Annotated in this window: 51 protein-coding genes (2 of these 51 only partly in view); 39 read left to right on the top strand and 12 right to left on the bottom strand. The window is 63.1% G+C overall.

Annotation, left to right across the window (positions count from 1 at the left end; all coding sequences use genetic code 11):
* From thiH to hgcB, 4 genes are all read left to right on the top strand, one after another.
* A protein-coding gene (thiH, locus tag ACHHRT_RS06425) for a 2-iminoacetate synthase ThiH (protein WP_395498897.1) crosses the window boundary here: on the top strand, positions 1–1,020 show its 3' portion. The gene continues 123 nt to the left of window position 1, outside the view; only the last 1,020 of its 1,143 coding nucleotides appear in the window; its start codon lies beyond the left edge, outside the window; its stop codon occupies positions 1,018–1,020.
* Positions 1,021–1,083: 63 nt separating this feature from the next.
* Positions 1,084–2,373, top strand: a complete 1,290-nt coding sequence (locus ACHHRT_RS06420; RefSeq protein ID WP_395498895.1) for an IMP cyclohydrolase — start codon at positions 1,084–1,086, stop codon at positions 2,371–2,373.
* 25 nt (positions 2,374–2,398) lie between these two features.
* Entirely contained in the window at positions 2,399–3,547 is a 1,149-nt protein-coding gene (gene hgcA, locus ACHHRT_RS06415) for a mercury methylation corrinoid protein HgcA (protein ID WP_395498893.1), read from the top strand.
* Between the two features lie 24 nt (positions 3,548–3,571).
* Complete coding sequence (hgcB, locus tag ACHHRT_RS06410; RefSeq protein ID WP_395498891.1) at positions 3,572–3,853, top strand: mercury methylation ferredoxin HgcB; 282 nt, start codon at positions 3,572–3,574, stop codon at positions 3,851–3,853.
* Here hgcB and ACHHRT_RS06405 read toward each other — a convergent pair.
* Positions 3,850–4,077: an RND transporter gene (locus ACHHRT_RS06405; protein ID WP_395498889.1), complete on the bottom strand. Its 228-nt coding sequence runs from the start codon at positions 4,075–4,077 to the stop codon at positions 3,850–3,852. The two genes, hgcB and ACHHRT_RS06405, sit on opposite strands and share 4 nt — an antisense overlap.
* Positions 4,078–4,413: 336 nt before the next feature.
* On the bottom strand, positions 4,414–7,473 hold the full coding sequence (locus tag ACHHRT_RS06400) for a patatin-like phospholipase family protein (protein ID WP_395498887.1): 3,060 nt from the start codon (positions 7,471–7,473) through the stop codon (positions 4,414–4,416).
* A 287-nt stretch (positions 7,474–7,760) separates the two neighbouring features.
* Here ACHHRT_RS06400 and ACHHRT_RS06395 point away from each other — a divergent pair, with 287 nt between their 5' ends.
* The 9 genes from ACHHRT_RS06395 to ACHHRT_RS06355 all read left to right on the top strand — a co-directional run bounded on the left by ACHHRT_RS06395 (position 7,761) and on the right by ACHHRT_RS06355 (position 18,340).
* Entirely contained in the window at positions 7,761–9,638 is a 1,878-nt protein-coding gene (locus tag ACHHRT_RS06395; RefSeq protein ID WP_395498885.1) for a DUF389 domain-containing protein, read from the top strand.
* 214 nt (positions 9,639–9,852) lie between these two features.
* Positions 9,853–11,199, top strand: coding sequence for a nitrogenase iron-molybdenum cofactor biosynthesis protein NifE (gene nifE, locus ACHHRT_RS06390; RefSeq protein ID WP_395498883.1), 1,347 nt, complete (start codon positions 9,853–9,855; stop codon positions 11,197–11,199).
* 278 nt (positions 11,200–11,477) lie between these two features.
* Positions 11,478–12,191 (top strand): spermine/spermidine synthase domain-containing protein, encoded by a 714-nt coding sequence (locus ACHHRT_RS06385; RefSeq protein ID WP_395498881.1) that lies wholly within the window; start codon positions 11,478–11,480, stop codon positions 12,189–12,191.
* A 288-nt stretch (positions 12,192–12,479) separates the two neighbouring features.
* A complete protein-coding gene (locus tag ACHHRT_RS06380) occupies positions 12,480–13,871 on the top strand; it encodes a nitrogenase component 1 (RefSeq protein ID WP_395498879.1) in 1,392 nt (463 codons plus the stop codon).
* Positions 13,872–13,900: 29 nt separating this feature from the next.
* Positions 13,901–15,175: a nitrogenase cofactor biosynthesis protein NifB gene (nifB, locus tag ACHHRT_RS06375; RefSeq protein WP_395498877.1), complete on the top strand. Its 1,275-nt coding sequence runs from the start codon at positions 13,901–13,903 to the stop codon at positions 15,173–15,175.
* A gap of 22 nt (positions 15,176–15,197) precedes the next feature.
* Complete coding sequence (locus tag ACHHRT_RS06370) at positions 15,198–16,355, top strand: LeuA family protein (protein ID WP_395498875.1); 1,158 nt, start codon at positions 15,198–15,200, stop codon at positions 16,353–16,355.
* Positions 16,356–16,474: 119 nt separating this feature from the next.
* Complete coding sequence (modB, locus tag ACHHRT_RS06365) at positions 16,475–17,143, top strand: molybdate ABC transporter permease subunit (RefSeq protein ID WP_395498873.1); 669 nt, start codon at positions 16,475–16,477, stop codon at positions 17,141–17,143.
* A 5-nt stretch (positions 17,144–17,148) separates the two neighbouring features.
* A complete protein-coding gene (gene modA / locus ACHHRT_RS06360) occupies positions 17,149–17,943 on the top strand; it encodes a molybdate ABC transporter substrate-binding protein (RefSeq protein ID WP_395498871.1) in 795 nt (264 codons plus the stop codon).
* Positions 17,944–17,962: 19 nt separating this feature from the next.
* Positions 17,963–18,340, top strand: a complete 378-nt coding sequence (locus ACHHRT_RS06355) for a winged helix-turn-helix domain-containing protein (protein WP_395498869.1) — start codon at positions 17,963–17,965, stop codon at positions 18,338–18,340.
* 7 nt (positions 18,341–18,347) lie between these two features.
* On the opposite strand, the gene ACHHRT_RS06350 is transcribed toward ACHHRT_RS06355, so the two are convergent.
* Genes ACHHRT_RS06350 through ACHHRT_RS06340 form a run of 3 tightly spaced genes read right to left on the bottom strand, consistent with a single transcriptional unit; the run spans position 18,348 to position 22,649 of the window.
* Complete coding sequence (locus tag ACHHRT_RS06350) at positions 18,348–19,646, bottom strand: hypothetical protein (RefSeq protein WP_395498867.1); 1,299 nt, start codon at positions 19,644–19,646, stop codon at positions 18,348–18,350.
* Positions 19,647–19,654: 8 nt separating this feature from the next.
* A complete protein-coding gene (locus ACHHRT_RS06345; protein ID WP_395498865.1) occupies positions 19,655–20,473 on the bottom strand; it encodes an SUMF1/EgtB/PvdO family nonheme iron enzyme in 819 nt (272 codons plus the stop codon).
* Position 20,474: 1 nt separating this feature from the next.
* Positions 20,475–22,649 (bottom strand): glutamine synthetase III family protein, encoded by a 2,175-nt coding sequence (locus ACHHRT_RS06340; protein ID WP_395498863.1) that lies wholly within the window; start codon positions 22,647–22,649, stop codon positions 20,475–20,477.
* 363 nt (positions 22,650–23,012) lie between these two features.
* Between ACHHRT_RS06340 and ACHHRT_RS06335 the strand changes: the two genes are divergently transcribed.
* From ACHHRT_RS06335 to ACHHRT_RS06255, 17 genes are all read left to right on the top strand, one after another.
* Positions 23,013–23,423 carry an RrF2 family transcriptional regulator gene (locus ACHHRT_RS06335; protein ID WP_395498861.1) on the top strand — a complete coding sequence of 137 codons (411 nt, stop codon included), beginning with the start codon at positions 23,013–23,015 and terminating at the stop codon, positions 23,421–23,423.
* Between the two features lie 16 nt (positions 23,424–23,439).
* Complete coding sequence (locus tag ACHHRT_RS06330; protein ID WP_395498859.1) at positions 23,440–24,840, top strand: cbb3-type cytochrome c oxidase subunit I; 1,401 nt, start codon at positions 23,440–23,442, stop codon at positions 24,838–24,840.
* A gap of 11 nt (positions 24,841–24,851) precedes the next feature.
* Positions 24,852–25,715 (top strand): cbb3-type cytochrome c oxidase subunit II, encoded by an 864-nt coding sequence (locus tag ACHHRT_RS06325; RefSeq protein ID WP_395498857.1) that lies wholly within the window; start codon positions 24,852–24,854, stop codon positions 25,713–25,715.
* The gene (locus ACHHRT_RS06320) at positions 25,715–25,864 is read left to right on the top strand and encodes a cbb3-type cytochrome c oxidase subunit 3 (protein WP_395498855.1); all 150 of its coding nucleotides are present in this window, start codon (positions 25,715–25,717) and stop codon (positions 25,862–25,864) included. The genes ACHHRT_RS06325 and ACHHRT_RS06320 overlap by 1 nt, the downstream gene beginning before the upstream one ends.
* Complete coding sequence (locus ACHHRT_RS06315) at positions 25,857–26,069, top strand: hypothetical protein (RefSeq protein WP_395498853.1); 213 nt, start codon at positions 25,857–25,859, stop codon at positions 26,067–26,069. Before ACHHRT_RS06320 ends, ACHHRT_RS06315 begins: the two co-directional genes overlap by 8 nt.
* Before the next feature lie 16 nt (positions 26,070–26,085).
* Positions 26,086–27,363 carry a 4Fe-4S dicluster domain-containing protein gene (locus ACHHRT_RS06310; RefSeq protein ID WP_395498851.1) on the top strand — a complete coding sequence of 426 codons (1,278 nt, stop codon included), beginning with the start codon at positions 26,086–26,088 and terminating at the stop codon, positions 27,361–27,363.
* 17 nt (positions 27,364–27,380) lie between these two features.
* Entirely contained in the window at positions 27,381–27,857 is a 477-nt protein-coding gene (locus ACHHRT_RS06305; RefSeq protein ID WP_395498849.1) for a FixH family protein, read from the top strand.
* A gap of 12 nt (positions 27,858–27,869) precedes the next feature.
* Positions 27,870–30,308: a heavy metal translocating P-type ATPase gene (locus ACHHRT_RS06300; RefSeq protein ID WP_395498847.1), complete on the top strand. Its 2,439-nt coding sequence runs from the start codon at positions 27,870–27,872 to the stop codon at positions 30,306–30,308.
* A gap of 5 nt (positions 30,309–30,313) precedes the next feature.
* Entirely contained in the window at positions 30,314–30,460 is a 147-nt protein-coding gene (gene ccoS / locus ACHHRT_RS06295; protein WP_395498845.1) for a cbb3-type cytochrome oxidase assembly protein CcoS, read from the top strand.
* Positions 30,450–31,190 carry a sulfite exporter TauE/SafE family protein gene (locus tag ACHHRT_RS06290; RefSeq protein ID WP_395498843.1) on the top strand — a complete coding sequence of 247 codons (741 nt, stop codon included), beginning with the start codon at positions 30,450–30,452 and terminating at the stop codon, positions 31,188–31,190. Before ccoS ends, ACHHRT_RS06290 begins: the two co-directional genes overlap by 11 nt.
* 137 nt (positions 31,191–31,327) lie before the next feature.
* Positions 31,328–31,846: a type 1 glutamine amidotransferase domain-containing protein gene (locus ACHHRT_RS06285; protein WP_395498841.1), complete on the top strand. Its 519-nt coding sequence runs from the start codon at positions 31,328–31,330 to the stop codon at positions 31,844–31,846.
* Between the two features lie 14 nt (positions 31,847–31,860).
* The gene (msrB, locus tag ACHHRT_RS06280) at positions 31,861–32,895 is read left to right on the top strand and encodes a peptide-methionine (R)-S-oxide reductase MsrB (protein ID WP_395498839.1); all 1,035 of its coding nucleotides are present in this window, start codon (positions 31,861–31,863) and stop codon (positions 32,893–32,895) included.
* Between the two features lie 41 nt (positions 32,896–32,936).
* Positions 32,937–34,253: a ferredoxin reductase family protein gene (locus ACHHRT_RS06275; protein WP_395498837.1), complete on the top strand. Its 1,317-nt coding sequence runs from the start codon at positions 32,937–32,939 to the stop codon at positions 34,251–34,253.
* Positions 34,254–34,295: 42 nt separating this feature from the next.
* Positions 34,296–34,562, top strand: coding sequence for a hypothetical protein (locus tag ACHHRT_RS06270; RefSeq protein WP_395498835.1), 267 nt, complete (start codon positions 34,296–34,298; stop codon positions 34,560–34,562).
* Between the two features lie 15 nt (positions 34,563–34,577).
* Positions 34,578–35,483: a nitroreductase family protein gene (locus ACHHRT_RS06265; RefSeq protein ID WP_395498833.1), complete on the top strand. Its 906-nt coding sequence runs from the start codon at positions 34,578–34,580 to the stop codon at positions 35,481–35,483.
* A gap of 44 nt (positions 35,484–35,527) precedes the next feature.
* Positions 35,528–36,865 carry an HD domain-containing phosphohydrolase gene (locus tag ACHHRT_RS06260; RefSeq protein ID WP_395498831.1) on the top strand — a complete coding sequence of 446 codons (1,338 nt, stop codon included), beginning with the start codon at positions 35,528–35,530 and terminating at the stop codon, positions 36,863–36,865.
* Positions 36,852–38,921 carry an ATP-binding protein gene (locus ACHHRT_RS06255; protein ID WP_395498829.1) on the top strand — a complete coding sequence of 690 codons (2,070 nt, stop codon included), beginning with the start codon at positions 36,852–36,854 and terminating at the stop codon, positions 38,919–38,921. Before ACHHRT_RS06260 ends, ACHHRT_RS06255 begins: the two co-directional genes overlap by 14 nt.
* A 10-nt stretch (positions 38,922–38,931) precedes the next feature.
* Here ACHHRT_RS06255 and ACHHRT_RS06250 read toward each other — a convergent pair whose 3' ends face one another.
* The 3 genes from ACHHRT_RS06250 to ACHHRT_RS06240 form a co-directional block, all read right to left on the bottom strand.
* Positions 38,932–39,987, bottom strand: a complete 1,056-nt coding sequence (locus ACHHRT_RS06250) for an HD-GYP domain-containing protein (RefSeq protein ID WP_395498827.1) — start codon at positions 39,985–39,987, stop codon at positions 38,932–38,934.
* A complete protein-coding gene (locus ACHHRT_RS06245) occupies positions 39,984–42,227 on the bottom strand; it encodes a PAS domain S-box protein (RefSeq protein ID WP_395498825.1) in 2,244 nt (747 codons plus the stop codon). Before ACHHRT_RS06245 ends, ACHHRT_RS06250 begins: the two co-directional genes overlap by 4 nt.
* Before the next feature lie 87 nt (positions 42,228–42,314).
* Positions 42,315–42,725: a hypothetical protein gene (locus ACHHRT_RS06240; protein ID WP_395498823.1), complete on the bottom strand. Its 411-nt coding sequence runs from the start codon at positions 42,723–42,725 to the stop codon at positions 42,315–42,317.
* Positions 42,726–43,208: 483 nt separating this feature from the next.
* On the opposite strand from ACHHRT_RS06240, the gene ACHHRT_RS06235 reads away from it, so the two are divergent.
* The 5 genes from ACHHRT_RS06235 to ACHHRT_RS06215 all read left to right on the top strand — a co-directional run bounded on the left by ACHHRT_RS06235 (position 43,209) and on the right by ACHHRT_RS06215 (position 46,995).
* Positions 43,209–44,168, top strand: a complete 960-nt coding sequence (locus ACHHRT_RS06235; protein WP_395498821.1) for a cytochrome c3 family protein — start codon at positions 43,209–43,211, stop codon at positions 44,166–44,168.
* Between the two features lie 71 nt (positions 44,169–44,239).
* Complete coding sequence (locus tag ACHHRT_RS06230) at positions 44,240–44,740, top strand: HAMP domain-containing protein (protein WP_395498819.1); 501 nt, start codon at positions 44,240–44,242, stop codon at positions 44,738–44,740.
* Between the two features lie 143 nt (positions 44,741–44,883).
* Positions 44,884–45,774 carry a DUF4382 domain-containing protein gene (locus ACHHRT_RS06225; protein ID WP_395498817.1) on the top strand — a complete coding sequence of 297 codons (891 nt, stop codon included), beginning with the start codon at positions 44,884–44,886 and terminating at the stop codon, positions 45,772–45,774.
* A 23-nt stretch (positions 45,775–45,797) separates the two neighbouring features.
* On the top strand, positions 45,798–46,532 hold the full coding sequence (locus ACHHRT_RS06220; RefSeq protein ID WP_395498815.1) for a DUF3047 domain-containing protein: 735 nt from the start codon (positions 45,798–45,800) through the stop codon (positions 46,530–46,532).
* Positions 46,533–46,572: 40 nt separating this feature from the next.
* Positions 46,573–46,995 (top strand): secondary thiamine-phosphate synthase enzyme YjbQ, encoded by a 423-nt coding sequence (locus tag ACHHRT_RS06215; protein ID WP_395498813.1) that lies wholly within the window; start codon positions 46,573–46,575, stop codon positions 46,993–46,995.
* A 12-nt stretch (positions 46,996–47,007) separates the two neighbouring features.
* Here ACHHRT_RS06215 and ACHHRT_RS06210 read toward each other — a convergent pair whose 3' ends face one another.
* The 3 genes from ACHHRT_RS06210 to ACHHRT_RS06200 form a co-directional block, all read right to left on the bottom strand.
* Positions 47,008–47,733, bottom strand: a complete 726-nt coding sequence (locus ACHHRT_RS06210) for a type 1 glutamine amidotransferase (RefSeq protein ID WP_395498811.1) — start codon at positions 47,731–47,733, stop codon at positions 47,008–47,010.
* Between the two features lie 99 nt (positions 47,734–47,832).
* Entirely contained in the window at positions 47,833–49,140 is a 1,308-nt protein-coding gene (locus ACHHRT_RS06205; RefSeq protein ID WP_395498809.1) for an ammonium transporter, read from the bottom strand.
* 48 nt (positions 49,141–49,188) lie between these two features.
* Positions 49,189–49,527, bottom strand: coding sequence for a P-II family nitrogen regulator (locus ACHHRT_RS06200; protein WP_395498807.1), 339 nt, complete (start codon positions 49,525–49,527; stop codon positions 49,189–49,191).
* Positions 49,528–49,779: 252 nt separating this feature from the next.
* Between ACHHRT_RS06200 and aat the strand changes: the two genes are divergently transcribed.
* The 4 genes from aat (at position 49,780) to ACHHRT_RS06180 (ending at position 55,928) form a co-directional block, all read left to right on the top strand.
* Positions 49,780–50,430 carry a leucyl/phenylalanyl-tRNA--protein transferase gene (aat, locus tag ACHHRT_RS06195; RefSeq protein WP_395498805.1) on the top strand — a complete coding sequence of 217 codons (651 nt, stop codon included), beginning with the start codon at positions 49,780–49,782 and terminating at the stop codon, positions 50,428–50,430.
* A gap of 90 nt (positions 50,431–50,520) precedes the next feature.
* The gene (locus ACHHRT_RS06190) at positions 50,521–52,626 is read left to right on the top strand and encodes an FAD-binding protein (RefSeq protein ID WP_395498803.1); all 2,106 of its coding nucleotides are present in this window, start codon (positions 50,521–50,523) and stop codon (positions 52,624–52,626) included.
* On the top strand, positions 52,623–54,296 hold the full coding sequence (locus ACHHRT_RS06185) for an electron transfer flavoprotein-ubiquinone oxidoreductase (protein ID WP_395498801.1): 1,674 nt from the start codon (positions 52,623–52,625) through the stop codon (positions 54,294–54,296). Before ACHHRT_RS06190 ends, ACHHRT_RS06185 begins: the two co-directional genes overlap by 4 nt.
* Before the next feature lie 12 nt (positions 54,297–54,308).
* Positions 54,309–55,928, top strand: a complete 1,620-nt coding sequence (locus ACHHRT_RS06180; RefSeq protein WP_395498799.1) for a Na/Pi cotransporter family protein — start codon at positions 54,309–54,311, stop codon at positions 55,926–55,928.
* Between the two features lie 5 nt (positions 55,929–55,933).
* Here ACHHRT_RS06180 and ACHHRT_RS06175 read toward each other — a convergent pair whose 3' ends face one another.
* Positions 55,934–56,066, bottom strand: partial view of a TolB family protein gene (locus ACHHRT_RS06175; protein ID WP_395498797.1) — the 3' end only. Its footprint extends 866 nt past the window's final position; only the last 133 of its 999 coding nucleotides appear in the window; the start codon falls outside the window, past its right edge; the stop codon is at positions 55,934–55,936.

Here is a 56,066-nt window from a genome sequence, read left to right as displayed (position 1 = left end):
CGAGAACGACGCACCGCCGCCGACCTGGCCGCCTTGCTCTCGCCGGCGGCCGAAGCCATGTTGCCCGACCTGGCCCGGCAGGCGGCGCTGGTTACCCGTCAACGTTTTGGCCGGGTGATCCAGCTCTACGCCCCGCTCTATCTCTCCAGTTACTGTTTCAATCGCTGCCTTTATTGCGGCTTTTCGATGGATAATGCAATTCCTCGCCGGGTTCTCTCCCTGGCAGAGGCTGAACGGGAAGCCAAAATTTTAAGCCGGCGCGGCTTTGAGCATATCCTGCTGGTTTCCGGCGAGGCCCCGGCCAAACTGGGGGTTGATTACCTGGAAGAGCTGGCCCGTCGCCTGCGCGATGATTTTGCCGCCATCTCCATTGAGGTGCAGCCCTTGAAAGAGGCGGAGTACGCCCGCCTTTTCGCCGCCGGGATCACCGCGGTGGCGATCTACCAGGAAACCTATGATCGCCGTACCTACGAGGAGGTGCATCTGGGCGGACCTAAAGCCGATTACCACCGGCGGCTGGAAATCCCCGCCCGGGCGGCCCGAGCCGGAATGCGGGAAGTAGGGCTTGGCGCCCTGCTGGGCCTGGCCGACTGGCGGGCGGAAGGATTGGCCCTGGGGCTGCACCTGGCCTGGTTGCGTAAGCTGGCCTGGCGGACCGGGCTCACCGTCTCCTTTCCCAGGTTGCGTCCGGCCTCGGGCAGCTTCACCCCCCGGGTGGTGGTGGGGGAAAAGAACCTCAGCCAGCTCCTTTTTGCCCTGCGCCTGTTTGACCCCGATGTGGGCCTGATCCTTTCCACCCGCGAGGAGCAGCGCTATCGTGACGGGATGATCGGGCTTGGCCCCACCCGTTACTCCGCCGGTTCCTGCACCGTTCCAGGAGGGTATGGCGACAGTGCCGTCGCCGGTGAGCAGTTTGCCATCGGCGACCATCGAGAGCTGGCGGAGGTGGCGGCGGCGATCAGGGCCAAGGGCCATGACCCGGTGCGCAAGGATTGGGACGCAATATTTCAACAGCACTGAGCGCAGAAATCCATTATGCTGGCCAGCGCTGCATTTTAAAACCAAATCAGGAGGGCAGATAGCATGGCTGACTTGAAGAAAATGTACACCACCATCCTGGGTGACCATTTCCCCATGGAGATGACCATCACCTTCGGCGACCAGACCCTGCGGTTCCGTAAACGCACCTGGAAACTGACCCAGGATGACGGCAGTGTCGAGGAGCGGGGGATCCGCTACGGCGAGAATCCCGACCAGGAGGCCGCTCTTTATGAGTTAGTCAACGGGAATCTCACCTTGGGGGACTGCCGTTTTATTGAACCGGGCCACGGGCTGGTCAGCGGGATCAGGGCCGAGGATATGCTCCAGGTGGGTAAGCATCCCGGCAAGATCAATCTCACCGATCTCGACAACGGTCTCAATATCATCAAATATCTGATGGATCGGCCCGCGGCGGTGATTCTGAAGCACAACAACCCCTGCGGGGCCGCCCATGGGAAGGATCTGGCCGACGCCTTCAACCGGGCCAACCGGGCCGACCGGATCGCCGCTTTCGGCGGGGCCGTGGTCCTGAATCGCCCCTGCGACCTGGCCACCGCCGAACTGCTCAGCGGTAACTACCTGGAGGTGGTTTGCGCCCCCGAGTTTGAAGCCGGGACTCTGGAGATTTTAAGTAAACGTAAAAACCTGCGGGTGGTGCGGATTAATCGGATCGATCGCCTGGCCGAGTTTGAAAAATTCCGCTTTGTCGATTTCAAGAGCCTGATCGATGGCGGCCTGATCGTTCAGCAGTCGGCGGTCAACTCCATTCGCAGCGCCGCCGATCTCAAGCCGGCGGCGGCCACCTACAAGGGCCAGGAGTACAGGGTGGAGCGTGAGCCCACGGCCCAGGAGATCGATGATATGATCTTCGGCTGGGCGGTGGAGCATGGCGTCACCTCCAACTCGGTGATCTACGTCAAGGATGGCTGCACCACCGGGATCGGGACCGGCGAGCAGGATCGGGTGGGGGTGGCCGAGATCGCCGTCCACAAGGCCTACATCAAGTACGCCGATATTCTCTGCTTCGACACCCATGGCATTCCCTACGCCGATCTGGTTCTGGAGATCGAGCAGGGCAAGCGCGAGCGGGCCGACAAGGAGGCGATCGACGCCAAAACCCAGGCCGACAAGGCCGGTTTGCCCGGTTCGGTGATGATCTCCGACGCCTTCTTCCCCTTCCGGGATGGGGCCGATGTCGGAATCCGGCAGGGGGTAACCGCCATCCTCCAGGCCGGTGGTTCGGCCCGGGACTTTGAAACCATTGTTGCCTGCAACGAAGCCAAGCCCCAGGTGGCGATGAAGTTCACCGGTCAGCGTTCGTTCAAGCATTAAACGTTCCTCAGGGGAGGCAGTGCCCATGGTGACGCCCATACCCCCACCGCCCATGGCGGAGTTAAGTCAAAACCCGGGGCAGCAGGCCTGTTGAGGGCCTAAAACCCGGCCCCGGGCGGACCGTTCCCCCTTTGAGCAGCCTTTTGTCACCGGCCGGGTGCAAACCCCGGCCGGTGATCTACCCCAAGTCAGCGCTCGGCTCTCCTGGCGGGACTGGCTGGGTACCCTGCTGGTGCGCTGTGGGGTGCGGCGGATGGCCTATCTGGTGGAACCGGGGTTGTACGCCTTGCATAACCCCGATCCCGCCTCGCCGGTCCTGGTGAGTGCCAACTACAAGCTCAGTTTTGACCATCTGCGGCGGCAACTGGCCGGGCTTAACGCCTGGCTGCTGGTGCTGGATACCGAGGGGATCAATGTCTGGTGCGCCGCAGGCAAGGGCAGCTTCGGCAGCGCCGAACTGGTGCGACGCATTCATGAGAGCGGCCTGGAGCGGTATGTCAGCCGGCGCCGGCTGATCGTGCCGCAACTGGGAGCGCCGGGAATCAACGCCCGGTTGGTGGAGCAAAGCTCCGGCTTTAAAGTCCTTTTTGGGCCGGTGCTGGCCGCCGATCTTCCCGCCTATCTGGCCGCCGGCAACCAGGCCACGGCAGCCATGCGGCGTAAAAGGTTTCCCCTGGCCGAACGGGCGGTGCTGGTGCCGGTGGAACTGGTCTTGAGTCTCAAGTGGTTGCTGCCGCTGGCCGCCTTGTTGCTGCTTTTGACCTTGTACGGCGGGGGCGGGGCGGCGCAACTGGCCCCCTGGTTGCTGGCCGCTTTGGTCGGCGGCACCCTGGCCGGCCAGCTTTTAACCCCACTTTTGCTGCCTTGGCTGCCGGGCCGGGCCTTTGCCCTCAAGGGCTTGAGCGCCGGGGTGGGGGGCGCCGCCATCTTTTTGGTAGGGCGCTATCCCGCCGCTCAGGCCGCCGGCAATGGGCCGCCTTTGGGCCTGGAACTACTGGCCTGGCCTTTGCTGATCGCCAGTCTGGCCTCCTTTCTGGCCCTGCAATTCACCGGGGCTTCCACCTACACCTCGCTCTCCGGGGTGAAAAAAGAGTTGAAGCTGGCCCTGCCCTGGCAGATCGGTTGCGGTCTTTGCGGCCTGCTGCTTTTGCTGGGCGGCTGGTTTATGGCCTGATTCCACCCCCTGGGAGTTATTGGCATGAGCGAATTTAGATACCTGGCCGGCGTCAACACCCTGGAGTTCCTCCCCGAGCGCTGTATCGGTTGCGGCACCTGCCTGGAGGTGTGCCCCCACGCGGTTTTCAGTCCATCGCCGACCCGGGGGGGCAAGGTTACCCTGCGAGATCGCGACGCCTGCATGGAGTGCGGGGCCTGCCGGCATAACTGTCCCACCGGGGCCATTCAGGTGGAGATCGGAGTGGGGTGCGCCCAGGCCATCTTGGGCGCGGCCCAGGGCAAGGGGGCGGAAAGCTGTTGCTAGCTCAATCGTTGCAGGCCCATGCGGGCCAGGCGGATCAAGAGCAGTACCGCCGGGGCGGCGTGCATCAGCAGATCGAAAATATCCAGTGGCCGCTTTAACTCGCCCTGGGCGAGCAGCCGCAGTTTTTCCACCAGATGGGGTTCGGGGTAGAAGGGAGCCAACCCCACCAGCAGGGCGGCGATGACCAGTAAAGCCAGGGGGATGCCATCGAGCCAGGCAAACATTTCTTCTCTCCGCTAACTAAAGTTATAACAGGAAGATAGGGAGTAGGATCTCTACCCCTGACGACTTATCTCCTGAACCAAACTTGCCGCCGCCGCGATCATGGTTTTAACGTCGCCGGTGGTGGCGGCAAGATAGATCGTTCCGCCAAAGGCTTATAGCTGTTGGCCCGCAGGCAGGAGTGGTAGAAATCATCGGCCACCGGTTTGGTACTGGCGAGGGTCGTGCGCGAGTGGGCGGCTTAGTCCTTTACCGCTGCCGTTGAAACACATCCCGAAGGCAGCAGCAGAGCCAGGGCGCCGAAAATTAGCAGAGCATACCTGTTGATGATCATGATCTCACCCTTTGAACTTATACTCCTGTTGCCGAAAACGGAATTTCAACTCCTGCATCGATTTGGGGATGGCTGCCCCCTGCGGCCATGTTTCTCGTGTCCGGCAGTAAGCTTCCTGCAGATCCCGCTCCATTCCATCCAGGTTTGGCTGTTTCTTGTCGCAGAATTTGTTCAACTCCTGGTCGGTTCGCTTTCTGTCCCAGTTGGATTTGTCCTCATTCAGTTCGCTGAGGTTGACCAGGTCATTAAACTGCTCTTTCAGCGTGGCCTGGAAGCTCTTGGGGTCGGCAAAACCGGCCAGCTCGGCGTCCCACATGGCCTGCAGTAAATCGTCCCAGGTTTCGTGGGGGGCGACCATTGCACAACTTTTGGCCAGCTCCGCCCAGGGATCCCTTTTGGCGGACCTTTTATCCGGGGGGCCGAGCCAGGAGAAAAGATCTCCGCAGAAGGAATCCGCCGCATTGCGGCCCAAGGTCCGGTAGGATTCGAACTGCTCCTCGGTGAAAAATTGATCGGCCGTGGTTTCATGGGGAAACTCCGGGTGTTTGTGCTTGTAGTTGAGCAGGGGCGCGATCTCATCCTTGGTCATGGTGTTTTTCAGGATGATCAGCCAGCTTCGCTGCCAGGGGCGATCGGGATAGAGGATCCTGCCCACCACGTAGTGTTTGCGTGAATAGCCGTCCTCCCGCCGGTAGATATCGTTGAGGGCGACGCGAATCTTGATCCCCTCATCGACGTAGGCCTGGCGCAGGGAGCTGTTGAAGGAATCAAAGGAGTGGCTGGGGTCGCATTCGGCGTCCGCGGCGATGATGATTTTGGCCCTTCGTTGCAGCAGGGGCAGAATGCCGAGGTTGTCGCCGCTGTGGCCGCCGTCGCTGAGGTAGATCTCGGGGCCGCGGTCGTCGGTATGGCTGCTCAGTTCCTGGAGCAGGCGGCCGCTGGTGGGCAAGAGTTTATAAAGGCGGCGCCAGAGCGGCCGCCAGTGGCAGGGGCGGATATTTTCCAACCAGTATCCGAGGCGGACCCCGAGGATGGTGCAGAGAAAGGAGAGCAGGGGTGAGGAGATGGCCCCCATCACCGAGCTGGCGGCGGCCCCGCTGATGGTCATCGCCCGGGCTACCTTCAGTTTTCCTTTTTCACTTTGCCCGGGATAGTTGGCGGTCGAGGTATAACCGGTCCGGCGGGAGCCCACGAAAAGACGGGAGAAGGTGAAGACCTCCGCCTTGCGGTTGAACCCCTTCAGGTCTTGGGCGGCGGTGAGATTGAGGGTGGCGTTGATCAGCAGGTAGGGGCCCAGGCCGGCGCAGTTCCCGTCCTTATCGATGCCATGTAGCTCGGTCAGCTTCATCTCGCTGTTGTCCCGCTTGAGTGCGGTCAGTTCGGCGCCGGGATTGTCCCGCTTGAGCACGTGTTCGTCGTCGGGATTGTCGCGCCATCGGCCGAAGGTGCGCAGGAAGGCCTCGGCCAGCCGGTCCCGGTAGAAAAAGTGGGGGGAGACTTTGTTGATATCCACCCCCCAGCTGAAAAGCGCCAGCAGCAGGGCGGGAACGGCAATCAGCAGCAGCCAGGATGTCGGCGAGGTGTCTTCAACAGTTGCCGGCCATTTGGCCAGGAAACCCAAGGCGCCAAGCAGCAGGTTGGCGACCAGGATCACGGTCAGCAGCACCAGCAGCGGGACCAGCAGGCCCAGCAGCCAGTTTTTGAACTTGGCGGCGATTTTAGGAACCTTACCGCTTAAGCCCGCCGGCCGATCGCCGGAGAGCCAGGCCTTGAGGAGCAGCAGCAGGGGGGCTTGCACCATCAGGATATAGACCGCATTCCCGGCCCGGATCAAGCCGGGCAGCAGGGCCAGGGTTAGGGTAAAGATCAGCAGCAGCAGCGTTAAGCCCTGCACCAGGTTGGTGGTGGCCCGGTTCTTCTTGTTCCAGCAGGCCGGATCTTCACTGCCTAAACTGCTGCTGTCGATCACATAGGAGAGGCTGCTGCCGCTAAAGGCGGCGGCCAGCAACAGGCTGGGGAGCAAAAGCAGGGCGCCGCCCCCGGCCGCCGGTTCCAGCCGGACCAGCAGCCAGGCCAAAACCATCACCCCGATAAGAGCCCAAGTGATCGTCCAGCAGATCCGGTTAAATCTTCGGCGATTGTCCTTGGCTTCGCGGCGGCTGGGGCTCACTCCGGCCAGACCTTGCGGGGCGGGGGAGACAAAATGGTACGATGGAAGCAAAAGTCCCAGGGTCAGTCCGCTCAGGATAACGGTGACCACCAGTTGGCTGCCCCGCTCCAATTCCAGCAGGTTGGCGAAATCGACAAATGGCTGGCGGCTGAACTCCTTGATGATTGCCCAAGCCTCCGGGCAGCTTTTCACTTTGGTGGCGGCCTCGGCGGCTGGTGGCATGGCCGGCGCCAGCCCGGAGACAACGGCCATATATAGGGAGGTGGCCACGGTCACCAGCAGCAGAAACCAGAGCAGGGGGATCAGGGTGGTGAAAGTCACCGCCCCCACCGCCCGCATCAGCGAGTCGCTCAGGTAGCGGGGCCGGGGGGTGAGGTAGCTGGCCCGGGTGCGGATATGCTCCATCTGCTCCTGGCTGGTCAACTCTTCCGGTCTGGCCGGCCGGGCCAGGTGATCGTCCCGGAACGGGAAGGATTCCCAGGAGGTGGTGAAGAGGGCCTCTTCCGGCGGCGGGGTGGCGGCACCGGAGCCGCTTGATTCAGAGTCGGAAAATTGATAGGGTTGGTCCTTTTCTCCGGTCGGCTGGCGGCGATTGCTCAGCAGGGAGGCGAAGCAGGCCCCGATGTAGCCGCCGCCGGAAACGGTACTAAGGTAGTCGACAAAGGGGAGCAGACCCCGTTTGGCCAGCCCTTGGAGGACCCCGAGATTGGTGGCGGCCGAGCGAATTCCGCCGCCGGAAAAGGCCAGGCCGATCAAGGTGCGGCCGGCGGGTGCCCCACCTTTTTCCGGGTAGCCCGTCCGTTGACAGATGCGGCGGCGGCGGGCCTCGATTATCTTCAGCTCTTGCTGCCTAACCTGGTGCAGTTCACTAATTTTACGCTCTTCTGTCGCCATGCCGCACTCCTCCCCCCAGGGTGGCAAGGGTCTCGCGTTGGGCACTTACCGGCGGTCCTCTGCTCCTAACCTGCTAAACCGGGGAAGTGTCGGGTGCAAAATATTGTGAGGCCCGGTGCCCGCAGAAGTCAATGGAAAAAAATCGGCTCCGCCATTTTCTGGATTTTATCCGTTTTTATCAGGTGTTACAGTAAGGCGCGCTAATCATTGACAAGTGGCAAGGCCAAGGGTTTATTGGGCTGGCGCTATCATTGACGAAAAGAACCACGGCAGGCGGGGGTGACGGAATGGATCTGGAGGCTAAACTGCTGTTTGATCCCGCGTTTGAGCAGGAAGTAGGCCGGGAAATCCTACCCCTGTTCGGAAAAATGAGGGTCGAGCCGGTGGATTTTCAGCCCGGCGACCTGCCGTATTGGGAGGAGGGCACCACGGTAATCACCTACCTGGATGACGCCGCTCTGGCCACCCTGGTTCCCCAAGCGGCCAGACTGGGCTGGCGGCTGGCCCTGTTGCCCCATCCCAATATGGTTCAAGCCCGCCAGGGATACGGGATCGCCGCCCGCCTCGCTGAGGCGGTGGAGGATATTCTGGCGGCGGGCCGTGATCGCCGGGTGGACCTCTTTTTTTGTAACGGGCAACCGGTTTTCAACACCATCATCGTTGGCGAGGCCCTGCACTTGCGTCCCGCCTACCACCTGGAAGGCTGGCGGATCCGCCTGGCCACCTTCTGGCAGCGGCTTCGAGCCATTGGCAGGGTCAAACCCCAACGCTACACCCTCCGGACCGGGCGGGGCAAAACCGTCAGCACCGTCGCCCTGGGCATGGTGGTGGTGGAGCATACCCGCAACTCCCTGCTGGCCCGGACGGTGCTGCCGGACACCAATATCAATGACGGCATGCTCCAGGCCCTGGTCCTGGCCCCGCGCTGCCTGCTCGAGATGTTGTGGCTGCTGCTGGTCGCCCTGTTCGCGCCCAACCGGGAGGGTGGGAGGCTGCCCGACTTCATCGGCCACATCCGGGCTGAAACCCTGACGGTAACCAGCCCGCAGGCCATCGATTATCTCCAGGACGGGCGCTGGCTCTCCAGCCGGGAGGTCGCCCTGGAGGTGGTGCCCCGGGGCTTGCGGCTGTTGCCTGGTCGCCATCTGAGCATCGACGAGGGAACGGCGGGCCGGGAGAGTTTTCGGGTCCAGGCCCTGCCGGTGGGGGAAGCCTGCCACGCCTTGGCCGCCAAACCTTTGCCCTGGCTGCGCCACGCCGCCACCGAGGATTTTCGGGATCTCTACGTCACCCTGCGGGAGAAAAACGCCCGTCCCACCACCTCCTATCTGGTCTTGATGATCCTGGCGGTTCTGCTGGCGGCCATCGGCCTTTTTGCCAATTCGACCCCGGTGATCATCGGGGCCATGATCCTGGCTCCGATGATGGCCCCCCTGGTCTCCCTGGCCATGGCGGTGGTGCGCCAGGATATGGCCCTGATGGGCGGTAGCCTGAAAACTTTGGGCTTGGGCATATTGCTGGGGCTGGCTTTTTCCGCCGCCATGGGCTGGCTGATGCCGCTGAAGGTGATAACTCCCGAAATCAGCGCCCGGCTCAGCCCCACGTTGCTCGATCTGGGGGTGGCGGTGGTGGCCGGCATTGCCGGGGCTTATGCCCACGCCCGCGAGGAGGTGGCCCGCAGCCTGGCCGGGGTGGCCATTGCCGTGGCCCTGGTGCCGCCGCTGGCGGTGACCGGTATCGGTCTCGGCTGGGGCGACTGGGAAGTGGTCTGGGGGGCGCACCTGCTCTTTTTTACCAACCTGGTGGGGATTGTGCTGGCCGCCAGCCTCACCTTTCTGCTGATGGGTTACGCGCCTTTTCACTTGGCCCGTCGGGGCCTGCTGATCACCATGGTCGTGATGCTGCTGGTGGGCATTCCCTTGGGGATTGGCTTTATGCGGATGACCGAAGAGCATAAGATCCTGCTGGCCGTCGAGGGCCTGGAGGTGGCGGAGGTGGCGGTGCAGGGGGTGAGCGTCGGCAGCCGCGAGCCCCTTAAGCTCTCGGTGCGCCTGGTTTCCGCCGGCCCCATCGACGAACAGGGCCTTGACGCGATTAAGGCCGCCATTGAAGAGCGGCTCGGTCGCCCCGCCCTCCTGGAAGCCACCATGGTGATTAAGCGCTGATCTTCGGCCAGAGCCTACCAAAAGGTTGGTTGGGCTACGATTTGGTCGCCTCTGCCCCCCCCCCGTTCATTTGCCGCTTGGGCGGGTTACGGCCCGCAATCCGCCCAGGAGCCCGCCTTGCCGTCAAAGCCGCCCCCTGGCATAAACCTTGCTCTGTACTTGGAATCAGGCAGAGAAGCGCAACCTTGATGTAGACACGGCAAAGGGGGTAACCATGGAAGCGGCGGTATTGCTGGAGCGGCAGGGCCAGGTGGGGCGCAAGGGCAGCGAACCTTTCGATTTGGAGTGCGACAAGGATAGTTTGGCCGGGGCGGTTAGTCAGCGGGCCTGCGTGTTCTGCGGCTCCCGGGTGGTGCTCTATCCCATTGCCGATGCCCTGCATCTGGTGCATGGCCCCATCGGCTGCGCCGTCTATACCTGGGATATCCGCGGGGCCCTCTCTTCGGGGCCGGAGCTGCACCGGCTCAGTTTTTCCACCGACATGCAGGAGCGGGACGTGATCTTCGGCGGCGAGGAAAAACTGTACCGAGCCCTGGTGGAGTTGATCGACCGCCACGCCCCGGCGGCGGCCTTTGTTTACTCCACCTGCATTGTCGGGATCATCGGCGATGATCTGGAGGCGGTCTGCCGTAAGGTGGCCGCCGAGAAGGGGATTCCGGTGCTGCCGGTGCAGTCGGAGGGGTTCAAGGGCAACAAGCGGGCCGGTTACCAGGCGGCCTGCAACGCCATGCGCCGGCTGGTGGGCACCGGGGACACCAAAGGGATCTCTCCTTATAGCATCAACATCCTCGGCGATTTCAACCTGGCCGGCGAGTTGTGGTTGATCCGCGACTATTTTGCCAAAATGGGGGTGGAGGTGGTGGCCAACATCACCGGCGATGGCCGGATCGCCGACATCCAAAGGGCCCATGGGGCGGCCCTCAACGTGGTCCAGTGTTCCGGGGCCACCATGGAGCTGGCCAAGATGATGGAGGCCGATTACGGCATTCCCGCCATCCGGGTTTCCTACTTCGGGGTCGAGGATATGGCGGCGGCCCTGTACGCGGTGGCCGATTTTTTTAAGCGGGAGCCGGCGATCATGGCCCGGACCCGGGAGTTGGTGCGGGAGGAGCTGTCGGTGCTGTTGCCGGAATTGGAGCAGTACCGTAAGGCCTTGTCCGGCAAAAAGGCGGCCATTTACGTGGGCGGGGCCTTCAAGGCCTTTTCGTTGGTCAAAGCCTTCCGCACCGTCGGCATGGAGGTGGTGATGGTGGGCTCCCAGACCGGCACCGCCGAAGATTACCGGGAGCTGGCCGAAATCACCGATCCCGGCACCATCATCGTCGACGACTCCAACCCCTTGGAGCTGGCCAGCTTCCTCAAGGAGAAGGAGGTGGACATCTTCGTCGGCGGGGTCAAGGAAAGGCCCATTGCCTACAAGCTGGGGGTGGCCTTCTGCGACCACAACCACGAACGCAAGGAGATCCTGGCCGGCTTTACCGGGATGCTCAATTTCGCCCGCGAGGTCCACGCCTCGGTAACCAGCCCAATCTGGCGCCTGCTGCCCCGCCGGGTGGCCTAGGCCTTGCTCCGCCTGTGCCGCCTGGCGCCGGTCTTCTGCATCGTCCTCCTTGACTACCGGTCGTGGATCGGTATTAAATGATTCCAACAGGCATCTCCGGATCAACCAACCACCATCGAGGGACGACGACCATGAGCAAGGAACACAAAAACGTCAAGGCCGAGAAGAAGAAACCGGCCATGAGCCCCAAGGAAAAGAAGGCCGCCAAAAAATCCAAAAAAGACGCCAAAAGCTCGGCCAAAGATCTGTAGGCGCCGTCCGGATTCCGGGGTCTCCCCATGAAACCCAGACTGAAACTGGCTGCCACCCGCACCCCGGACGGCGGCGAACTGGCGCTTTACCAGCACGACCGCGATTTTTTCATCGAGGTCAACGGCCAGGACCTGATGAACAGCCGCCACCATGAGTCGGAACTGGAGCTGGCCCGCCTGGGCTGCGCCCACCTGAGCGGCCGCCCGGCCCCCGCCGTCCTGATCGGCGGCCTGGGCATGGGCTATACCCTGCGCCAGGCCCTCGACCTGCTCCCCTCCCGGGCTGCGGTAGTGGTGGGCGAACTGATGACCACGGTGGTCGAATGGAACCGCCTATTCCTCGGCGTGCTTAACGATCACCCCTTGGCGGATCCGCGGGTGGAGCTGAAAACCGGCGATGTCAGCAAGTTGATCGCCGGCACCAAGGCCAAATTCGACGCCATCCTGCTCGATATCGACAACGGCCCCGACCCCATGACCTGGACCGGCAACAGCCGGCTTTACGGTTATGAGGGGATGCGGGCCTGCCGCCGGGCCTTGCGCCAAGATGGCTGCCTGGCGATCTGGTCAGCCGCTCCGAGCAAGGATTTCGAGCGACTTCTGCTGAGTTGCGGCTTCCAGGTCCGGCGCTACCGGGTGCCGGCCCACAAGGGCGGCAAAGCGCGCTCCCGCTTTGTCTGGGTGGCCTCACAAAACGGTAACCTCTTGCCGCCCGGCGGCAGCGAACCGCGAAAAGCCTGATTCCGGCCCGGATGGGCGGGCCACCTGAATGTCGGTAGTGCTTCCATTTTGTCGTAAGCCAGACCCATGGCGACCCCATCTCCGCTGCCGTTTAGAAGCCGGCTCCGGGCGGATCGTCGGTAGCGGTTCTCTTTTTATTTCTTTTTAACCACCTCTTTTGTCGAGCTTTATTGTTGGCCTTCCTTCGCTGTTACCCGTTGCTTTTTTCGGCTCCGCCCCGCCTTGGCATGCCCATTGCTCTTGTCCCGTTGCAAGTTGATCAATCACGGTCAAGTACGGGAGAATGTCATGGGCAAGAAAACACCGGATTTTGTTTCCACCACCAACGCCTGCAAGTTGTGCCGGCCCCTGGGGGCGGTTTTGGCCTTTCGCGGGGTGGCGGGGGCGGTACCCTACCTGCATGGTTCCCAGGGCTGCGCCACCTACATGCGGCGTTATATCATCAGCCATTTCAATGAACCCATCGATATCGCCTCCTCCTCTCTGGGGGAGAAGAACGCGATTTACGGCGGTGGCGCCAATCTTAAGCAGGGTCTGAAGAACGTCACCGCCAAGTATTGCCCAGCCCTGATCGGGATCGCCACCACTTGTCTGACCGAGACCATCGGCGATGATCTCAACCTGCTGCTGAGCGAATATCGCCGGGAGTTCATGGCCCCAGATGACTCCTCCCCGCTGCTGGTGCGGGTCTCCACCCCCAGTTACGCCGGCAGCCACATGGAGGGTTTCCACGGGGCGGTTTTAGCCCTGGTGGAGCAGCTTGCCGCCCCGGAATCTCCGGGGGGGGGTGATGAAAAAGCTCCGCTGAATCTGCTGCCGGGCCTGGTCTCGCCGGCCGATCTGCGGCTGCTCAAGGAGATCCTGGCCCAATTCAGCCTGCCGGCCACCATCCTGCCCGATTTTTCCGAGACCCTGGACGGGCCGGCCCTGGACGACTACCCCCTGATTCCGGCGGGCGGCACCGCCATCGCCGCCATTGCCCGCATGGGCTCAGCCCCCCTCAGTATCGAATTCGGCCGGACCCTGCCCGATCGGCTCTCCGCCGCCGGTTGGCTGGAGGAGCGGCACGGGGTGCCCCGCCGGCGGCTGGGGCTGCCCGTGGGCTTGCGGGAAACCGACCGATTTCTCAGTCTGCTGGCCGAGCTGGCCGCGAGCGGAGAGATGGCGCCGGAGCAGGCCGCCGCCCGGGGCCGGCTGCTGGACGCCATGGTGGATGGCCACAAGTATCTCTCGGGCCAAAGGGCGGTGGTTTACGGCGAGGAGGATCTGGTGGTGGGCCTTAGCTCGCTGCTGGCCGAGATCGGGGTCCGACCGGTACTTTGCGCCTCGGGCGGTAAAAGCGGCCGGCTGGCGGCAGCCCTTGATGAGGTGCTCTCCGAGCTGCTGCCGGCGGGGAGCGAGCCGCCGGAGGTTTATGAAGATTGCGATTTTTTCGATATCGCCGCCCGGGCCCGGGAGCTCAAGCCCGATCTGCTGATCGGCCACAGCAAGGGTTATCACCTGGCCCGGGAATTGGGGGTTCCCCTGATTCGGGTGGGGTTCCCCATCCACGACCGCCTGGGCGGCCAGCGCCTTCTCCACCTGGGCTACCAGGGGGGCCAGCAGCTTTTCGACCGGTTGGTCAATGCCCTGATCGCCCGCAAGCAGGACGATTCCCCCATCGGCTACAGCTATATGTAAATATTAATGACTATAGAGAGGAGTTAAAGATGAAGATGACGGCGGACCGATCCCAGCATCCCTGTTTCAACCCGGCGGTGAAAGGCCAGTTCGGGCGGGTCCACCTGCCGGTGGCCCCCAACTGCAACATCAAGTGTAACTACTGCAACCGTAAATACGATTGCGTCAATGAGTCCCGCCCCGGGGTGACCTCCACGGTGCTTTCTCCCGAACAGGCCCTGGTCTATCTGGACCGGGTCCTGGAGCAGGAGCCCCGGATAAAAGTGGTGGGGATCGCCGGACCCGGCGATCCCTTTGCCAACGCCGATGAAACCATGGAGACCCTGCGCCTGATCAGCGAAAAATATCCGCAAATGCTGCTCTGTCTGGCCAGCAACGGGATGAATATCGGGCCCCATATCGCCGAACTGGCCGCCCTCAACGTTTCCCACGTGACCATCACCGTCAACGCGGTGGATCCGGAGATCGGGGCCCAAATATACAGCTGGGTGCGGGACGGTAAGGTCCTCTACCGAGGCCGGCAGGCCGCTGAACTGTTGCTGAGCCGGCAACTGGCGGCAATCAGTAAACTGAAGCTGGCCGGAATCACGGTCAAGATCAACTGCATCATGGTTCCCGGGATCAACGACCACCATATTACCACCGTGGCGGAGGCGATGCGGGATCTGGGGGCCGACCTCTTCAACTGCATGGCCCTGTTTCCCAATGCCGGCACCCCCTTTGCCGGGATCAGCGAACCGAGCAAGCAGGAAATTGCCGCCATGCGGAGCAAGGCCGAGGAGTTTCTGCCCCAGATGCGGCACTGCACCCGTTGCCGGGCCGACGCGGTGGGCCTGCTCGATCAGGACCGCACCGAACAGTTTCGCGGCTGTCTGTCGGCCTGCGCCACCCTGCCGCCGCCGGCCCCCGCCGACCGCCCCTATGTGGCGGTGGCCAGCATGGAGGGGATTCTGGTCAATCAGCACCTGGGCGAGGCGGAACATTTTCAGATTTTCGCGCGGCAGGATGGGCAGTACCGCTTGCTGGAGCAACGACCGGCCCCGCCCCGGGGCGGGGGAGTCCGCCGCTGGATCTCGCTGGCTCGGATCTTGAACGATTGCCGGGCGGTGCTGGTCAGCGGGGCGGGGGAGACCCCCCGGGAGATTCTCCGGGAAGCGGGTTTGCGCACCGTGGAGATGAACGGCTTTATCAATGAAGGATTGAAGGCGATCTATGAAGGGGGCAACCCGGCCCTCTATAAAACCCGCAAGGTCAAGTCCTGTTCCGCCGGAGGCTGTCAGGGCTCGGGGGCTGGTTGCGGTTGATCTTGAGTGGAGAGGTGTGAAGATGCAAGGCTTGATTGACAGCACATTGCGGGAAGGGATGCAAGCGGTGGGGGTGGATTTGAGCCTTAAGCGCCGGGTGGAGCTGGCCGCCGCTTTGGTCGCCATGGGGGTCGAGGAGATCGAATTGGGGCCGGTCAGGGCTGGCGATGATGAGTTGGCCCGCCTGGTTGCCGGCTGCCGGCGCCAGGCCGGCGCCAGCCGGTTGGCCATCTGGTGCCGCTGCCGGGCCGAGGATATCGATCAGGCCCTGGCCCTGGCGCCCGAGGTGCTGGCCCTCTCCATGCCGGTTTCGCCGGTGCTGCTGCGAACCAAACTGCAGCGGAACCAGCGGCAGGTCGAGGAGCTGGTGGCCGCCGCCCTGGCCCGGGCTCGGGGCCGGGTGAGCTGCCTGGCCCTGGGGCTGGAGGACGCCACCCGGGCCGAGCCCCGGTTTCTTGCCGAGCTGGTTGAACTGGCTCGGCGGCAGGGGGTAGACCGGATTCGGCTGGCCGATACGGTGGGGGTGGCCACCCCGGCGGAACTGGTTGAACTGGTCGGGCGGGTGCGTCGCCAGGCTGGGAGCCGAATCGCCATCGGGGTCCATACCCACAACGATTTCGGGATGGCCGCCGCCAACGCCATTGCCGCCCTGGAGGCGGGGGCGGATTGGGCCGATGTCTCCCTGCTGGGGCTGGGGGAGCGGGCCGGCCTGGCCCGGCTGGAAGAGGTGGCGGGTTTTCTGGCCCTGCGGCGGCAAAGACCCTATCGCCTGACCGGCCTGCCCCAGCTTTGCGCCGGCCTGGCCCGGGAGATCGGTCGCGGGGTTGCTCCCCACAGCCCGGTGGTGGGAAGTGAGATTTTTGCCTGTGAGACCGGCTTGCACCTGGCGGCCCTGGCCGTGGATCCCGCCAGTTATGAGCCGTTTGCCCCGGAGTTGGTGGGTGGTAAACGGAACTTGTTGTATGGAATTAAAGTGGGGCGGCGGGCCATCGACCGCCAGTGGCGGCGCTGGCGGACCTGCCAGGGTGTCGAGCCGGAGCGGCTTTGCGCCGATCGCTCGCGGTTGCCGGAGGAAGTCGCCCCGGCGGGTCTGGTGGCCAGAGTCCGGCAAGCGGCCCGGGAGCTGCGGCGCCCCCTGACCTGTGAAGAGCTGCAAGGGGTTTTTCTGGGACAGGTCTGAGCTTTGCCGCGGCAGATGGTGATTAAATTATTGCCTTATGCGTTATATTATTTTAAATATAACGGTATCGGTGTTCCTGTCCCGAGATGAATGCCAACCATGCTTTTAGGTGATGGGAGATGCTTGAGGCCTCCTTTCTTTTTCCGTTACAGCTAACCTTGCGGGTGGCCGGCCTGGCCACCCTGCTGGCTTTGGTGTTTGGCGTTACGGCCGCCTGGCTGCTGCACCGTTACCGTTTCCCGGGGCGGGATCTGCTGGATGCCCTTTTTTCCCTGCCCCTGGTCCTGCCCCCCACGGTGCTGGGTTATTATCTGCTGGTGGCCCTGGGCCGCAACAGCTGGCTGGGGCGCTGGCTGGAGGAAAGTTTCGGCATCACTCTGATTTTTACCTGGCAGGGGGCGGTGGTGGCGGCCACGGTGGTGGCTTTCCCCCTGGTTTTCAAGGCGTCCCGCACCGCCTTTGAAAATGTGAGCGGCAATTTTGAAAATGCGGCCCGCTCCCTGGGCTGCAACCCCTGGCAGGTGTTCTGGCGCATATCCTTGCCCCTGGCCGGCCGCGGCATCCTGGCCGGTACCATGCTGGCCTGCGCCCGGGCCATGGGGGAATTCGGCGCCACCCTGATGGTGGCCGGTAATCTGCCCGGCCGGACCCAGACCATGCCCCTGGCCATCTACAGCGCCGTGCAACGGGGTGATGACGCCCTGGCCCACAGCCTGGTGTTGCTGCTGTCGGCAGTCTGCGTGGCGATTCTCTGGACCTCCGGCAAATTATTAAAACCCAGGTGGTGAGCAGCATGAAAAAACTGGTGATGGTTTTGTTTTTGTGGGGAGCTCTGCTGCCGACCCCTTCAGCCCCGGCCGCCGAATTGCTGGTTTCCGCGGCGGCCTCTCTGCACGACGCCTTTGTGGAGTTGGCCTCCCTGTTTGAGCAGGAGAATCCGGGAGTGAGGGTGATCGGCAACTTTGCCGCCTCCGGAGTACTCTATCGCCAGCTTGCGCAAGGGGCGCCGGCGGATGTTTTCGCCTCGGCCAATCCCAGCTGGATGGAAGAGGCCATCGGGCGGGGATTGGTGCAGCGGGAAAAGTCACATCAATTCGTTACCAACGAATTGGTCCTGGCGGTGCCGGTTGCCGGCCGGGTGACCATCTCCGGTTTGGCCGACCTCAAGTCCCCGGCCGTGACCAGGCTGGGGATCGGCACTCCGGAGACGGTTCCGGCTGGGCGTTATGCCAAGGAGGCTCTGGCGGCGGCCGGCCTCTGGCAAGAGTTGAGCGGCAAAATGATTTTCGCGGAAAACGTGCGCCAGGTTCTCGATTATCTCAGGCGGGGGGAGGTGGATGCCGGTTTTGTCTACGCCACCGACGCGGTCAAAGCCGGGGCGGCGGTTCGAGTGGTGGAGGCCTTGCCCCTTGCCGAGGAACCGGTTTACCTCATTGCCCCCCTGGCCAGGAGCCGCCAGCCGGAGTTGGCTTGGCGCTTTGTCGAGCTGACGCGCTCGGAGCGGGGAGGGGCGATTTTGGCCCGGCACGGTTTCAGGCCGGCCGGCGGCCAGTTTGCCGGGATCAACGATGGTGGGGGTAAACAGTGATGCCCGGGGAGGGGGCAGGATGAAGAAAGGTCATGCCGGCGGTCCCCGAAAAGAGGCTCGGCCCGGTTACCACTGCCGGGGCCGGATCTGGATCGAGCACAACGGCGAGACCTTTATCGGTTTCGGCCGGGTGGTGCTGCTGGAAAAGATCCGGGAACTGGGCTCCATCAACCAGGCCGCCGCCGCCATGAAGATGTCCTACAAGCACGCCTGGGACCTGGTCAACGCCATGAACCGCCACGCCGCCGAACCCTTGGTGGTTTCTTGCCGGGGCGGCAAGGGCGGCGGCGGCGCCCGCCTCACCGGGAGCGGGGTGGCGGCCATCAGTGAATTCAAAAAATTCCATGCGGCGTTCACCGCCTTTCTGGCGGCGGAAAGCGAAAAAATATCTTTTTGAGCGGGGGTTAGATCTCCTCGATCCGGCAGCGGAACCAGCGCAGCAGCGCCTCCCGCTTTTCGCTGATGTCGATCTCGTAGATATCGCTGGGGAAGAGCAGCCTGGCGACTCCGGAGTCGAAGATCCGCTTCACCTCGTACTCGTCGTGGGAGACCCCGCGCTGGTAGATGTAGTTGAGGAAGGAGCGGTTGGTGTGGACGATGAACTCCACCCGCATGCCGCCCATCCGGGCAAAAAATTTGCACATCTCGGTTTGGGGCGAGCTGCCGGGGCTGGCGCTCTGGTGGTCGCCGCCCCCCAGGGTATCGCTCAGATCCTCCAGGGTCAGCAGGGAGCCGGCCCGGCCGGCGCTTTCGGTGAGGTGCTGCTGGAAGATCTTGACCTCCAGGGTGGAGTCCACCACCGCCATCAGGCCCAGCTCGTCGTCCACCGCCACCGCCGGGTTCTCTTCCCCCTTGCGCAGCAGTTTCAGCACCTTGGCCTCGGGCGGTTTCTTGCGGATACTGACATAAACCGGAATTTCGCGGCCGCGCCAGGGGAAGAAGCGGCGCTTGATCATGGTGATCTTCTGGTTGGGGCCGGTTGTGGCCGGCAACTGCTCCCGCCCCTTCACCTCCACCTCCAGACAGGCGAAACTCTCCGGGTGGTGGCGGCTGAGCAGATAAACGATCTCCAACTCGCCGATTTTGGCCTTGCGGCTCCAGACCTGGTCGTTGAGGAAGCCCAGGAAGCGGAGAAATTTCTGCTCCACGGCGGTCTCCCGTTCCCGCTGGTCGATGGTTCCGGCCAGGTTCATCAGAATCAGCTTGCGCTTGGCCTCGAAGCGGGCCTTGCGGTGGTAGCGGGGGTCGAAAATGATCAGCAGCAGATCGATGGGACTGCGGGTGGAGTCGATCTCGTTGGTCATCTCAATGTAGGAGGCGTAGTTGGCCAGTACCTTGGCCCGGAGATAGTTGATCACCCCGTCGGCGATCCGGGAATAGGAGTTGATCCGGGCGATGATCTCCCGCTGGTTGCCGGCCAGGCCGAACATGTTGCCCAGCAGGGTGTAGGCCCGCTGTTCCACCACCGCCCGCCGCTCCGGGTCGGCCAGCAGGGCGCTGATTTCATCGAAACCGCGGATTCCCAGCAGTTCGAAAAGCTGGTTGCGGGTCACTCGGTACTTGGCCACCAGGCCGGCGGCCTGCAAATCCCGCAGCCATTGCCGGGAGCGGGGGCTGAAGAGCCGGGGACCGTCGGGTTCGGCCTCCACCCGAAAAGGCCCCTCTTGATCCAGCAAGGCGAAAATGTTTTTGTTCTTGTTCATTGGTCTGTTCAGCGGGCCAGGCGCAGGCCGATGACGAAGAAGCGATAATCGCTGTTGTTCCAGTCGCGATAGGTGGTGCGGGCGTTCCTGATGTTAAAGTTCCAGGAGCCGCCCCGCAGCACCCGCCGCCGGGGGGGGAATTTGCCGCCAGCCTGCTCCAGCCAGGGGCCGGCGTCCCGGGGGGCGTTTTCGTAGTTGGGGTGCCAGATATCCTCGCACCACTCCCAGATATTGCCGCTCATGTCGTGCAGGCCCAGGTCGTTGGGCTTTTTCCTGCCCACCGGTTGCAGGCGGCCTTCACTGTTGCCGCTGTGCCAGACAAAATCGTCCACGATTTTGTCGCTGCTGGTCCCGGCCCACTTCTGTTCCAGACCGCCGGAGCGGGCGGCATACTCCCACTCCGCCTCGGAAGGCAGCCGGTAATGTTCCCGGCTGAGTTCGTTGAGTCGCCGGATAAACTCCCGGCCCTCGTCCCAGCTCACGTTGACCACCGGTTTGGCATCTCCGACAAAGAGTTCGCCGGAGTCGGCCGCGGGGTTGTTCCCCATCACCTGTCGCCACTGGCCCTGGGTAACCGGGGTGCGACCCAGGTGGAAAGGGGCCACCTCCACCAGATGGGTCGGTTTCTCGTCCAGTCCCCCATCCTCCCAGATATTGCCCATCCGGAAGCTGCCGCCGGTTACCGGAAGCAATTCCATTCCGGTAACCGGCTCGGTCAGCAGGCCGCTGGCGGCCAAGGCCTCCGGCGGGGTTGGCTGGGCCTGCCCACAGTGCATGCAGAAGCGGGATTGGGCCGGTATTTCCAGTCCGCACGCCTGGCAGTGCATGTTACAGCCTGAACAGCAGGTCGTTGTAGGTGGGCACCGGCCAGAGATCCGCCGGTACCAGTTCCTCCAACTGGTCCACATCCAGGCGCAGGCTAAGGGCGGCGGCCATCACCTTGTCGCGGAAAGCGGCAGCCTGCTTTTCGGTGGACGCGATGGCACCGGCCTTGTCGGCTTCCTTCTCCAGCTTGTCGGCCTTGGCGTGGATCGAATCAAGCAGAGTGGCTACCTGCTCCTGCAGTTTCTTGGCCACCCCGCTCTTGGCCGCCGCCGAGGAGCCCAGCACCCCGAGATAGCGGATGGCCGCCGGAATATACTGGCGCCGGGTCATCTGCAGGGCGGCCCGGGCCTCGATGTTGATGTGCTTGGCATACTGCTCCACGTAGATCTCGTAGCGGGAGTGGAGCTCATCCTTGCTCAGCACACTGTACTTGCCGAAGAGTTTGATCGCCTTGGGCGAGGCGATGGCCTTGAGGGCGTCGACGGTGTTACCGACGTTGGGCAGGCCGCGTTTTTCCGCCTCCTTGACCCACTGTTCGGAATAGTTGTTGCCGTTGAAGATGATCCGGCTGTGCTGGGCCACGGTCTCCTTGATCAGCAGTTGGATCTCCTTGTTGACATCCTTGGCCTTCTCCAGCCGGGTAGCGATCTCGTCCAGGGCTTCGGCGGCGATGGTGTTCAAGGCCACGTTATGACCGGAGATCGACTGGGAGGAGCCCACCATCCGGAACTCGAACTTGTTGCCGGTGAAGGCAAAGGGCGAGGTCCGGTTGCGGTCGGTGTTGTCCCGGGGCAGGTCGGGCAGGGAGTCCACCCCGATCTTAAGAAACTGACAGCCGCTTGCCGAACAGACTTTTTCGCCCTTGGCCAGCTTCTCCAGGATATCGGTCAACTCCTGGCCCAGGAAGATGGAGATGATGGCCGGCGGCGCCTCATTGGCTCCCAGACGGTGATCGTTGCCCGAGCTGCCGCAGGTGGCCCGCATGATGTCGGCGTGGCGATCCACCGCCGTGACCAGGGCGGCCAGGAAGACCAGGAACTGGGCGTTGTCCTCGGGGGTCTGGCCCGGCTCCAGCAGGTTGATGCCGTCATCGGTGGCCAGTGACCAGTTGTTGTGCTTGCCCGAACCGTTGACCCCGGCGTAGGGCTTCTCGTGGAGCAGGCAGACCATGTTGTGGCGCAGGGCCACCTTCTTCATGGTCTCCATCACCAATTGGTTGTGATCGGCGGCCATGTTGGTGGAGGTGAAAACCGGAGCCATCTCGTACTGGGAGGGCGCCACTTCGTTGTGCTTGGTTTTGGAGGTAACCCCCATCTTCCACAATTCGATGTCCAGGTCGTGCATGTAGGCCGCCACCCGGTCCTTAATTGCTCCGAAGTATTGGTCTTCCAGTTCCTGGCCCTTGGGGGCCGGGGCCCCGAAGAGGGTGCGGCCGCAGCTCATCAGGTCCAGCCGCTTGTTGAAGAACTCCCGGTCCAGCAGGAAGTATTCCTGCTCGGCGCCCACCGTGGGGATCACCTTGGTCGAGGTGGTGTTGCCCAGGGCCTTGAGCACCCGCAGGGCCTGTTTGGAGACCGCGTTCATCGAGCGCAGCAACGGGGTTTTCTTGTCCAGGGCCTCCCCCTTGTAGGAGCAGAAGGCGGTGGGGATACAGAGGGTAACGTTGCCGCCCCCATCCTCCTTCAGAAAGGCCGGCGAGGTGCAGTCCCAGGCGGTGTAGCCCCGGGCCTCGAAGGTGACCCGCAGGCCGCCGCTGGGGAAGGAGGAGGCATCGGGCTCGCCCTGGATCAACTGCTTGCCGGAAAACTCCATGATCACCGAGCCGTCCATGGCCGGGGCGATGAAGGAGTCGTGTTTTTCGGCGGTGGCGCCGGTTAAGGGCTGGAACCAGTGGGTGTAATGGGTGGCTCCCCGCTCGATGGCCCAGTCCTTCATGGCGTTGGCCACCACCGCCGCCACTTCCGGTTGCAGGGAGGCGCCGGTGTGGATCGTGTTCTGCAGGGCCCGGTAGGTTTCCTTGGGCAGCCTTTCCCGCATGACCTGGTCGTTGAAGACGTTGGCGCCAAACAGCTCCGGCACGCTGGCCCCGATGGCTTTCCGGCCATGGTCATGGCGGTGGGGGTGGGCGCAGCAACCGCCGCGGTTTTTACCTTTTGGGCAGCAATGTGATGCGGACATTCCAAATTCCTCCTCGATAGAAAAGTTGTAGTGACCGGGGGGCGGCGGCACCGTTTTTTGTTGCCGCACCGTTACGGCCCAATAGTCTCAGCAAAACCCGTGCCAGGGAAAAGGTCGGGGGCAGGGTCGGTGACATCATCTCGTTTTAGCGTAACAAAAAGCCTGCCATCCTCCCGGCTGCGGCCCCCTGTTTTTTGTTGCAAAATTGTAAGAAACTGGCCGGGGGGGTCACGTTTTTGTTGTTTTTTGTCGGCCTGTTTCCTCCCATTTACTCAATTTTGGAGGTGCCGACAAGCGTGGGGGGCGCGAGGAAAAAAATAATTATGGACAAAGGGGGAATATAGAGGATAGAACAAGTCCACTATGCAGATTACCCGTGAAACCGACTATGCCCTGCGCGCTGTCCAGTATCTGGCCCAACGGCCCGGCGAGGTGTGCATGGTGGACAAAATCGCCGCCGAGAGCGAGGTGCCCAAAAGCTTTCTGGCTAAAATCATCCAGAAGCTGACCCGGGCGGGCCTGGTTGAATCCCATCGGGGGGCGGGGGGTGGTTACACCCTGCGCCGGCCGGCGGCGGAGATCAGCCTTTATGACGTGATCGAGATCATCGAGGGGCCCCCGTTGATGAATACCTGTACCACCGACGCCCGCAAATGCGGGCGCGGCGACCACTGCGCCATCCATCCGGTCTGGATCTCCCTGCGCCGCGAGGTGGAGGCGTTGCTCAAGGCCCGTAAGTTCTCCGAGTTCATTGCTGACAAGCCAGGCCAATAATCTTTAAGGAGGAATTATGGAGAAACCGGCATACAACTACGCGATCGTCAAGCACTTCCTCCACTGGAGCATCCTCTGGGGAGTGGTGGCGGTGCTGGTGGGGGTGGTGATCTCCTTTCAACTGGTGATGCCCCAGTTGAATTTCGGGGAGTACTTAAGTTATGGGCGGTTGCGCCCCCTGCACACCAATGCCGGGATTTACGGTTTCGCGGTGGGCTGCTTCTTCGGGCTTTTCTATTACATGGTCCAGCGCCTTTGCCGGGTGCCGCTCTGGAGTTCCGGCCTGGCCCGCTTCCAGCTCTGGCTCTTCAATATCGTCATTGCCCTGTCGGCGGTGACCCTGCTGCTGGGCTTTTCCCAGAGCAAGGAGTATCACGAGATGGAGTGGCCCATCGACCTGCTGATCGTGGTCCTCTGGGTGGCCTTTTCGATCAACATCGTGATGACCATCTTCAAACGGAAAGAGGAGCAGATGTATATCTCCCTCTGGTTTATGATGGCGGCTTTGATCGGGGTGGCGGTACTTTTTGTGGTCAACGGCATTTCGGTGCCGGTTTCGCTCTTTAAGTCCTACTCCGCCTTCGCCGGCACCAACGACGCCAACGTCCAGTGGTGGTTCGGCCACAATGCGGTGGCCATGGTGCTCACCGTCCCCCCCCTGGCGGTCTTCTACTATTTTCTGCCCAAATCCACCGGCGTGCCGATCTTCAGCCACCGGCTGGGGATCATCTCCTTCTGGTCGCTGATCTTCATGTACCTCTGGACCGGCGCCCACCACCTGCTCTGGACTCCCATCCCCGACTGGGTCCAGACCCTGGCCATGGCCTTTTCCATCATGCTGATCGCCCCCTCCTGGGGCTCGGTGATCAACGGTTATCTCTCGATGAACGGCCAGTGGCACCAGATGCGGGAAAATTACCTGGTCAAGTTTTTCATCCTGGCCATCACCTTTTACGGCCTCCAGACCCTGCAGGGCCCGATGCAGGCGGTGCGGACCTTCTCCGGCTTTATCCACTACACCGAGTGGGTGCCCGGCCATGTCCACATGGGCACCATGGGCTGGATCAGCCTGGTGCTCTTCGGGGCGATCTACTACCTGGCGCCCAGGCTTTACGGCCGGGAGATCTACAGCGTCGGCCTGGCCAACCTCCACTTCTGGCTGGTACTGGTCGGTCAAATGATCTACTCGGTGAGCATGTGGATCGCCGGGGTGGTGCAGGGCTCCATGTGGCACAGTCTCAACCCCGACGGCAGTCTGACTTACACCTTCATGGAGAGCGTGCTGGCCATGTACCCCTACTGGTGGGTGCGGGGTGGGGGCGGGGTGGTTTACCTGCTTGGGGTTCTGGTTTTCATCTATAACATCGTGATGACGGCGCGGGGAAGCAAGGCCCTGCCGGCCGGCGCGCGGGTTTAGGGAGGTCCGCCATGTGGGAAAGAAATCCGCTAATTTTTTTGCTGTTGGCCACCGCCGTGATCATGGTGGGCACCGTTGTCACCATGGTGGTTCCTTTTGCCTATGTCAATACCGAACGGGACGCCATCGATTCGGTGGTTCCCTACACGGCCCTGGAGCTGGCCGGGCGTGACGTTTATGTAAAAGAGGGGTGCAACAACTGTCACACCCAGACGGTGCGCCCCCTGGTGGCCGAGGTGGTGCGCTACGGCGATTACTCCAAGTCCGGTGAGTTCGTCCATGACCGGCCCCACCTCTGGGGTTCCCGGCGGACCGGGCCCGATCTGGCCCGGGTGGGCGGAAAGTACCCGGATCAGTGGCACTATCAGCACATGCGTGACCCGGCCTCCATGGCTGCCGGCAGCAATATGCCCCCTTATGATTTCCTCGACAATCGCCTGGTCGATCCCCAGCTGACCCGCCGCAAGATGGCGGTTCTGGGGTTCCCCTACAGTGAGGAGGAGATCGCGGCCTTGGAGGGTAAAACCGACATGGATGCCATCGTGGCCTATATGCAGAAGCTGGGCAGCGATATCCCCTGGCGGGAGCAGGCCAAAACCACGGTGACCGGGGAGCTGGCCAACCCCTTTGCCGGTCAGGCCGGGGCCATTGCCGAGGGGCGGGAATTTTACAACAGCAGCTGCGCGGCCTGTCACGGGAGGGGCCTGACCGGCGGCTTTGCCCCCGGCCTCGCCGGCCTCAACTATTCCGATCAGAAGCTGTATACCCTGATTCACGACGGGATTCCGGCCGGGGGGATGCCCGGTTTCGCGGCCCTTGGTCAGGAGCGGCTCTGGAAGATCGTGACCTACATCAACAGCGAACAGGTGCCCTGATGAGTGCTTCGGCGATTTTGTATCTGCTGGTCACCTTCGGTCTCTTTGCCATCTTTGCCGCCATCGTGGTCTGGGTTTTGGCCGGTAAGCGCAAGGAGCGGCTGGAGTCGCCCAAACACAGAATGCTGGAGGATGATGGAGATGAGTAAAAGCAAAGAACCCCAGGCCGGCCCCCACAGCGACGGTATCCGGGAAGGTCATGCCGGCCTGCCCATCTATTTCAAGGTGCTTTATTTTGGGCTGGTGGCCTGGGCGGTGGTGTTCGCCGGCTACTATCTCTTCAGCGGCTGGAGTTCCGGGGCCGAGTTTGAGCGCAAGATGGAGGCCCACCAGGAGCGTGTGCAGGAGCGGTGATTGATGGACGCGGGTCATGGCCGCCGGCGTGAACCCACCCCATTGCGGACCGGGGTCGGCGCCCGCGCTGCTGCGGCCCTGGCGGCGGCGGGTGCAACTGCTGGGGCTGCTTCTGCTCCTGCTGATCCCCTGGTTGCGGTTGGGCGGGGAGAGCCTGCTGCGTTTCGATCTGCCCGGCGGGCTCTTCCATTTCGCCGGTTTTACCCTGGGGCTGGAGGAGTTTTATCTTCTGGGCCCGGCCCTGCTGGGCTTGCTCTTCCTGCTGCTGCTCCTGACCCTGGTGCTGGGCCGGGTCTGGTGCGGCTGGCTCTGCCCCCAGACCTGGCTGGCGGAACTGGCCGAGGGGGCGGCCCGGACCCTGCAGCTCAGGGTGACGCCCCGGGCCATGGGCGGCCCGCTCCGGCGGCGCCTGCTTTTTCACCTCTGCTGCCTGCTGCTGGCCCTGCTCCTTGCCACCGCCCTGGTCGGCTACTTCATGCCCCCCCAACTCTATTGGCAACGGCTGTTGGGCGGGACCCTGGGCCCCTGGCCCCTGGGCACTACCCTGCTGCTGACCGGGCTTCTTTACGCCGATCTGGTTTGGATTAGGCGGTTGGCCTGCCTGGATTTCTGCCCCTATGGGCGTTTCCAGGCCATTTTGCTGGATAGCGGGACCCTCACCCTGGGCCTGGACCCGGCGGCGGCCCAACTTTGTCACGATTGCCGGGCCTGCCTGCGGGCTTGTCCCATGGGAATCGATATCCGCCAGGGTTCCCAGGTGGAGTGCGTCAACTGCGCCACCTGCCTGGATGCCTGCCGCCGGGTTATGGCCCGACAGGGGGGCCATGGCTTGATCCGCTACACCTTCGGGACCGGAGAGCGCGGCTGGCGGGCCCTGCTTTCTCCCCGGCTGTTCCTGCTCTCCCTGTTGCTGTTGCTGGCCTGGGGAACCTTTGCTTATCAACTGGCCACCCGGGAGGAGCTGAGTTTGCAGGTCAGCCGGGTGGTGGTGGGTGAAAGCCGGGTCACCGCCGCCGGGGAGGAGGTGCTGTTTTTCACCGCCCGGGTGGCCGGCCGGGCGGGCGGAGGCGGCAGCTACCGGTTGCGGGCCCGCCTGGCCGATGGTTTACCCCTTTTGCTCATGGGACCGGGGAACGAACCGGTTCGGCTGGCCCCCCGCCAGCGCCGGCGGCTTGATTTCGCCCTGGCTCTTCCCCCTGGCCCGACCGGTGAAAAGGTGGCGCTTCTCTTTATGATGGTGGATGACCAGGGTCGGGAGCAAACCCGCCGGGGTCTGGAATTTACCCGCCGGTAGTTTAACGAGGTGAATCTATGCTTAAGAATCGATGGCAACTTCTGCTGGCAGGAATTTTCCTGGCCTTCCTGACCTTCTCCTACTGGTCGATTACCCTGGCCACCAGCCGGGTCAGTCCGGTGGCCGATCCCGACTACTATCACAGCGGTCAGCGTTATCATCTGGCTGAGCGGGCCTGGCGGGCGGCCGCCAAGGCGGGTTGGCAGGCCCTGTTGGCCAGGGATGGCGAAGAGCTGCGCCTCCGGCTGCTGGACGGAGCCGGCGTGCCGGTGGGCGGGGGGGTGGTGCTGCTGAAAAACGGCCGGATGGGCAATGCCCTGGCCGCCGACTGGCGGGTTCCCTTCAGTGAGGGCGAACCCGGCGTATATCTGGCCCGGCTGGTGGATTTTCCCGTCGAACCGGTGGAGCTGCTGCTGGTGGCTCGCCGGGGTGAGGCCCTGCTGGAGCGCCGTTTGCGGGTCAATGGCGACTCCTGGCCCGAGACCAGGCTGTAACGGCTTGCGGCCATGACCGGCAACAGTGAACCGGCGGCGGCGCTTTGCCACCACTGCCGCGATCCCCTGCCGGCGGGGGAGGTTTATCGCAGTGAACGCGGGGGAGAGGAGTACCGCTTCTGCTGCCGGGGCTGTCAGGGGGCCTGGCTGATCATCACCGGGGCCGGCCTGGGGGATTTTTACCGGCAACGGAGCTGGGTCGCCGGCGGGGGCATGAGCGAGGTGTTCGAGCTGCGGTACGATGACGCCCTGTTGGCCCGCCATGTCCGCCGGGGGGAGGAGGGGGATGAGCTGGCCTTCCTGGTGGAGGGGATTCGTTGCGCCTCCTGTGTCTGGCTGATCGAAAAGATTGTCGCCGGCCTGCCCGGCGTGCTGCGGGTGCGGGCCAATTACGGCAGCCACCGGGTTCTGGTCTGCTATGATCCCGACCAGCTGACCCCCGCCGCCCTCTTTACCGCGGTCAGCCGCTTGGGCTACCGTCCCCGGCCCCTGACCCGGGACAATCTCCACCGGGCCGCCGAACGGGAGACCCGCGACCTGCTGCTCCGTTTCGGCACCGCCTTCTTCCTGGCCATGCAACTGATGGGCTACTCCCTGGCCCTTTACGCCGGCTACTTCCAGGGAATCAGCGATTTTGCCCGCGACTTCATGCAGTACCTGGCCGCCCTGGTGACCACCCCGGTGGTCTTCTATTCCGGCTGGCCCTTCCTGGTGGGGGCCTGGCGGGGGCTGAGAAGCCGGCTGCCCAATATGGATCTGTTGATCGCCCTGGGGGTGCTGACCGCCTATTTTTACAGCCTTTACGCCACGGTGGTGGGCCGCGAGGTCTATTTTGAAACCGCGGCGATGATCGTCACCCTGATCCTGCTGGGGCGGCTGTTTGAAAACAGCGCCCGGCGCAAGGCCGCCGCCGGGGTGGACCGTTTGCTCCATCTGACCCCCGATACCGCCCAGCGCCTGGAAGCTGGGGTGGCGGTGACGGTGGACAGCCAGGAGCTCAAGCCCGGCGAGTTGATGCTGGTGCGGCCCGGGGAGCGGTTCGCGGTGGATGGCATAATCAGTTCCGGCGAGTCGGAAGTGGATGAGTCGGTGGTCAGCGGCGAGTCGCGCCCGGTAAGGCGGGTGGTGGGGGAGGTGGTGGTCGGCGGCAGTCTTAATCTCCAGGGTGCCCTCACTGTGACCGTGGCCAGGAGCGCCGGCCAGTCGTTTGTCGCCCGGATGGCCCATCTGGTGGAGGAGGCCCAGGCCCGTAAGGCCCCGGTGCAGCAGTTGGCCGACCGGATCGCCACCATCTTTGTCCCTTTGGTCCTGGGCTTGAGCCTGGCCACCCTGACTTTCTGGCTCTGGCGGGGGATCGGCAGCGGGCCGGCCCTGCTCAACGCCATCGCGGTGATGGTGGTGGCCTGTCCCTGCGCCCTGGGATTGGCCACCCCCACCGCGGTGCTGGTGGCCTCCGGCCGGGCGGCTAACCGGGGAATCCTCTTCCGGGGTGGCGACGTGCTGGAGGCCGCCGCCAAGATCAGCCATGTGGCCTTTGATAAAACCGGCACCCTCACCCAGGGCCGTCCCAAGGTGGTGGCGGTGCGGCCGGTTACCCAAACGGCCGGGGGGGCCGAGGAGCTGCTGCTCCGGGCCGCCCTGTTGGAAAGCGGTTCCACCCATCCCCTGGCTCAGGCCATTGTCGAGGAGGCCCGGCGCCGGGGGCTGCGGCCGGAACCGGCCGCGCAAGTAAGTGTTGTGGCCGGGCGGGGGATGAAGGCCCCCGCTCCGGAGGGGTCGGTACTGGTGGGCTCCCGAGCCCTGCTGGCCGCGGAGGGGATCCCGATGGCCGGGCCCGGCCCGGCGGCGGCAGCGACCGGGGAACTAACCGAGGTGCATGTGGCGGTGGCTGGGCGCCATCTGGGGGTGATTCTGCTCGATGACGCCCTGCGTCCCGACGCGGTGGCTCTGGTCCGGGAATTGCGGGCCCGCCGGCTGCAACTGCTGATTTTAAGCGGCGATCATGCCGGGGTGGTTCGGCGGGTGGCCGCCGCTCTGGGGATCGACCGCTTCCACAGCGCCATCGATCCCGCCGGCAAAAAGGCCGAAATCGAAAGATTGCAGGGCGGTGGAGCCCGGGTGCTGATGGTGGGGGACGGAATCAACGATGCTCCGGCTTTGGCCACCGCCGATCTGGGTTGCGCCCTGGCCGGGGGGACCGATATCGCGGTGGGGGCGGCCGATCTGGTGCTGACCCGTAATCGGCTCAGCGACCTGGCCCCCGCCCTGACCATTGCCCGTCGCTGCCTGCGGGTGATCCGGGAAAATCTCTGCTGGGCTTTTTCCTACAATCTGGTAACCTTGCCCTTGGCGGCCAGCGGCCATCTGGCCCCGGTTTACGCCGCCGCCGCCATGGCGGTCAGCTCGATCCTGGTGGTCGCCAACTCCTTACGGCTCTCCCGGGGGGAATAGAAGAGATGCTTACCTCGACCATCGCCCTGATCATTCTCTCCCTCGCCCTGGGGCTGGGGGCCTGGCTGGCCTTTGTCTGGGCGGTGCGCAAGGGCGAGTTCGACGATCCCGAGGGGCCCAAATACCGGATGATGAGTGACGATGACGAGTAGTCAGCTCATCGATCCCCTCTACGTCATGGCCTTTACCACCGCCCTGCTGGGTTCCGGCCACTGCCTGGGGATGTGCGGCCCCCTGGTGGCGGCCCTCTCCCTCAGCGAACCCCTGCGTCAGAACAGCCGGCGGGCGGGTTGGCTTTTTCATCTCCTGTACAGCGTCGGCCGCCTGACCACCTACACCGCCCTGGGCGCCCTGGTGGGCTGGTTTGGCTCGGCCCTGGCCTATACCCAGAATTTGAACTGGCTCACCGCCGTGGCCCTGGTCTTTTCCGATCTCTTCATTATCGCCGTGGGCCTGGGAACCGCCGGGGCCTTTGCCCGCTTCAACCTGATGCGGCTCAACTTTCCCGGCCCCACCCAACTGCTCACCCGCCTGGTGGCGGGGTTGGCGATTCTGCCGCCGATCCTGCGGGCCTTGCCCATCGGTCTGCTGATGGGTTTTCTCCCCTGCGCCCTGCTTTATGCCATGTTCATCGCCGCCGGCCAGAGCGCCGACCCGTTGCGGGGCGCCCTTACCATGCTGGCCTTTGGTCTGGGCTCGGTGCCGGCCCTGTTGCTCTTCGGGGGGACCGCCACCTGGCTGGGAGCCAAGGTCCGGGGCCGGATGCTGCGGGGGGCCGGGGTGATGGTGGTGCTGATCGGGCTCTACAATCTGTACCATCACCTCCAGCTCTTTGACTTGATTCTGGCGGGAATTCCCTTTGTTTCCACCATCTGCCACTGAGTTGCCCCCCGACTGCGGCCCTGGGGTTGGCCAGGCGGAGAGTCCTGACTAAAAAGCTGTTCAGAGCCTGCCTCCTTTTGCTACAATGGGGCTTTAACAATCCCGACCGCCGGGCAACAACAGAAAGAGGGAAAAAGATGGGTGCGCAAGGAAAGAAGATTCTGCTCATGGTGGAAGAGCTCTACAACGACCGTGAATTCTGGTACCCCTACTACCGGCTGCTGGAGGAGGGCTGTCGGGTGGAGGTGGTCAGCTCCCGGGCCGGTGCCATCCATGGGGGAGCGGCGGGCATCAAGGCCAAGTCGGACCTGGCCGCCGATCAGGTCCGGGCCGCCGCTTATGACGCCCTGATCATTCCCGGTGGCTACGCCCCCGATCATATGCGGCGCCATCCCGCCATGGTGAAGCTGGTTGCCGACATGGTCCGGGGGGAAAAGGTGGTGGCGGCGATCTGCCATGCCGGTTGGATGCTGGTTTCCGCCGGGGTGCTCAAGGGGCGGAAGGTCACCGGTTTTTTTGCCATCAAGGATGATCTGGTCAACGCCGGGGCCGATTATGTCGACCGGGAGGTGGTGGTTGACGGTAACATCATCACCAGCCGGACCCCGGACGATCTGCCCGCCTTTCTCAAGGCGATTATCGCCGCCCTGGCCTGAGGTTGAGACCGATCATGAAACTCTTTTTTCTTTTTGGCCTGTTTTCGCTGCTGTTGGGAGGTTTACTGGCCCTGGCCGGGGGGCGGCCGCTATCGGCGCCGGCCCGGGCCACTTTGGCCGGGGGCTGTTTCTGGTGCCTGGAAAAGCCCTTTGCCCAACTGGCCGGGGTGATCTCGGTGACCGTGGGTTATACCGGGGGAGAGAGTTCCAATCCGACCTACGAAAATTACGCCGCCGGCGGCCATCTCGAGGCGGTGGAGATTGTTTACGATCCCCAGGTTATCTCCTATGGGCAGTTGCTCGAGACCTTCTGGCGGCAGATCGATCCCACCGATCCCGGCGGCCAGTTTGCCGATCGGGGCCGGGGCTATTCCACCGCCATCTTTTACCATGACGAGGAGCAGCGCCAGGTGGCGGAACAGTCCAAAACGGAACTGGCCCGCCGGCAGATCTTCGAGCTGCCCCTGGTGACCGCCATCCTCCCCGCCGGCCCTTTTTATCCGGCCGAGGAGTACCATCAGGCCTACCATCGCAAGAATCCCCTCCACTATCAGTCCTACCGGATCGGTTCCGGGCGGGAACGGTTTCTGGCCGAAATCTGGGGGGATGATGGGCGAGCCGAAGGCGAGGAGGAGTTGCGTCGCCGTCTGACCCCCCTCCAGTACCGGGTTACCAGGCAGGATGGCACCGAACCGGCTTTTGATAACGAATATTGGGATAACGAGCGGGCCGGGATCTACGTTGATATCGTCTCCGGGGAGCCGCTGTTCAGCTCCCGGGACAAGTACGACTCCGGTACCGGCTGGCCCAGCTTCAGCCGGCCTTTGGTGCCGGAGAATATCGTGGAGCGGCAGGATCGGCGGCTTTTCCAGGTGCGGACCGAGGTGCGCAGTCGGCAGGCCGATTCCCACTTGGGCCACCTCTTCACCGATGGCCCCCAACCCACCGGCCTGCGCTACTGCATCAACTCGGCCGCTCTGCGTTTTATTCCCCGGGCGGAGCTGGCCGCCGCCGGTTACGGGGAGTTCAGTTGGGAAGAGGAGGAATAAACCCCCGTGTGGCCAAATAAAGAGGCAAGGGGGCCGGACCGATGACCATGCAGCATTTTCGGAGCGGTTTCTGGATCGGGCTCTATTTTATCGTCGCCGTCGCTCCTCTGCTGGCCATGCTGGTGGCGCCGCCGCCGGGGCGGGGCTTCTGGCGGGAGTTCGCGGTGGGTATCGGGTTTGCCGGGCTGTCGATGATGGGGCTGCAGTTTTTCCTCACCGGCCGCTTCCGCAGCTTCACCGCTCCCTACGGAATCGACGTGGTCTATCATTTTCATCGCCAGATCTCGCTGATCGCCTTTGTTTTCCTGGCGCTCCATGTCGGGTTGTTGCTGCTGGCCAGCCCCGAGCTGCTCCTGCTTCTGCATCCGACAGCGGCGCCGGCCTGGATGGTCACCGGGGTGATCGGGTTTCTGGCCTTTGTCGTGGTCATCGTCACTTCGCTGTTTCGCCTCAAGCTGGGCTTGAGCTATGAGGCCTGGCGGGCTCTCCACGGCTATCTCTCGGTGGCCGCCGTGGTTCTGGGCGTGGTCCATATCATGGGGGTGGATTACTACACCGGCAGCTCGATCAAGCGGGGCCTCTGGATGCTCATGGGCGCCGCCTGGCTGCTGGCCCTGCTCCATGTCCGGGTCGTCAATCCCTTTCTGCTGCTCAAACGCCCCTACACCGTCGAGGAGGTGGTGCCGGAGCAGGGGCGTTCCTGGACCTTGCGCCTGCGCCCCCTGGGCCATGCCGGCATCGATTTCCAGGCGGGCCAGTTCGCCTGGCTGACCCTGGGCAAAACCCCGTTCACCATCCGCGAACACCCTTTTTCCTTTGCCTCCAGCGCCATGGAGTCGGGAGGGGTCAGCCTGACCATCAAGGAGCTGGGCGATTTTACCGCCAAGATCGGAAGTACCGCCGTGGGCACCCGGGCCTATCTTGACGGCCCCTATGGTTCCTTTACCATCGACGGCCATTCGGCCCCCGGTTTTTGCTTTATCGCCGGCGGGGTGGGAATCACCCCGATCATGAGCATTCTCCGGACCATGGCGGACCGGCACGATCGGCGGCCGGTGCTGTTGCTCTATGGCAGCAAAAGATGGGAAGATGTAACCTTCCGCGATGAGCTGGAGGATCTCAAGCAGCGGTTGCGGCTGGAACTGGTTCATGTCCTGGAGGAGCCACCATCCCAGTGGACCGGGGAGCGGGGCCTGATTACCGCCGAGCTGATGGGGCGCCACCTGCCTGAAAATCGGATGGATCTTGAATATTTCATCTGCGGTCCCGGGCCGATGCAGCAAGGGATGCGGCGGGCCGTGGCCAGGCTGGGGTTGCCGGCGCACAAAATTAACTCGGAGAGCTTCAACTTTGTCTGAGCGGTCGCTTGCTCAAGGCGCTGAAGCGGGGGGAGAGGTGGCGTGAGAGAGTTCTATTCCACCCAGTTGGCGATTACGGTGGGGGTGCTGATCCTTTTGGCCAGCGTGGCCTTCGCCCTCCTGCAATCCCCGGAGCTGCTGCGGCGGCAGGAGTCATCGGTGGCGGGGGCGGCCAGGCCGGTTCCCCATCCCATGGAGGGGATGGGGGAGTGCCGCCGCTGCCACGGCCTTGCTGGGGTGGTGCCTTATCCGCAGAAACATACCGGGTGGAGCGATGAAAGTTGCCTTAAGTGCCATGCCGGCAGCTAGCAAGGACGAAAAGAGATGAATCGGGAAGTGACCACCGTTATCGATGGCGAGCGCTGTACCGGCTGCGGACTCTGCGTGCGGGTCTGCCCCGCCGATACCCTCAGTTTGCGGGATGGCAAGGCGGTGGTCAGCGGCAGCCGCTCGCTGGCTTGCGGCCATTGCGCCGCGGTCTGTCCCGTCGGCGCCATTCAGGTCCGGGCCCTGGCCGACGAGGCCGTTCGGTTCGAGACTTTGCGGGTCGAGCCCAAGGCTTTGGCCCCGGGCGAGTATGATCCGGCCCTGTTGGTGCAGCTGATGCGCTCCCGCCGCTCCTGCCGCAATTACCGGCTGCGGCCGGTGGCCAGGGCCCTGCTGACCGATCTGGTCCGGGCCGGAATTACCGCGCCTTCGGGGACCAACAGCCAGCAGTGGACTTTTACCGTTCTGGAGCGGCGGGAGCAGGTGATTGCCCTGGGCGACCGGGTTGGACTTTTCTTCGGGAAGCTCAACCGGCTGGCGGCCAATCCCCTGGCCAGGCTCTATTCCCGGCTGCTGGGTGGCGACGCTTTGGGCCGTTATCACCGCCGTTACGCCCGGACCACCGCCAAAGCCTTGCGGGTCTGGCGGGAAGAGGGGGTGGATCTGCTTTTCCACGGGGCCCCGGCCGCCATCCTGGTGGGCAGCCGGCCGGAAGCCAGCTGTCCGGCCGAGGATGCGCTGCTGGCCAGCCAGAATATCCTGTTGGCGGCCCATGCCGTGGGGTTGGGCTCCTGTCTCATCGGTTTCGCGGTGGAGGCGATGCGGCGGGAGCGAGCCATCCAGCAGGATTGGGGAATCCCCCCCGAGGAGCGGATCCACGCGGTGATCGCCCTGGGTTATCCCGATGAACACTATTTGCGTCCAGCCGGGCGCAGATGGCCCTTGGTGCGATTTGCGGGGTAGGGCAGTTCAATCTTCATCTTTCAGGTCAAAATCGGAAAACCAGCATGCCATCTGAAACAGCTGTCAAGACCCGCGTCGAGCTTTATCCCCTGCTCGCCGGCATCGCCGCCGCCACCGACCTGGTGAGTCCGGTCCTGGTCAACCATCATCGGCGGGTTGCCTTTGTCGCCGCCGCCCTGGGCAGTAACCTGGGTCTGAATCAGGAAGAGTTGCGGCGACTGATTCTGGCCGCCGCCGTCCACGATATCGGGGGGCTGACGGTGGGTACCCGCCTGGAGGCCTTTGAATTTGAAGTGGCAACCCCCGCGCGTCACACCCTGCCGGGGGCTTCGCTGCTGGCGGGATTTGCGCCCTTTGCCGAGCTGGCCCGGATCGTCCGTTTCCATCACCTCTACTGGCAACATGGCCGGGGGGGCGCGGAGGAGGGGGAGGAGGTGCCCCGGCTCAGCCATATCATCCATCTGGCCGACCGGGTCGCGGTACAAATTGATCCGACCCGGGAGATTCTGGCCCAGCAAAGGGAAATTGTTGCCAGGATCAAGGCCGGGTCCGGGGAGATGTTCGCCCCCGACCAGGTTGAGGCCTTCCTGGAGCTGGCCGGGCGGGAAGCTTTCTGGCTTGATTTGACCTCGCCCGGGGTGGGCGCCATTCTGGAACAGCGTTTTCCCCTGGCCGCCTTGGAGTTTGACCGCGGCCAGCTGCTGGCCCTGGCGGAGATGTTCCGGCGCCTGATCGACTTCCGGAGCCGGTTCACCGCCACCCACTCCAGCGGGGTGGCCGCCGTGGCCTCGGCCCTGGCCGCTCGCAGCGGCTTTATGCCAGCTGATCCCGATCGGATCATGATTGCCGGCTGGTTGCATGATATCGGCAAGCTGGTGGTGCCCGCCGAAATCCTGGAAAAACGGCAGGGGCTGGCCAGTGGGGATTTAGCCATTATTTATAAGCATCCCTATTACACCGGGGAGATTCTGCGCCCAATCCCGGGCTTCGAGGATATCGGCCAGTGGGGTTCGCTGCACCACGAACGGTTGGATGGCAGCGGTTATCCCTTTCGCATGAAGGGGGAGGAGATTCCCCAGGGCGCTCGGATTCTGGCGGTGGCCGATACCTTCACCGCCCTGATGGAGGATCGGCCTTATCGTTGCGGTATCAGCGCCGCCGGCACCGAGCGAATCATGCGGGATATGGTGGAGTATCACCGGCTTGACCGGGATTTTGTCGGCCTGGTCCATGAAAATATCAGCGAAATCAACGACCGGCGCCATGAAGCCCAACTGGCCGCCGATCAAGCCCATCTGCGTTTTCTGGAGGAGTGCCGGCTCCTCGCCGGCAGCTCGGAAGTTGGCGACCGTTGTCCGGTGAGCTCCCGTGGCCAAGCGTAACCCCCATCCCCCCTTGGAGCAGAGCTTGCATCTGCTTTGGCGGCACTCACCTGACTCGATGTTCATCGTCCGGGTCCGGGGGGGCCGCTACTGGCTGGCGGCCTACAATCCCGTGCAGCGGCGGGCATTCCCCCCCGGCGTGGACCTGAGCCGCCCCTTTGACGAGCTCCTGCCCCCGGAAATGTATGCGGCCATCCAGGCCCGTTACGCTCGCTGTGTCGCCACCCGGCAACCCATGACCTACGAGGAGCCGGGCTTGGGTGATGATTACTGGTACACCATGCTGGTGCCCCTGGTGGAGGCCGACGGCCGGGTTGAGTATATCGCCGGAGTGGCCCGCAACATTAAGGATCTAAAGCAGACGGAGAGCCGCATGGTTGAGGCCATGGAGCGGGCCGAGTTGCTTAATGAGCAGTATGAGCAGTTGAATCTGGAGCTGGAGCGCAAGGTGCGGGAGCGGACCGCCGAACTGGCGGCGGCCAAGGAGCAGGCGGAAGCGGCCAGCGAGGCCAAAAGCCGTTTTCTGGCCAACATGAGCCATGAGTTGCGCACCCCGCTCAACGCGGTGATCGGCTTAAGCGGCCTGGTGCTGGAGAGCGGTCTTGAAGATCGGCAGCGGGATTATCTGGAGCAGATCCGCGCTTCGGGCGAAACCTTGCTCGCGCTTATCAACGATATTCTTGATTATTCCAAAAGTGAAGCCGGGCGGCTGGCCCTGGAACAAACCCCTTTCGCGCTGGAGGAGGTGCTGGGGCGCAGCTTGGCGCTCTGTCAGCCCGAGGCCTGGCGCAAAGGGCTGGAGCTGATCCTGGATGCCGCTCCGGAGCTGCCCACCTGGCTGACCGGTGACCCTCTGCGGCTGCAGCAGGTCCTGGTCAACCTGCTGGGTAACAGTGTTAAGTTCACCAACCGGGGGCGGGTGGTGCTGGCGGTCAAGCTGCTGGAGAGTACCGCCGCTGAGGTGGTCCTGGGGTTCTCGGTGGCCGATACCGGTATCGGGATTCCGGCGACCCAACAGGAGGAGCTGTTTAACGCCTTTTCCCAGCTGGACGCCTCCATTGCCCGTAGATTCGGTGGCACCGGGCTGGGACTGGCGATCAGCGCCCAGTTGGTTGGGCTGATGGGGGGGCGGATTCAGGTTGAAAGCCGGCTAGGCCACGGAGCCACCTTCAGCTTTGTCTTGCGCTTGCCGGTGAAGGTCAACCCCCGGGAGTGCCCGGAGCCGGCGCCACCGCTCCGGGGAGGGGCGGTGCCTGATCTTTCCGGCTTCCGGCTGCTGCTGGCGGAGGATGATGCCGTCAACCGCCAGGTGGCCCTGGCCTTCTTGGCCAAAACCGGAGCGAAAGTGGATCATGCCGCCGATGGTTATCAGGCCGTGGAGCGGGTACGGAGCCGCCCTTATGATCTGGTGCTGATGGATCTGCGGATGCCCGGCCTGGACGGCCTGGCCGCCACGGCGGCGATCCGCCGGCTCCCGGAGCGCGAAGGGTTGCCGATCATCGCCCTGACCGCCCAGGCCATGGAGGAAGATCGGCTAAAAGGCCTGGCCGTGGGAATGAATGCCCACCTGACCAAACCGCTCAGGGCCGAGAGCCTTTACGCTTTGCTGCAAAGCTGGCTGCTTCCAGACTGGAGGGGAGGTCCGGCACCGGATTATCCCCCCCCGGCGGCGGTGCAAGGGGATCAGCTGCTGCCGGCCCTGCGGGAGTTGGCCCTGGATGTTGACGGCGCCCTGGATGATCTGGATTATAACCGGCCCCTCTATCGCAAACTGGTGCTCAGTTTCGCCCGGGAGTTTGCCCAGGTCGGCGACTGCTTGCGCCGGCTGGCTCGGGCCGGTGATGGTGAGACCCTGCAGATTAAGGTCCACTCCCTGAAGTCCGCCGCGGCCTACATCGGGGCCCGGGATCTCGCCGCGGCCTGTGCCGCTCTGGAGCAGGCTTTGTCCGGCCCCGGCATGGCCGGAGAGGAGCTTGATCGGGTGTGCCGCCTGGTCGAAGGGCTCCTGCCGGCCCTGGGGGCCCTGGTCGGTTCCGATTCCGACGGGGAGGGTTGACCCGGCGAGGCTACGGGGTTTCGTCGGCGAAGGCGCCCATGATCTTTTCCACCTCCGACCGGAGGTCGAGGAAGAGGGGGACCAGGCGGGGATCCAGGGCCTGGCCAGCCTCTTTGCTGATCAGAGCCAGGGCCTCATCCACCGTCCAGGCGCCTTTGTAGGGGCGGGTCGAAGTCAGGGCGTCAAAAATGTCGGCCACCGAGGTGATCCGGCCGGCCAGGGGGATCTCCGCGCCGGCCAGGCCGTAGGGGTAGCCCCGGCCGTTCCATTTTTCATGATGGGTCAAGGCGATGGCTTTGGAGAGCTTGAGCAGTTCGAACTCATGGTCGCCGATGATCTCCGCCCCGATCTGGGGGTGTTTCTTGATGACCTCAAACTCCTCGAAGGTCAGCTTGCCGGGTTTGAGCAGGATCAGGTCGCTGATCCCGATTTTACCCACATCGTGCATCATGGAGGCGTGCATGATCAGGTCGGCCTCGGCCTCGGTCAACCCCGCCCTCCTGGCCAACATCCCGGTGTAGAAGCTCATCCGGATCACGTGCATTCCCGTTTCGTTGTCCCGATACTCGGCGGCTCGGCCCAGGCAGCGGATGATCTCCAGGCGGGTCTGTTGCAGCTCCTCTGACTTGGCCAGCAGATGCCGGGTCTGGTCCTGAACCAGCGACTCCAGGTGGCGGCGGCGGTCATACATCTCCAGGTGGGTCTTGACCCTGGCCAGAACGATGGGGGCGCTGATCGGCTTGGTGATATAGTCGGCGGCCCCCAGGGCAAAGCCCAGGGCTTCGTCCTCCTCCCCGGATCTGGAGGTGACGAAAATGATGGGGATATCCTTGGTTTTTTCATCGGCCTTGAGCCGGCGGCAGACCTCGTAGCCATCCATCTCCGGCATCATCACATCCAGCAGGATCAGGTCGGGCGGGGGAGAGGAGAGGGCGGCTCTGAGGGCCTGCCGGCCGCTGGTGGCTCCTTGTACCCTGTAGAATTCCTCCAGAATTCCCTGCAGGATCATGATGTTGATTTGGGTGTCGTCCACCACCAGAATCGTTTTTGAGGTCTCGTCGTTCATGTTTTCTGCCAGGTCTTTGCGCCGCCATGTTGCCGGCGGTCCAGGATGGGGGTGATGGTCTGGATTACTTCGGCCAGCCCCTGCTCCAGGGCCGTGAGCAGGGATTCCAGGTCGTCGCTCTGGACCCCGCTGATCCGCTGCTCCAGATTTTCGGCCATGGCCGCCAGGGCCTGGGCGCCGATGGTTCCGCTCAAACCCTTCAAGGTGTGGGCCAGAATGGCCGCCTGCCGCTTGTCGCCCGCCGTCAGGGCGGCTCGCAGATCGGTGACCATCTGGCTGTGGTCGCGCTTGAACTCTCGCAACACCAGGTAATAGAGATTGATATTGCCGTTGAGCCTGCGGAGCGCTTCCCGAACCTGGAGGCCGGGCAGTTCGGGCAGCTCCCCCAAATCCGCCGATTGCCGACCGATACCTGCGGTGGTGGGAGCTGGTTCCGGCTGGTGGGGCCGGTGGGCCGGGACGATCCATCTGACCAGGGTGGTCAGCATCTTGTGCGGGTTGATGGGCTTGTCGATATGGTCGTTGATGCCGGCCGCCCGGCACTTTTCCCGGTCGCAGGCCATGGCGTTGGCGGTGATGGCGATGAGCGGCAGGGTTTTGAATCTGGCCTGGGCGCGGATCTTGCCGGCGGTGGTAATCCCGTCCATTACCGGCATCTGCAGATCCAGTAGCACCCCGTCGAACTCCTCATGGTTCAGGCGGGCCAGGGCCTGGGCCCCGTTTTCCACCACGGTGAGGTGGATGCCCAGATCGGCCAGCAACTCCTGGGCCACCTGGCGGTTGACGGCATCGTCTTCGGCCAGCAACAGCCGGGACCCCCTGAGACGATTCTCCCCTTGAGCGGCCGCCGGACCGGGCCGGGAATCGGCCGATTCCGGATCGACCCTGCCCACCTGGATCAGAAAAATAAAAGTTGAACCCACCCCAGGGCTGCTCTCCACCCGGATGGCGCCGCCCATCAATTCCACCAGTTCCCGGCAGATGGCCAAGCCCAGCCCGGTGCCGCCATATTTGCGAGTGGTGGAGGTGTCGGCCTGGCAGAAGGGCTGGAAGACCAGGGCGCACTGTTCCGGGGTCATGCCGATGCCGCTGTCGCGCACGGTGAACCGCAGCAGGAGATCGTGTGCCCTCTCCTCGGCCACTTCCGTTTGCACCGCGATTTCACCCCGGTGGGTGAATTTTACCGCGTTGCTCACCAGGTTGATCAGGACCTGGCTTAAGCGCAGGGGGTCGCCGATTACCCGAGCCGGCACTTCGGGGGCGGTTGCAATGGTGAAGCGCAGCTTCCTGGCCTCGATCTTGGCCTCCACGATGGCGCCAAGCTGTCCCAGTACCTCCGCCGGAGAGAAGGGAACGGCTTCCACTTCCAGCTTGCCGGCCTCGATCTTGGAAAAATCGAGAACGTCGTTGAGCATTCGCAGGAGCGATTGAGCCGAGTCATACACCTTTTGCAGAAAGTCCCGCTGTTTGGCGGTCAGTTCGGTTTTCAGGCAGAGGTGGGTGAGGCCGATGATGGCGTTCATCGGGGTGCGGATCTCATGGGAGATGTTGGCCAGGAAATCCCCCTTGGCCCGATTGGCCTTCTCGGCGGCTTCCCGGGAGGCGATCAGGGCCGCTTCCGTTTCCTTCTGGTCTGAAATGTCCCGACCGATGGCGGTGAAATGTTTCTCGGCGCCGATGGTCATCTCGCTGATGGCCAGCGAGAGCGGAAAGGTGGAGCCATCCCGGCGCCGGCCCGTCACCTCGGCTCGGCCCCCCACAATCTTGGTGTCGCCATCTTCCAGGTGGCGGCGCATATATTGATCATGCCTGGCTTGATGGGGCTCGGGCATCAGCTCTTTGACGTTCCGGCCGACGATTTCGGCGGCCGCGTAGCCGAAAATGTTTTCGGCGGCGTGGTTGAAGGTGAGAATCCGGCCCTGCTGGTCGGTGGTGATGATCCCGTCCGCCGCCGTCTCGACGATGGCCTTGATGCTCGCCGTCTTGTCCTCCAGGGACCGGGCCTGGTCCCGGAGGATTCGTTGGGCCCGGTGAACCACCAGTAACTGGAGAAGGTAGAGGAGCAGAGCGGCGCTGAAGGTGACCGCCGCCACCTTGATGAAGGTCAGCCGCACCCGCTTGAGCAGCGGGGTCACATCCCGGTAGATCTCAAACACCCCGATCACCTTTCCCCGCTCATCGAGCAGTGGGACGTAGGTCGCGATGAAATCGATGGCCATTCGTTCGCCGTCGATGGCCACGAAGCGCTCCCGATGCTTGAGGTCGCTGGCGATCCCGCCGCCAATGGCGGCCAGAAAACCCGGCTTTTCGGAGGCGTCCTCGCCGGTTTAGCCGGTTTCCGAGGAGAAGACCGCTATCCCTCGGCCATCGTAAACCTTGATCTTGAGGACGTCGCTGTCTCGGGTCAGGTTGACCACTTTGGTCAGCAGGTCGGCCTGGGCGTTGGCCGCCCGCAGCTCGGCCGGGTCCCGGCCCGGGGCGGAGGTCAGCGCGGCGGCGATATCGATCCACAGGGCATTGCGCACGATCTTGGTCAGGCTGATATTGCTGCTTTCCGCCTCCCTGATCACGGCATCCCTGGCGAGATGGTGGAAATATCCCCCCAGCACGATCCCGGCCAGCAAAACCAGAACGAAGGAGATCAGTGAAAAATAGCGGGTGAGATTAAACCTGTTGCCGGCCCGGGCCGGGGGGCTGGAGGGGGATATTTGCTGGGCGGTTTGCGGTTGATAACTCATCTTATCGGCTATAGTGGTTGGCACCAGGATTGTCAACTTTAAAAACGGAGGCCAACAGCCGCATAATAGGCTGGGCAGCCCATTGCGCCCTTTCACTCTCTTCGCATATGGGGCACAGAGTAATATCTCTTAACAAGTTGCTTCGGCAAAAGTTTCTTTGGGGGGGGGCGGATTATATTGACAAGCGAAGGGCAATGGATAAAAAACAAATAAAACTTATATTTCTGTCGGGCTGCCATGATTGGACTTTACAGGTTCTCATTTCTGCTTTTTTCGCTAATTATACTGATTACTCCCAGTTCCTGGGGGCAGGCCGCCATTCATCCAGAGGCCGGGGAAACAGATTTCCGGTCGTGTTATCAGTGTCATCGGGCGACCCTGGAGCGGAATGTTCAGAGTCGTTATCTGCATGAACCGTTTACGCGGCAGCGCTGCGGGGTTTGCCACGCGGCCCCGGCAGTGAGTTCAACCGGTGACCCGGGGATGGCAGGAAAATCTGTTGAGCTGGGCAAGATCAACTGGCTGGTTGAAAGTGCCGTGCCCCATACCGAGCATGGTTTCCTCCTGCCGGCCAAACAGGTTGGGGAGAGCCTGGAGGTGGAGTTCCACGGCCCTGGGGGGAACTTTCCACCGCAAACCATCTCCGTGCCGCCGCTGGCCGGCTTGGCTGAGGTTGCAGACCGGGGTCGGCCTCCGGTCATCTCCGACGTGCAATTGCTGGAAGTGCGGCGTGGTATCTTTCTTTCGGCCACCATCGGCTGGCGTACCGACACCCTGGCGGATGCCCGGGTCCGTTACGGTGCCGGGGATCTCACGCAGCTTTCGCCCCCCAGCAGTCGGCTCAGTCAAAACCATCGAGTGGTGCTTTACGATCTGCAGCCGGGAACCTCCTATCGCTTTGCTGTCGAATCGCGCGATCTTTTTGGCCGTACTCAACTCTCCGAAACCCTGAGCTTTTCCACCAAGAAGCCTTTGGCGATCAGTCGGCCGCCGACCGTTGGCCGCCCGGATTCCCCCGTGGCAAAGCCAGCTTTTGCAAGCCGTTTTCAGCGCCTGGGTGAGTACTATCTGGTCCAATTGTCGTTGCCCGATCCGGCGACCGTCTCCCTGGGAGTCCGGGAGTTTGCTCGTGGCGCACTCCCGGCGGTCCTGGGGGGCGGGGAGGATGGGCCGGTTGTGAACCATCACGCCGGGCTCAACGGCAAGCTGGCAACCTCCATGGAGGTGTGTCTGGGTTGTCACTCCAAACAACTGGGCGCCTCCCATCCGGTGAATGTGCTGCCGCCGCCGGGGATGACTGTCCCCCTTGAGTATCCAACCCTGCCCGATGGGCGGATCACCTGCATGTCCTGTCATCAATTTCATGGGTCCGACAACCCTTATCGCCTGATCAAGGCCGTGCAGCGGGAACTGTGCGTCGGCTGCCACCGTAATATGCGCTAACTCCAGCAAGAATGAACGGGAAGGGATCATCAATGACTTATCATAAAAGGAAAAAGCTCAACCTTGCTGTAATGCGCCAATTTCAGCTCTGGCTGCTGGTGCGCATCCTCGGGGTGGTGCTGCTCAGTTCGCTGGTAGCGGCCCTGGTGCTGTTTCTCTATGCCCGCCAGGAGATTTCGGCAAACTTTTATTCAGCCCACATCCAGGTGCGCCGAATCAGCGACTTGCTGCTTCCCGTCATGGCCGCCGGCGCTTTGGTAAGCCTTTTGAGCGGCATGGTTTTGGCTCTGTTTTTGCCCCAGAAGATCGCCGGACCGGTCTATCGAATTCAGCAGGCTTTAAAAACACTGCGGGAGGGCGAGTTTGGTCAGCGGGTGCGGCTGCGGACCGGGGATCCGCTGGGGGATCTGGCGGACTCGGTCAACGAGACCGCCGCCGGGATCGGGAGCCGGATCGAGGAGATCAAGGGTATTCAAAAGGAGCTTGATGGTCTGATCCAGTCCCTTGAACATCGGCGGGCCCAAGAGGTTTCCTCCCGGCAGAACGCGGCCCTGGCCCGCTTGCGGACTTGAAAGGTGCCATTTTTTTTGATCCCCATTGGCCCGTTGACCCTTGCGGTGAAACTCTGTTATAATCAGTAATCCGAGGAGTTGGTAGGCAAAGTTGATTTTTTTTGTCCGGCGCCTTCAGAAAGAGTTCACCAGGGGAGAAAAAGATGAAAATGCTCAACGGGTTAGTGATTGCAGGCTGGTCTGCCGCCCTGCTGGCGGGTTGCAGCGGTGGCTCCGGAGATGTCGCCGTGCCCCAGGGTACATTGTCGTTGAGTGTTACCGACGCGCCGGTGGCTGATGCCACCGAAGTCTGGGTGCAGTTCAGCGGTGTTGAGTTGCAGAGCAGCACCCATGGCCGGCAGTTTTTCGATTTCAGCGAGCAGCCCAAGCGGATTGAGTTGCTGGCCTTGGAGGGAGGCGGCTCGGAGTGGCTGCTCGAAGAGGAACTTCTGCCCGCCGGTAAGTATGAGTGGATCCGGTTAATGGTGGATGCCGAGCCCGGCGTCAGTGACACCTATCTGGTGACCGCCACCGGGGAGCATGAGCTGACCGTGCCCAGCGGCGATCAGACCGGCCTTAAACTTAACCGGGGATTTGTCGTTCCGGCGGGGGGGCGTACCGATTTCACCATCGATTTCGATCTGCGCAAATCGTTGGTGCTGGACGCCCAGGGCTACAAGCTGCGGCCCACCTTGCGCCTGATCGACAACAGTGAGGTGGGGGCGGTGGCCGGCCAGGTTGACGTGGCCGCACTCTGCCCTTCTGAAATCGGGGTGGCGATTTATGTTTTTCCCGACCGTGACACCCAGCCGGAGGATATCAACATCGACCAAAACCAGGGCCCCCTGGTGGCTGCTCCGGTTCGCTTCCAGGAAGATGAGGGCAACTATTGCTATCGGGCCGCCTTTCTGCCCGCCGGGGATTATACCCTGGCGCTGACCTGTCAGGCCGATCAGGATGATCCGGCCAGCGACGAGGATCTGGAGTTTGTGGGGCAGCAGAACGCAGTGGTGGAGGTCGGCCAAACCATCCCGGTCCACTTCCCGCCCGAGTGAGCCGGCAAGCTGGTCGGGGAATCTTGAAAGGCAATATTTTCGGGAAATGGTGGCTGGTGGTTCTGTTTTTCGGAGCCATTTTAGGGTCAGGCTGGCCGGAAGGGGTTTGGGCGGATTCAGGGGTGGCGGTCCGGGTGGATTTTGCCGATCTGGAGGATTGGCGACCGCTGACCTTTCCCAAAATCCCCCGTCATAGCGATTACCGTATCGTTGAGTTGGAGGAGGGGCGCCGGGTGTTGCGGGTTGAGGCGGATAAATCCGCTTCGGGGCTGGTGCACCGGCAAAAATTCGACCCCATGGTTCATAACGTTCTGCGCTGGCGCTGGCGGGTGGAAAATGTTTACCGCCAAGGGGATGCCACCCGTAAGGATGGGGATGACTACCCCCTGCGCGTTTACGTGCTGTTCGCCTACGACCCCCAGCGCGCGAGTTTGGGCATGCGGGCCACCTACCGGATCGCCCGGCTGTTGTATGGTGAATATCCGCCCCATGCCAGCCTGAACTACATTTGGGCCAACCGGGAACAGGAGCGGCGTATCCTGGCCAATCCCTACACCGACCGGGCCGTGATGGTCATAGTTCGTTGGGGTGAAAACGAGTTGGGGCGTTGGCTCACGGAAGAGGTCGATATCCTGGCGGATTATCGGGCGGCTTTCGGCGAAGATCCGCCCCGCGAGGCCAGGCTGGCGATCATGGGCGATGCCGACAACACCGGGGAATCGGCGGTGGCCTACCTTGAGTTCATTGAACTGCGGTGATTGTTCTTACCCCCCCCTTGTCAATCCGGAGGAGGACGCCATGGTCAGGATTGTCAGCAACACCCTGGAGATCAACAGTAATCGCCGGGGACTGTTTGAATTCACCGATCAGGTGCGCGCTTTTGTGGCCGGCAGCGGTCTGCGCCAAGGGCTGTTGACCCTGTTCTGTCTGCACACCTCCGCTTCCCTGCTGATCCAGGAGAACGCCGATCCCGACGTTTGTCACGATCTCAACGCCTTCTTCGCCGAACTTTCCCCCGATGGGCAGCCCGGCTGGCGCCATTGCAGCGAGGGTCCCGATGATATGTCGGCCCATATCCGTTGCGCCCTGACCCAGACCTCCATCGGCATCCCCTTGGTCGAGGGCCGGCTGGCGCTGGGGACCTGGCAGGGGATCTACCTCTGGGAGCATCGCGCCAACCCCCACCGGCGCCGGGTGCTGCTGCATCTGCTGGGGGAGTAGGGGGATGGAATTTTATTTGATTAACAACAGGTAGTTGCTCAGCAGCCGCTGAAAGTCACGGCCGATTTTTTTGGCCTGCTCCCGGGCTGCGGCCAGGATCTCGGCGGGCTTGATCTGCTGGTCGCGGATGGCGCTCAGCCACTCCCGGTCCTGTTCCAGCCAGAGCGCCACGTCGCGGGGATCGGCGGCATGGTTGTCCGACTGCAGCCCCAGCAGATGGGGGCGGTCGATCACCGAGATCGCCTCCACCTGGCAGTGGTCCGAGGTCAGCAGAAGGGTAAGGTTGCGGGGCAGGGGTTCCAGTACCGTGTAGCCGTGCCATTTGTAGAGGGGGATCGGCTGCTTGCAGTCGTCGGCGAACACCGGGTGCTCCCGGCCGGCATGGGTGAGATGGCCGGGGATGAAGCCGATACTGGTGCGGAAATTGCGGCCAATCCGGGCCCCCAGGGCCTCGGCCAGCAGCTGGTGGCCCAGGCAGATCCCCAGGCAGGGCAGATCGGCGGCCACCGCCCGGCGGATCATCGCCTTCTCTTCCCGGAGAAAGGGGTACTGCTCCTCCTGGTCGACATTGGCTCCGCCCCCCAGAATCAGCAGGGCGTCGAACCCCTTAAGGGGGTCGGGGATCGGCTCCTGCCAGACCTTGCAGACCGCCAATTCGATCTTGAGCCGCCGGGCTGAATCGAGCAGGAACTGTCCCGGCCCTTCCCAGGCCCCATGCTGTAACACCAGGAATTTCATGGTATCGGTCTCCTAATGAGATTGGGTGGCAAGCCAGGTAAGGCCAAACCAAGCGGCGGCACGGCAGGGTAAGGGTGCTGCCGTGCCGCCGGTTCTGTTTTAAGAGGAGGGGTTCATCTCGAACCCGGAGTAGGCCTCCATGCCATGTTCGGTGATGTCGAGCCCGCGCCGCTCTTCCTCTTCGCTAACCCGGATCCCCATGGTAACCTTGAGGGTCAGGAAAATCGCCAGGGCGGCGACGAAGGCGGCCACGCCGTAGGCAACCACCCCCAGCAACTGCACCAGCAGGGAGTATTCCGCGGCGAAGATCCCCACCGCCAGGGTGCCCCAGACCCCGCAGGTCAGGTGGACCGAGATGGCGCCCACCGGGTCGTCGAGCTTCAGGCGATCGAGCAGCAGGATCGAGAAAACCACCAGGAGTCCCGCGATCAGGCCGATAATCACCGCGCCGCTCACGCTGACCACATCGGCCCCGGCGGTGATCCCCACCAGGCCGGCCAGGGCGCCGTTAAGGGCCATGGTCAGATCGGGCTTGCCGGTGACCAGCCAGGAAACCAGCATGGCGGCTACGACTCCTGCGGCGGCAGCCAGGGCCGTGGTTACGAAAACATAGGATACCATGGCCGGATCGGCGGAGAGTACCGAGCCGCCGTTGAAGCCGAACCAGCCCAGCCAGAGGAGAAAGACCCCGATGGTGGCCAAAGGCATGTTGTGGCCGGGAATCGGTCGGATGCCGCCGCCGACATATTTGCCCAGCCGCGGGCCCAGCACGATCACCCCGGCTAAAGCCGCCCAGCCGCCCACCGAGTGGACCAGGGTGGAGCCGGCAAAGTCGTAGAAGCCCATGCCGTCGAGCCAGCCCCCGCCCCACTGCCAACTGCCCAGCCAGGGATAGACCAGGGCCACGTAGATGGTGGTGAAGATCAGAAAGCTGTGGAGTTTGATCCGCTCGGCCACCGCGCCGGAAACGATGGTCGCGGCGGTGGCGGCGAACATCGCCTGGAAGATAAAATCGGTCCAGTAGGTGTAAACGCCCACCCCGTCATCAATGATCTTGAGATCTTCCGGTCCCACCCCGATGCCGAAGCCGGCAAAGCCCAGCCAGGCTCCCAGGGCAAAGTCGCCGGGGTACATCAGGTTGAAGCCCACCACCGCGTAGGTCAGCAGACCGATGGCGATGATGGCGGTGTTTTTATAGAGAATGTTGACGGTGTTCTTGGCCCGGGTCATGCCGGCCTCCAGGGAGGCAAAACCCAGGTGCATCAGGAAGACCAGAAAGGTGGCCACCAGCATCCAGGTGTTGTTGGCGGTGTAAAGGGCCTCACCGTCGCCGGCCAGCAGCAGGGACGGCCAGGCGGCCGCCAGGCCCGTCAGGACGCCGATCTTGATTAGTTTGTTGGTTTTCATGACAGTTGCTCTCCTTCGCAGCTTGCTTAAAATTGTTCGTTTCAGGTTTCAGATGGCGTCCTGGTTCAACTCGCCGGTGCGGATCCGGCAAACCTTCTCCACCGGCGAGACAAAGATTTTGCCGTCGCCGATATTGCCGTTGCGGGCCGCTTTAACGATGGTTTCCATCACCTGCTCGGCCCGCTCGCTTTCGACCACGATCTCCACCTTGACCTTGGCTACGAAATCCACTACATACTCGGCCCCCCGGTAAATTTCGGTGTGACCCTTTTGCCGGCCGAACCCCTTGACTTCACTGACCGTCATGCCGTGGACCCCCAGCGCGGTCACGGCTTCCTTGACCGCGTCCAGCTTAAAGGGCTTGATAATTGCTTCGATTTTCTTCATCTTGACTCCTCCTTGCTTTGTCTGTCCGGTTCGCGGGGAACCGGGGTTACCGTCCTGTGCCGGTCAGGTCCATGATCAAAAAGCGTGCCAATGGCCGCGAACAGTCGGGTTTGGCTGGCCAACGCTTTGAAAAGATGAGACAATAAGCGCCGACGACTCCCGAGCCCTTGGTACCTTTTGGGTGGCGGATGCTTGACGATTTTGTAATCGTGCTGAGATTAAAATTGCCACTAATGACATTTTTGTAAAATTATGCCGGTGTTCCAGTTGGACCATAGATTGTTTTTCCCGCCCCCCGACCTGGCCCGGGCCGACGGCCTGCTGGCGGTGGGGGGGGACCTGAAGCCGGAACGCCTGTTGCTGGCCTACCGGTTGGGGATTTTCCCCTGGTACTCGCCGGGGGAGCCCATCCTCTGGTGGGCGCCGGATCCCCGGCTGGTTTTGCTGCCCGAGGAGTTTCATTGCAGCCGCCGCCTGACCCGCAAGCTGCGGCAGGGCTTTTTCAGCTTCAGTATGAACCGGGATTTTGGGGCGGTGATTCGGGCCTGCGCCGAAATTCACCGGCCGGGACAGGAGGGAAGCTGGCTGGATGAGGCGATGGTCGAGGCCTACTGCCGGCTCCATGAACTGGGCCATGCCCATTCGGTGGAGTGTTACCGGGATGATGAGCTGGTGGGTGGTATTTACGGGGTGGCCCTGGGCAAGGTCTTTTTTGGCGAATCGATGTTCAGTCGGGTGCCGGACGCCTCCAAGGCGGCCCTGGCCCACCTGGTGGCCGGGCTCCGGCAGGCCGGTTGCGTGATGATCGACTGCCAGGTGAAGAGCGACCATATGATGCGGCTGGGCGCCCGACTGGTTCCCGGCCGGGTTTTCTCCCGGCAACTGACTTTGGCCCTGGAGTAAAGGTGGGGAAACTCCGTGCGGAATCGGCCAAATTCAAGTATTTTGAAGCCGGTAGTACGTTGAAAATTCTATGCGGGAGCGGCTCGTTCCATGAGTGATTATATCGTTTTGGTCAAACAGGTGCCGGATGTGGCCCGGATCACCGACAACGCTTTTGATCCGGAAACCGGCAATCTGATCCGTGCGCGGTTGGCCAGCGTGATCAATGAACTGGACGCCCAGGCCCTGGCCTTTGCCCGGCGGATGAAGGAGCTGGCCGGCGATGGTCAGGGCCGGATCATCTGCCTCTCCATGGGGCCGCCCATGGCGGCTGAGGTGTTGCGCTACGGCCTGAGTCGGGGCGCGGACTCGGCGGTGCTGCTCACCGACCGGGCCCTGGGGGGAGCCGATACCCCGGCCACCGCCAATCCCCTGGCCCATGCCATTCTGAAGATTCGGGCCGAAATGCTGGCCGGTTCCGACGATTACTACGTGGTTTGCGGGATGCAGTCGGTGGACGGGGATACCGCCCAGGTGCCGCCCCAGATTGCCGAGGAGTTGGGAATATCCTGCATCCCTTACGCCACCGGGGTGGAGTTTCGGGACGGTCGTTTCCGGTTCCGCCAGATAATCTCCGGCGGGGCCCAGGTGGTGGAGGGCCTGCGGCTGCCGGCGGTGATCACCGTGGCCAAATATGAGTACCCCCTCTATCCCTCCTTTGCCGCCACCCGCCGAGCCCATCGTGAAAGCCTGATCAAGTGGGGGGCCGATGACGTCAAGCCCACCGCCATGGGTAATGCCGGTTCCAAAACCAGAGTTATTCGGGTTTTTCCGCCGCCCAAGACCAGCCGTCTGGTCAGGCAGGTGGACACGGTGGCCGAGCTGGCCCGGGTGGTGCGGGATACCTTGAACGAGGGGGGGGGAGAGGGCCCCGCCCGGGATCTCCCCGAGGGCGCCGGGAGTTATCGTCTGCCCGCCCGCCGCTTATCCTGGTTTGAGCGCCCCTTTGAGGGCACCGAAAAAGAGTGTTCCGATTTCAAACAGTTGGCGGAACTGCTGGCGGCCCGGAAGATCAGCGACCCCGGCCAGCTGACCGCCGAGTTGCGGGAGGAGATCCTGGCCGATCCAGCCCTGCAGCTCTCCCCCAAGATCGCCGCCGAGATGCTTGATGGCCTGACCCATACCGCCACCGCCTACCAGGGTGAGGTTTGGGTAATGGCCGAACGGGAGGAGGATGGGGCGCTCAACGCCGCCACCCTGGAGTTGACCGGCAAGGCCCGTGAACTGGCGGACTCCCTGGAGGTGCCGGTGGGGGTGGTGCTGCTGGGCCAGGGGGTGGAACAGCTGGCCCCGGAACTGATCGCCGCCGGGGCCGACCGGGTTTATCTGGCCCAGGATCCGCTGCTGGCAAGCTTCGATCCTTTAAGCTGGCGCAAGGTGGTGGCCGAGCTGTTCAACGCCCACCGCCCCCAGATCTTGCTCTTTGGGGCCACCCCCCAGGGCCGGGTGCTGGCCCCCATGGTGGCCTACCGGGTTGGTTGCGGCCTCACCGCCGATTGTACCGAACTGACCATCCGCGATGTTACCCGGAAAAAGCAGGTGGCGGTGTTGATGCAGACCCGGCCGGCCCTGGGCGGCAACGTGATGGCCACCATCTGCAGTCGCAACTCCAGTTGCCAGATGGCCACCGCCCGGCCCGGGGTGATGCGGCGCCTGCCGCCTGATCCCGCCCGTAAAGGCGAAATTGTTCAGTGGCGGTCCGAGATCAGCGCCGAGGATTTAAGCCTCAGGATCCTGCACCGTGAAGAGGGCGGCGCCAAGGTCGATTTCCACTGTGATGTGATTGTCGGCGGCGGCAAGGGGCTGGGCAGTAAGGACAACTTCGCCCGGCTGCTGGATCAACTGGCGGTGGTGGTGGGGGAGAGCTGCAAGGTCAAGGTGGGCAAGGGCGCCTCCCGGGCGGCGGTGGAGCAGGGCTTTATCGAACGTGCCTTCCAGGTGGGGCAGACCGGCACCGCAGTTGGGCCCAAGCTCTACATCGCCGTCGGGATCTCCGGGGCGATCCAGCATATGATCGGGGTGGCGGGCAGCGGCACCATCGTGGCGATCAACGCCGACCCCCACGCCCCGATCTTCAAGCAGTGTGACTACTACCTGGTGGGTCGGGCCGAACAGGTGCTTCCCGAACTTATCAGTGCCCTTAAGGATGCGGTATGAGCCAGGCAAGCGAGGATTTCAGCAAGGTTGACGTACTGATCGTCGGGGCGGGCCCGGCGGGGCTGGCGGCGGCCATCACCATCAAAAGGCTCAAGCCGGAACTGGCGGTCTGCGTGATCGACAAGGGGGCCGCCCCCGGCAACCACGGCCTTTCCGGGGCGGTGCTGGAGCCGGAATGCCTGGCCCGCCTGCTGGACCCCCTGATCCCTGAGTGGCGGGAAACCCCGGTCGCCCGCGAGGTTTTGCCGGCCCGGGTGAAGAGCGACGATGTGCTGCTGCTCACCGCCCGGGGCTCTCTGCAGTTGCGGCCGCTGCTCAAACTGGCGCGGCTGCTGGGCCTGGGCTACGGCCGTATGATCCATGAGGGGGACTATATCTGTTCGGTCAGCCGCCTGGTTGCCTGGTTGAGTGGGATCGCCACCGGCATCGGAGTGGAGGTGTTGCCCGGTTTTGCCGCCGCCGAGCTGCTTTGGCAGCAGGCGACCGGCCGGGCCGGCGGGGTAAGGCTGGTGGATCAGGGCCGTGATCGGACGGGGGAGCCCCAGGTCAATTTCCTGGCCGGGGAGACCATCAAAGCCGATTTTATTCTGCTGGCCGAGGGTTGCGACGGATTGCTCAGTGAACAATTCATCGCCGCCGCCGGTCTGCGGCGGGCCGGGGAGCAACTCTACTCCCTGGGGGTCAAGGAGCTGATCCGGGTCAGCGACGAGCAGTACCGGCAATTCAGTGACGAGCGGGTGGTCCACGCCATGGGCTACCCCCTCTGGACCCCGGTTGCCGGCCCCGATATTTTCGGGGGCGGTATCATCTACCCCATGGGGGATAATCGGCTGGCGGTGGGGATTATCGCCGGGCTCGACTACTCCTATCACGATTTCAATCCCCAGGACGCCCTGACCCTGTTCAAGGCCCATCCGGCGGTGGCCCGCTATATCGCCGGCGGCACGGTGGTGGAGGCCGGGGCCAAGATGATCCCCGAGGGCGGTCTTTACGCCGTGCCCCGCAGCCCCTATGATGGCGCGATTGGCCGGGGCAACGTGACCCTGCTGGGCGATGCCGCCGGCCTGGTCAACATGCTCAAGATCAAGGGCCTGCATAACGCCATCCACTCGGGAATCGCCGCCGCCGAAGCGGTGGCCGCCGCCCCGGCGGCTCCGGAAAACCTGGCCGTGAATTACACCGCCGGCCTGGAGCGGGCCGGGGTGCTGGCTGAGATGGCGGAAGCCAAAAATTTTCGCCAGAGCATCGCCAGGTTCGGCACCCTGGCCGGGATGGGGCTGGCCCTGCTGGGCCGCCTGCTGCCTCAGTTTAAAGTCGCCCCGGACTATACCCATCTTGCCGGCGGAAGAAGCTATCCCTTGAAGCCCTCCCGGCCCTTTGACAAGGATGCCTTTACCGCCCTGGCCCAGACCGCTCACCGCGAGGAGGAGCCCTGCCATCTGCTGATCGCTGATCCCACCATCTGCCGGGAGCGGTGTCTGGCCACCTACGGGGCGCCCTGCGTCACCTTCTGTCCGGCCGGGGTTTATGAGCGGATCGGAGATCAGCCGCGGCCGGCCAACCCCTCCAACTGCCTGCACTGCAAGACCTGCCAGCGTAAATGCCCCTACGACAATATCCGCTGGACGGTGCCCGAGGCGGGCGGCGGTCCTCGCTATACCACTATGTAAATTCGGTATATTATGACCATTTTCGAGCATTTCGATATTTGGCGGCTGCTGGCCGGCTTGGGGATCTTTCTCTTCGGGATGTTCATGATGGAGGAGTCGATCAAGCTCCTCTCCGGCCGGGCCTTCAAGTCGCTGATTCGGAAATATACCGGCAGCCGGCTGCGGGGGATTCTCTCCGGAGTGGTCAGTACCGCCATTCTGCAAAGCTCCTCGGCGGTGTCCCTGATGGTGCTGGCCTTTGCCGGGGCCGGGCTGATGAGCCTGGCCAACGCGGTGGCGGTGATGATCGGCACCAAGGTGGGCACCACCATGACCGCCTGGATCGTGGCGGTATTCGGCTTCAAATTCCAGATCGAGACCTTTGCCCTGCCGATGATCGGGATCGGCGGCCTGGGGCTGATTCTGCTGGCCGGCTCCCCCCGTTACGTCAATATCAGCAAGCTGCTGGTGGCCTTCGGCTTTCTCTTCCATGGCCTGGATTTCATGAAGAGCAGTGTCGAGGATCTGGCCGCCGTTATCGACATCTCGGCCCTGCCCGATCTCGGCCTTTGGGTTTACGGCCTGGCCGGGTTGCTGCTCACCGCGATCATGCAAAGCTCCTCGGCCACCATCGCCATCACCCTGACCATGCTCTATACCGGGGTGGTGGGTTTCGGCGGGGCCGCCGCCATGGTGATCGGGGCCAACGTCGGCACCACGGTGACGGTGCTGCTCGGCTCCATGGGCGGGATTCCGATCAAGAAGCAGGCGGCCTTCAGCCAGCTTATCTTTACCACCGGCACCGCCGCCGTTACCTTCCTGCTGCTGCCGCTGCTGACCTGGCTGGTCCTGGATCTGTTGGGTTTCGCCGACAATATCGTGCTGGGGCTGGCGCTCTTCCACACCCTGTTCAACGTGTTGGGGGTGGTGATCTTCTATCCCTTGATTCCTGCCCTAACCGCCTTTGTTCGCCGCCGGATTCCCGAACCCCGGCGCCTGCACCTGACCCGCTACATCAGTAACACCAGCCCCGAGGTGGCGGAGGCGGCCATCGAGGCGTTGCGCAAAGAGGCAGTCAATCAGGCTAAATGGAGCATCGATTTCACCCGGATGATCTACGGGGTCGATCCCGCGGGACGAACCCGGGGAGAGGTTACCTACGACGATCTGGAAAATCTCCACGCCGAAATTTTCACCTATTACGCCAGAATTCAGGCCTATAAGGTGGAGGAGGAGGAGGCCAGGCGCCTGGAACCCTATATCCGGGCCTCCCGCAGCATCATGAACGCCGCCAAGAACCTCCATGAACAGAACCGCGAGATCGACGAATATCGCCGCGAGGACAACGAGTTCATGCAGGAGGCCTGGCGTGGTTACCTGGAGAGGCTTAAGAGTATCGGCGAGGTGGTGGATCGGATCGGCGACGAGCCGGATAGCGATCATGCCGGATTACTGCAACAAGCCTTTCTGGCGGTGGAGGAGGCGGACCGGCACTTTATCCGGGCTTGTGCCAAGGCGGTGGCGGCCAAGAGCCTGCGCGAGCACGACGTCACCCGTCTACTGATGAGCAACCGCCTCTTCACCCAGTCCTGCCGGATGCTCATCCTGAGCATGCAAAGCCTGAACCTGCCGGCGGTACCCCGTGATCGCTAGCTTGTTCATTGGACCGTGATGGTGACGGTGTCCACGCGTGCGCCTGATATGCCGATCGCCGTAACAGTGTATGTCGTGGTGCTGTCCGGCGACACGAAGAGATAGCCGTTGGCCGGATGTACCTCTTCCTGGCCGTCG

Origin of the sequence: Desulfurivibrio modestus (assembly GCF_044068625.1) — a bacterium.
Lineage (GTDB): Bacteria > Desulfobacterota > Desulfobulbia > Desulfobulbales > Desulfurivibrionaceae > Desulfurivibrio.
The sequence above is the reverse complement of the archived record's forward strand: the minus strand, read 5'-3'. Positions and strand labels throughout refer to the sequence as shown.

What these genes read in the sequence shown, in the direction of transcription:
- ACHHRT_RS06420 (WP_395498895.1), top strand. Translation starts at nt 1,084, where the DNA reads ATGGCTGACTTGAAGAAAATGTACACCACCATCCTGGGTGACCATTTC.
- hgcB (WP_395498891.1), top strand. Translation starts at nt 3,572, where the DNA reads ATGAGCGAATTTAGATACCTGGCCGGCGTCAACACCCTGGAGTTCCTC.
- ACHHRT_RS06405 (WP_395498889.1), bottom strand. Translation starts at nt 4,077, where the DNA reads ATGTTTGCCTGGCTCGATGGCATCCCCCTGGCTTTACTGGTCATCGCC.
- ACHHRT_RS06400 (WP_395498887.1), bottom strand. Translation starts at nt 7,473, where the DNA reads ATGGCGACAGAAGAGCGTAAAATTAGTGAACTGCACCAGGTTAGGCAG.
- ACHHRT_RS06395 (WP_395498885.1), top strand. Translation starts at nt 7,761, where the DNA reads ATGGATCTGGAGGCTAAACTGCTGTTTGATCCCGCGTTTGAGCAGGAA.
- nifE (WP_395498883.1), top strand. Translation starts at nt 9,853, where the DNA reads ATGGAAGCGGCGGTATTGCTGGAGCGGCAGGGCCAGGTGGGGCGCAAG.
- ACHHRT_RS06385 (WP_395498881.1), top strand. Translation starts at nt 11,478, where the DNA reads ATGAAACCCAGACTGAAACTGGCTGCCACCCGCACCCCGGACGGCGGC.
- ACHHRT_RS06380 (WP_395498879.1), top strand. Translation starts at nt 12,480, where the DNA reads ATGGGCAAGAAAACACCGGATTTTGTTTCCACCACCAACGCCTGCAAG.
- nifB (WP_395498877.1), top strand. Translation starts at nt 13,901, where the DNA reads ATGAAGATGACGGCGGACCGATCCCAGCATCCCTGTTTCAACCCGGCG.
- ACHHRT_RS06370 (WP_395498875.1), top strand. Translation starts at nt 15,198, where the DNA reads ATGCAAGGCTTGATTGACAGCACATTGCGGGAAGGGATGCAAGCGGTG.
- modB (WP_395498873.1), top strand. Translation starts at nt 16,475, where the DNA reads ATGCTTGAGGCCTCCTTTCTTTTTCCGTTACAGCTAACCTTGCGGGTG.
- modA (WP_395498871.1), top strand. Translation starts at nt 17,149, where the DNA reads ATGAAAAAACTGGTGATGGTTTTGTTTTTGTGGGGAGCTCTGCTGCCG.
- ACHHRT_RS06355 (WP_395498869.1), top strand. Translation starts at nt 17,963, where the DNA reads ATGAAGAAAGGTCATGCCGGCGGTCCCCGAAAAGAGGCTCGGCCCGGT.
- ACHHRT_RS06350 (WP_395498867.1), bottom strand. Translation starts at nt 19,646, where the DNA reads ATGAACAAGAACAAAAACATTTTCGCCTTGCTGGATCAAGAGGGGCCT.
- ACHHRT_RS06345 (WP_395498865.1), bottom strand. Translation starts at nt 20,473, where the DNA reads ATGCACTGCCAGGCGTGCGGACTGGAAATACCGGCCCAATCCCGCTTC.
- ACHHRT_RS06340 (WP_395498863.1), bottom strand. Translation starts at nt 22,649, where the DNA reads ATGTCCGCATCACATTGCTGCCCAAAAGGTAAAAACCGCGGCGGTTGC.
- ACHHRT_RS06335 (WP_395498861.1), top strand. Translation starts at nt 23,013, where the DNA reads ATGCAGATTACCCGTGAAACCGACTATGCCCTGCGCGCTGTCCAGTAT.
- ACHHRT_RS06330 (WP_395498859.1), top strand. Translation starts at nt 23,440, where the DNA reads ATGGAGAAACCGGCATACAACTACGCGATCGTCAAGCACTTCCTCCAC.
- ACHHRT_RS06325 (WP_395498857.1), top strand. Translation starts at nt 24,852, where the DNA reads ATGTGGGAAAGAAATCCGCTAATTTTTTTGCTGTTGGCCACCGCCGTG.
- ACHHRT_RS06320 (WP_395498855.1), top strand. Translation starts at nt 25,715, where the DNA reads ATGAGTGCTTCGGCGATTTTGTATCTGCTGGTCACCTTCGGTCTCTTT.
- ACHHRT_RS06315 (WP_395498853.1), top strand. Translation starts at nt 25,857, where the DNA reads ATGAGTAAAAGCAAAGAACCCCAGGCCGGCCCCCACAGCGACGGTATC.
- ACHHRT_RS06310 (WP_395498851.1), top strand. Translation starts at nt 26,086, where the DNA reads ATGGCCGCCGGCGTGAACCCACCCCATTGCGGACCGGGGTCGGCGCCC.
- ACHHRT_RS06305 (WP_395498849.1), top strand. Translation starts at nt 27,381, where the DNA reads ATGCTTAAGAATCGATGGCAACTTCTGCTGGCAGGAATTTTCCTGGCC.
- ACHHRT_RS06300 (WP_395498847.1), top strand. Translation starts at nt 27,870, where the DNA reads ATGACCGGCAACAGTGAACCGGCGGCGGCGCTTTGCCACCACTGCCGC.
- ccoS (WP_395498845.1), top strand. Translation starts at nt 30,314, where the DNA reads ATGCTTACCTCGACCATCGCCCTGATCATTCTCTCCCTCGCCCTGGGG.
- ACHHRT_RS06290 (WP_395498843.1), top strand. Translation starts at nt 30,450, where the DNA reads ATGACGAGTAGTCAGCTCATCGATCCCCTCTACGTCATGGCCTTTACC.
- ACHHRT_RS06285 (WP_395498841.1), top strand. Translation starts at nt 31,328, where the DNA reads ATGGGTGCGCAAGGAAAGAAGATTCTGCTCATGGTGGAAGAGCTCTAC.
- msrB (WP_395498839.1), top strand. Translation starts at nt 31,861, where the DNA reads ATGAAACTCTTTTTTCTTTTTGGCCTGTTTTCGCTGCTGTTGGGAGGT.
- ACHHRT_RS06275 (WP_395498837.1), top strand. Translation starts at nt 32,937, where the DNA reads ATGACCATGCAGCATTTTCGGAGCGGTTTCTGGATCGGGCTCTATTTT.
- ACHHRT_RS06265 (WP_395498833.1), top strand. Translation starts at nt 34,578, where the DNA reads ATGAATCGGGAAGTGACCACCGTTATCGATGGCGAGCGCTGTACCGGC.
- ACHHRT_RS06260 (WP_395498831.1), top strand. Translation starts at nt 35,528, where the DNA reads ATGCCATCTGAAACAGCTGTCAAGACCCGCGTCGAGCTTTATCCCCTG.
- ACHHRT_RS06250 (WP_395498827.1), bottom strand. Translation starts at nt 39,987, where the DNA reads ATGAACGACGAGACCTCAAAAACGATTCTGGTGGTGGACGACACCCAA.
- ACHHRT_RS06240 (WP_395498823.1), bottom strand. Translation starts at nt 42,725, where the DNA reads ATGAGTTATCAACCGCAAACCGCCCAGCAAATATCCCCCTCCAGCCCC.
- ACHHRT_RS06235 (WP_395498821.1), top strand. Translation starts at nt 43,209, where the DNA reads ATGGCAGGAAAATCTGTTGAGCTGGGCAAGATCAACTGGCTGGTTGAA.
- ACHHRT_RS06230 (WP_395498819.1), top strand. Translation starts at nt 44,240, where the DNA reads ATGCGCCAATTTCAGCTCTGGCTGCTGGTGCGCATCCTCGGGGTGGTG.
- ACHHRT_RS06225 (WP_395498817.1), top strand. Translation starts at nt 44,884, where the DNA reads ATGAAAATGCTCAACGGGTTAGTGATTGCAGGCTGGTCTGCCGCCCTG.
- ACHHRT_RS06215 (WP_395498813.1), top strand. Translation starts at nt 46,573, where the DNA reads ATGGTCAGGATTGTCAGCAACACCCTGGAGATCAACAGTAATCGCCGG.
- ACHHRT_RS06210 (WP_395498811.1), bottom strand. Translation starts at nt 47,733, where the DNA reads ATGAAATTCCTGGTGTTACAGCATGGGGCCTGGGAAGGGCCGGGACAG.
- ACHHRT_RS06205 (WP_395498809.1), bottom strand. Translation starts at nt 49,140, where the DNA reads ATGAAAACCAACAAACTAATCAAGATCGGCGTCCTGACGGGCCTGGCG.
- ACHHRT_RS06200 (WP_395498807.1), bottom strand. Translation starts at nt 49,527, where the DNA reads ATGAAGAAAATCGAAGCAATTATCAAGCCCTTTAAGCTGGACGCGGTC.
- aat (WP_395498805.1), top strand. Translation starts at nt 49,780, where the DNA reads ATGCCGGTGTTCCAGTTGGACCATAGATTGTTTTTCCCGCCCCCCGAC.
- ACHHRT_RS06190 (WP_395498803.1), top strand. Translation starts at nt 50,521, where the DNA reads ATGAGTGATTATATCGTTTTGGTCAAACAGGTGCCGGATGTGGCCCGG.
- ACHHRT_RS06185 (WP_395498801.1), top strand. Translation starts at nt 52,623, where the DNA reads ATGAGCCAGGCAAGCGAGGATTTCAGCAAGGTTGACGTACTGATCGTC.
- ACHHRT_RS06180 (WP_395498799.1), top strand. Translation starts at nt 54,309, where the DNA reads ATGACCATTTTCGAGCATTTCGATATTTGGCGGCTGCTGGCCGGCTTG.